We start from the raw sequence: 57,247 nt of genomic DNA on the forward strand, positions 1-57,247 counted from the left end.
TGCCTCGGTCCCATCATTGCTAAGTCCTCCACTCTCAAAACGAGTGAATCAGCGCCAGACCAACCAATCAACCGACTTTTTCAACACTATCTCCGCAACTCTCCCGTTCAGCAGAGTTCAGCGAAAGTCCGCCGCCGTTCATATGCAGACCTTCGGGTGAAATTTCTCGGGAGGACCACCAATAATGACCGCTATCCTTTCCTAAACCGTCATCTGACTGTAAGACTCAGAAGACTGCATTGAGCCCATAGCAGCCGTTGCCAGGGAAACTGGATGCTGCGAGTGCATTTTGCAGCTCCGGGCCTTTTAATGACGACCGTATGCCTCGCGGTGACCGGCCGGTTCGTGTAAGGACTGCGATCTTAGCGAGTCACAGTCCGTCAAGAAATTTATCGATTTCCGCTAGAGCTTTGGGCCACGCGGGATCGTATTCCGGCATTGTGTTGTTCGTGGTTTCGATACCAACAAAGCGAGCATTCTCAATGCCGGAGGCCAGCATCCTGCCTTGATCAACACTATGCATCCTGTCTCTTCTGGCGTGAAGAACCAGAGCAGGACAAGAGATTTGTGGCAACATATCGGTGATGTCGACCCCTGCGACCAGAGGGCCAATTCGCTGCCAATCATGGTGATCCATCGCCAACTTCATGAATTCTGCATAGGACCGCTGATCGTGAGGACTAGCAGCCGGAGAAAATGACTGGGCCATCAAGTCCCTCGCTGAAGGGTAATCATCATTCCAACCCTCTAAGCTCATATCCATCATTGCTTGCCCAAGGGCGGCAATGCCCGGTTGGGAGCGCACTTCCAACCCCTGCGCGAAACCACCCAACAACACCAGACCTGAAACACGATCAGGACGTAGCGCAGCAAAGGCTGCGGCCACAGTAGCCCCGAAAGAAATGCCGAACAAAGGCAAGCGTTCAATTTTGGTGTCGTTAAGTACGGCCTCTACATCTTCCACTATCCGGCTCAACGAGATATCCTGCACACCTCTCTCGGACAAACCGTTATTGCGGCCATCAAAACGGTAAAGGCAGTAGCTCTGAGACAGCAATGGTAGCCAGCCGGCAATGGTGTTCATTGTCCAGTCATATTCCAGATGCCTGAGCCAGTTCGGCGCCACCAGCAGCTTTCTTCCTTCGCCGGTTGAGGTCCAGGCCAGCGTCGTTCCATCCTTTGACTTTGCAAACCTGATGTCTTGGGACTCGGCTTGACGCTTTTTCTTCGCTCGTTTGATGTCGCCTTCAAAGTCGATAGAAAAGGCTTCGATGGGATTTGGTACCCCCTTAAATCGCAAAGAACTTTCAGGCCGCAATGCAACGCTCAGCGAGGTCCCTGCGACATCAGCAGTTGTCTTGCTGACAAGACAATTGCCGGGCTTAGCAGTTGCCTGAAGGCGCGAGGCCACATTTACGGCATCCCCAAACAAATCGGTGCCGTTGGGCATGGCATCACCAACATGAATACCCGCGCGTAGTGAAAGATCTTCACTTCGCATTTGCTGCAAAATATCGCTGGCCGCATTGATTGCATCGGTGGCTGCATCGAACTTGACCAGAGCTCCGTCGCCCAGAAATTTGAAAATCCGTCCAGAGTTGCCTTTCACCGCCGGCTTGATGATTTCGACTAAAATGCGTTGCAATACAAGGAAGGTAGCATCAGCATCCTCCGACATACGTTGCGTGTAATCGACCACGTCCAGACTCAAGACTGCTGAGATTTTCCTTTTCATCCGTCTGTGCGACCTCACGTTGCTAAAACTAACCCAATCTCAGGTTTATTAAACGTAATATCCTTTGGTATTATTACTCCAGCTGCCGATGTCGGTCCATCATTCGAGTTGGGAAACCAAGATTGAGCCCAGCTGAATTACCGCTTCGTGTACCGAACCTAGTTGGGCACAAGTTATCATTTTTGGAGGGCGTCTTTCTAATGATCGGCGCCCTTACGTTGTTTTTGTGTCGCGTCTCAGTTGGAATAATCCGCAAAGCAGCGCCGACATGACACCCCATGCACGGCGGCCGCTTTCAATGGTGAACAGCACTCGGACATCATAGTCCGCTTCTAAAGCGGTGAGCTTAGATTGGATGACCTGCTCGATCTCAGGCGAAACGCTAGAGGTGAAAGTTGGACGGGTCATCGTGTATCTCACAGTATCAAAACAGCCATCTGGGACGGTACACCATAGTTGTTGTCAACAGGACCCAAGTAAGCAACCGCGGAACTATGGCCATCGGAGGCGGCATTGTCATGCCCCAAACCCCACTATTATTGGTGAGCATGCGCGGTAGAGCATCTGGCCAACTCCGCCGCGCGCACTGGTTCAAATATCCGTTGAGATCATCAGATCAGATTAACTCGTTACTCTGTTAGCCATATCCCGAACCACATCTAGCGTCTCTTTCGGGTACGCCCGAACAAACCCGGCTTGACAGGGGATGGTCTCAACTTCTCTTCGATCCAGCGCCGGAGCCAAATGGATCGCGGCGATCTCAAACTGCTCTGCCATTTGGCCCAGCGTTACATAGTGTTTTTCAAAAGCCTGAATACTCTCTTCAGTGATGTAGTAACGATAGTGCTGCGTGTCCGGGTTTCGCAGCATTACCTGCTTCAGGTATCCACAATCCCGCAATAGCCGAATTGACCCGATGCTAATTCTCAAGCGCGCCGCCGCATCCAGAAGCGACAGGTCGCCGGAAAACACGCGCTCCGATTTCTCCAGGATCTCAGCGCAGTCTATAAGAATTCCAGCCAACCCCTCTACGTCTGGATCTCTCCAAACGCCGGTCAGTCGGCCTGCTGCCAAATCGGCGACAACGCGAGCTAGGGCCACCCTGCTCTGTCGGCTGTACTCCGAGAGGGGCAACCTATGACGGGCCCGAGAGGCAATGCGTAGGCCTTCAAGTCTAGTCAGCAAGGTCTGTACCGAGGACGATGGCACATAGCGCAGAGACGTTCCAAAACGATAGGATTCCAGAACGTTATGCCGGATCAGCGCCTTCACCTGGACCGGATGGATATTCAACTGAGTCGCGGTGGCTTTGATATTCTGCAATCCAGACCAAAAGTCGAGCACGGCGACCAGATCTTCATGGCTGACATCTTTCATATTTGAAAGGTCGCTCGCGTTTTGACCGCGAAGATGGGCGAGAATACCTCGCACCCGAACCTCGCCGACCCCATGTAGCTCCCGCGCGCGTTCAAGCGTGATGAGTTTGGGTGCTGAAATTTCCGTACCCAGCTCTTTCGCGCCGGTCTGCAGCGGATAGTTTTCACGCACAAAATCCTGCACGCAAGCCCTGAGGACTGCCGTCGCCGAGTCCTCTTCAGCTTCCTTACGCCCGCAGGCCGCACCACCATTGCCGAATAGCATTGCCTCGCCCCCATCCACATTCGCCACGTGGCAGATCAGCAGAAACAGGCGCCTTTGGTGTCTGATCTGCAAATCAGCCCTGATTTTCCAAAAGGAAGTCAGGATCAATGAAATCGGTCTAGGTGCTGGATGAAAGAAGTGAGGCGAAAATGGCAAGGTTCTGTCGCTGGTGGCATAACTGTGTGTCCCCTACAAAAAGGTGTGGAACGTCACCGATATTTGACTCAATCGACAGCCCAAACCTCAATAAATCGGTCAATCACGTCATTCAATTCTGACCCAAACGTCAAGCACTTCTGACCCAGAAGCGGCTATCTTCTCAAATGCGTCCTTTAGAAACAAAGGCTCAAGCCGTCTGGCTGGCGGCTGAATTGTGCCAAAAAGAGGGACGCAGCGGAGTGACGGATTTGGGGGCTATCGCCGTAAACACAAGGTGTAGTAGGTAGAGTTTTTTACCAATATCAATCGTTTTCGATCCCTAAACTTCCGGGAAATTCGATTGGAACATGCGCATGCAGATTTTCTTCGGAACCGGTAGTTTCATTCATCGCCTAGGCTCAAGCACGGATCCAGAGCAGGGTCTAACAGTCGTTTCATTCTTTAGTCTAAAACGGATTTCGGAAAGTAGAACGACACTGTCCAGTTCGGGATATCCACGATCTCACTGATCCGGAGATCGCCGCACACCGAGCAGAGCATATAGGCGTCGAGCGCAGACATCCCCGTCGTGGCCGCGATCCAATCGACCATTCCCGAGACCGCATCGCGAGCAGCTTGCATCAGGTCCTCGCCGATGCCGGTTGTCGCCTTGTACCCGGCAGCATCGAAATGGCGAGTGACGGGGCCATTGGTTTCAAATCTTGGGAAAGGTAGGTTTTCACCTTTGATGAGGTCGACCTTAAGTGCCACGTCCATTGGGCTTTCGATGGCAGTGCCGCAAATCTCTCCATCACCTTGCGCGGCATGGGTATCTCCCAACGACAGCATCCCACCAGCCACTTCCACCGGCAGGTATAGCGTTGTGCCCACGCAATTGTCGCGGATGTCCAGATTGCCGCCCACCCGACGCGGCGGAACGACAGAATGTAGACCCGGCTCGGCCAGCGCCAACCCGATTGTGCCGACGAACGGCTTTAGCGGCACCTTCCCGCCCGGGCCAAACAGGGTGGGTGTCATCGCATTGGTGTCATAATTCCAGATATGCAGGGCCGCCTCGGGAAACTGATCGGTCAGCAGGCCAAAGCCGGGGATGTTTGCGGTCCAACCCCAGCCCGAGGGTTTGAAATCCAGGAAGGTCACGGCAACCGTATCGCCGGGCTGGGCCCCTTTGATGTGGATCGGCCCTGTGACCGGGTTGACCGCGTCGAAGGACAGCGTACCCAGGTCGGCCACTGTCGAGGAAGCGTTCAACTGCCCGCCCGAGCTGTCGATGGTTTCGACCTCGACGGTCTCGCCGGGGTCGACGCTCAGGACGGGTTCGATGGAGTTGTCCCAGCCGAAATGATGGTTGTGTTTGTGAATAGTATGGTTGCAACCCATGACTTACTCCTGTTTTTTTAGAACCAGGTCTTCGATTTCTTGATCACCCATGATCCCTCCAGGTCGCAGGGCCATAGTCAGTACGATGACCGTTCCCAACGCAATGCCTGACAGGCCAAGCACTTCGGGCAGGTCTATGCCCAAGACGACTGGGCCGGTTTCCAGCCAGCGCACGCATTCCAACCCGAACGAGATCAGAAGCGTGCCCAGAACCGCACCTGTGACCGTTCTCATTCCCCCGAGGATCAGCATGGCGAGAGTCAGGAAGACGTGGTTGAAATAGAAGGGCCGCGCGCTAATAGTGCCAAGGAAATAGGCGTAAGCAATCCCGGCGACCGCAAGCAGGATGGCCGACAGGACCCAGGCAATCAGGCGCAACCTGCGAATGTTCACACCCATTGCGGCGGCACCGACCTCATCATCGGCACAGGCACGCAGCTGGATACCCCAACGGCTTTCGCGAAACAGGCGCACGATGAACACAACGAACACTGACAAGATCACGATAGACGTCAGTGAAAACACCTGTGGAATGCCAAAAAACGCCTGGTTCCCTTTGAAAATGTCGGTGCGGTACAGGAATACAGAATGCACGATGACCAGGACGGCAAGGGAAAAGATGGTCACGCCGGACCCTGTCAGGCGCACGACAAATAGTCCGACGATCAGGGCCAGAACGGCGGTGATAGCAATGGCAAGTAGGGCCGAGCTGACCGGATCCAGCGAGAAGGCATTCAACCCCCAAGGCGCATCCGGCAAAGAGATGGATTTGACCGTCACCGGCGTTACGCAAATTGCGGCCACATAGGCACCGATCCCCATGAAGGCACTGTGGCTGAGGTTGGTCAGGCGCGCATTGCCCATGAACACCTGCATGGCCAGAACAACCAATAGGTTCACGTAGGCGCTGTAGACCAGCCGAAGCTGATAGCGAGAGCCGAAGTAGGTCACGACCAGCCCAATCATGATCAATACTGCGGCCAGGATCGCAGCGCCCACCAGTCCGCGTTTCTGACTGGGATTCAGGATCATATCTTGTCCCCTTTCTCAGTCGGAGGCGACAGGATGCCATCAGGTCTCCAGACCAGGACAAGGGCGATGATTCCAAACACAAAAGCGTCTTTCATACCGCCATATTCCTGCGGTAGCAGGACTAGCATGGCAACCTCGATCGCGCCGAGAAGAAAGCCGCCCAGCACGGCTCCGGGCAGGCTGCCGAATCCTCCGACGACGCAGGCCACGAAGGCCTTGAGGACTGGGTTAAACCCCAGATGCGGATCAACCGACCCACGCCGCGCCATGATGAAAATACAGGCCAGCCCAGCCAGAAGGCCCGACACCATGAAGGCCACCGCAAACACCCTGTTGGATCTGACGCCGACCATGCGGACCATCTCAAAATCCAGCGAGGCGGCGCGCATTGCCAGACCCAGTGTCGTGCGCTTGAGAAACAGCATCAGCCCGACGATCACCAGCACCGTTGTCACCGCCTCGAACACCTGAAGGGAAGATACCTGAACGCCCAAAAGCTGCACGGGCCAGTCTAAGAAATACAGCGACGTCACGGCCACTGGGCGAGGTGAGACGGCAAGAAGAAACACATTCTGCAGAATGATCGAGACACCAAAGGCGGTCAGCAGGCCCGTAGTCGGGTCCGCATAGCGTACGGGGCGAAATGCCACACGCTCTAAAAGCAAGGACATCAAAATGGCCGCCGCGATAGCTCCGCCTATGACGATAAAGGGGTTGTTCAACGCCAGCGCAGCAAAGGCCACCATCGTGTAACCGCCAACCGCGATCACCTCACCATGGGCAAAGTTCACCAGCCCCATGATCGAAAAGACAATCGCCAGACCGAGTGCAATCAGCGCATATTCCGCACCAAAAGCGAGCGCGTTCATCATCTGCTGGGCCAGGTATTCCATGTCAGGCGATCCCCGTCAGTTCCGCCATAAGCGCGCTGCTTTGGCCCAGTGTTTCCTTCGTCCCCTCGGCCACGATCCGCCCGTTGTTCAGAAGGTAGGCGTAGTCCGACAGGCGCAGCGCTTGCGTTGCGTTCTGTTCAACCAGAAGGATCGTCATTCCCTGCGCTTTCAGCTGTTCGATCATCTGGAAAATCTGGCTTACGATCTTGGGGGCCAGACCCAGGCTGGGTTCATCCAGCAACAGGATCTTGGGGCGTGTCATCAAGGCGCGGGAAATGGCCAGCATCTGCTGCTCACCGCCCGACAAGGTGCCTGCGGGTTGGTCTTTGCGTTCGCCAAGGATAGGAAAGATCTCAAGCCAGTGGGCGATGTCGGCGTCTTTGGCCGCGCGGTCAGAACGCGTGGCACCGCCCAGAACCAGGTTTTCCTCGACGCTCAGGTTCGAGAAGATGCGGCGTCCTTCGGGGGCCACGGACATGCCCGCCTGCACGCGTGCTTCCACAGGCAGCGAAGAGATATCGGCCCCGTCAAAGGTGATCCGGCCCGAGGACTTGACCACACCCATCAGCGCCGAGATGGTCGAGGTCTTGCCCGCGCCATTGGGCCCCAGCAAGGACACGCAGCGGCCCTTCTCCACGGCGAAAGAGATGCCGTGCACGGCCTCGATCGGACCGTGAGAAACTATCAGGTTTTCAACATTCAGCATGGGATTGGAAACAGGGGCTGGAACCGCCCCCGTCTTTTGGCTCAGTTCCAGTCTTTCGGTGTGTTTTCGGGAATTTCGTTCGAGATCAGAACCCGCTTGCCATCTTTGTAGCCAATCACAGGGATCGTGCGTTGGGCATAGGTTTTCGTGTCCTTGAACGAAATGCTGTCGACTGTCAGTACTGGGATCGACTCGGCTGTGCGGATCGTTTCCGCAATCACCGCCGGGTCACTGCTGCCCGAGGTTTCAACCGCCCAGGCAACGGCCTTGACCGTATCGGCACCGGTGGCCGGGAACAAGCCGGGGACTTCGTGGCCCAACTCCTTGCAATCGGCCATGAACTTGACCACTGCGCTTTCGTCATGGCTGGGGGCCAGCGTGGCAAAGAAAACCTTGTCGAGGATCGCAGGATCATCAGCCGCGACTGCATCCAGGGATGGATCGTCAAACCCATCCGAGCCGACCACCCAGGCGTCGATACCAGCGCTGCGCAGCTGCCGCACGAGTACACCGATATCAGGCATGATCGACGAAATATAAACGGCATCGATCTCTTCACCCAGTGCTTTCATGTCCGCGATCTGAGGCGACCAGTCCGATGTGCCAAAGCTGAAATTCATCTTGGCCAACACCTTGCCGCCGCCCTCTTCGATCACTTGACCGAACCACAGCGGGGTACGCGCGGACCACGATCCGCCTTCATCCGAGGTCAGCAGAACCACGTTCTTGACCCCTTCGCCGAGCGCGTGGTTTGCAGCCGCCGTTGCCGTGAATGGATCAGGCGAGACGCCAGTAAAGAAGTTGTCGACGATACCCGCGTGCATCTCGACCTGCGTGGATTGCGGCTGGAAGATGGAAACGCCGTAAGGTTGGGCAATCTGAGCGACCGGGATCATCGTGTCTGAGAACGGCGTGGTGCCCAGCATAACGACGCCTTCGTCCAGAAACTTCTGCGCCAACGAAATGGCGGCCTGCGTGTCGCCAGCGGAATCCTGCACCAGAACTTCGATCTTCTTGCCACCAGCGCCGCCTTCGGCGTTGATCATATCCGCCATGCAGCGCGCGCCCAGGTATTCGGAATAGATAGCCAGATCACCAGTCATCGGTACACCCAGTCCGATCTTGATCGTATCTTCGGCGACCGCGGGTAGGGCCAGGCTCATGGCGGTCAGAGTCGTAAGGGTCAACTTTTTCATACTTGTTCTCCTGTTGAAAGCCGCCTGCGTCACGCGGCACGTTCATCGGTTTCGCCAAGATAAGCGTCGATAACCTCTTGGTTCTTGGTTATTTCTTCGGGGGCGCCTTCGGCAATGATGGCGCCCATATTCAAAACGGTGATCTTGTCACAAAGCGACATGATGAATTTCAGATCGTGATCGATTACCAAAATCGCGCTGTCCGAATGTGTTCGAACCCATGTCAGAGACCTGCCTAGAGCTTCCGTTTCCTGTTCGTTCATCCCCGCGGCGGGTTCGTCCAACATCAGGACACGTGGGTTCAGCGCCAGCGCGCGAACGATCTCCAACCTCCGGAGTTGACCATACGCCAACGACCCGGCGTTCTGGTTGAGCTTGTCCGAAAGGCCGAACTCCGGGATCGCGGCCTCGACGATTTCAGCGCCCCGGCCAGAATAGCGGGTGACGTCGATGTTCTGCGCGACGCTGAGGCTTGGAAAGACCCGCAGGTTCTGAAACGTCCGCGCCACGCCGCGAACCGCGCGTTCGTGGGCGCGCAGGTGGTCCAGCGGCTCGCCATCCAGCAACATGCTTCCTGCCGAATGGGTCAGCAGACCAGAGATCAGGTTGACCAGCGTTGTCTTGCCTGCACCATTGGGGCCGATCAAACCGCGCACCTCGCCTGGTGCGACGGACATGGTCACATCCTCGACGGCGTGGACCCCCCCAAAAGTCTTGGTGATACCGTTCAGTTCAAGCACCGGCCAATTCCTCGACCAGTTCCTTTGTGGTGATCTGTCGGCAATAGCCCTTGATCGCACGCAGAGAATTATCGTGCCGATCCTGCGTATGGGTCAGGCAGGCGTCTTCGACTTGAGTGACAAGGTAGCCCAGATCACACGCGTCCCGGATGGCGCTTTCCACGCATTGGTCCGTCAAAAGACCAGACAAAACGATCTGACGGACTCCAAGGTTGCGCAGGATATAGTCAACATGCGTGGACACAAACACCGAAGAAGACGTCTTCGGCAGCACGATCTCATCCCTTTGGGGCGCGATCTGGTCAATGACCTTTCCGTCCCAGCTGCCCTTGGGAACATGAAAGCCCGTGATCTTATAGTCCAGCGACCGATCCCGCCCGTCGAGTGTCAGGCTTTCGATATTGGTATACATGACCTCGACGCCGGCAGTGCGGCAGGCGGCCTGTATGGCCTGCATGTTCGGGATCACGCGGGTGTCCAGTTGATCGAAAAACCAGCCGTATTTCTCATTGAACTCAGCTGCGGGCAGGTCTTTGAACTCGGCGCCGTCGCGATGTGCCGAATAGTTCTGCACGTCAATGAACAACAGGGCAGATTGCGATGGGATCAGTGGAACATTGCGGGTCAAGGTCACGTCTTGGTCTCCAATATCCGGGTAAAGGCATCGGCGAGAAGCTGCGCCCAATCCTCGACGCCTTTTGCATCGCGGATCAGGTCATTGCGGATTTCGACCAGCGAATGCGCCAGTCCGCGCGGTTCGGCGAAACGCGGTATGAACCAGTCGCTTTCACTGTCGATCTGGTAGGGCTGGTTTAACGCCATGTGCAGATCGGGACGTTGGGCCGAGATATGGTCGATAGCGGCTTGTCCCGTGGTCGAGTCAACGCGGGTCAGAAATCCAGCGTGCCAAGGTCGCGTCTCACCATCGACCTGTGCGGCGAAGGAGTGGATCGACACCGCAAGCACGCGCGGCGCCCGGTCCAGCATATGTTCAATGGCACCGTTCAGAGGGGCCATAATCTCGCGCTGGCGCGCAGCGCGATCCGCAGCCGTCAAGTTCAGATTGGCTGGGATCTGCTCTCCAAAGCTGTTTGGCGGAATTGAATCCGGGGCCTCGATCGGGCGGTTGCAATCAATCACAAGCCGGGAATAGCGCTGCAAGATCAAAGGGGCCCGTAGGCGGTCAGCCAATTGCCGGGCCACGGCCTCGGCCCCGATGTCCCAACCGCGATGGCTGGCTTGCACCTCTTCCGAGACACCCAGATCGCCTAGCTTTTGCGGGATTGCGCGCCCGGCGTGTTCGCAGAGTAGCGCGATCTTCGCATCACTGTCACGATTCACCCATTCTACCGGGGCCGGATCCCCGGTGACCAGCAGTTCTTGGGTTGCGACTGATGTCTTCATGCGGCCTACGTTAGAGAACAAGTTTTTTCAGAGTCAATAAAAAATAGATTGACTGAAATTTTTATTCCATGCGATCCATTCAGATCAGGAGGTGCCGCTTGCTTGTTAGGCAGAGAATTGAAGCGAAGGCTGAACGCATGACCGCGAGCGAGCGCAAGCTGGCCGCTGCTTTGCTGAGCGACTACCCCTATGCGGGTCTGGTCACGATCCAGGAACTCGCCCGGCGCGCCGAGGTCTCGGCCCCGTCGATCTCTCGGTTTGTTACCAAGATCGGATTGGGGGGCTATCAGGAATTCCAGCGTGCTCTGTTGTCCGAGCTGAAAGAGGGCCAACGCTCGCCTACTGATCTGCACGGCGAAGGGCGCAGTGTCGATGGCGGGTTCTTACGCGACTTCATCGCGCGGGCCTCGTCCCAGATGGCACTGTCGGCAGAAGGTATCACCGAGGCGCAGTTTCAGCGCATATGCTCGGTACTGAGCCAACCTAAGAACGATGTCTATATATTGGGCGGTCGGATCAGTGACACCATCGCGCAGCATTTGTCTTTTCACCTGCGCCAAACCCGCAGCGGCGTGTATCATCTTCCGGCCAACAATGAGGTCTGGCCGGAATACCTGCTACGGATGAAGCCTGCGGATATCCTGTTTCTGGTCGATTTTCGCCGTTACCAACCTGCGTTGGCGCGATTGGCCGCGACAGCCGCGCAGGATCGAGGGGTTCGCGTTGTCCTCATGACAGACAAATGGTTGTCGCCCATATCCCGACATGCGGCAGAAATCTTGCCAGTTCCGATCGAAAGCGGCACGCTCTGGGATACGTACACAGCGGCCCTTGCCGTCACCGAGGCGCTGGTGACCCGCGTCGCCGAAGACAACTGGGATCAGACGAAATCCCGCATCGAAGCCTGGGATGCCATGCGATCCCACAATCAGGACCCTAACCCATGATGCCCAAAACCCCCTTGATGTTTGTCGCCACCTCAGACCTAGCCGGGAAATTGCGGGGCAAGGCCTTTCCGGCGGATCAACTGAACAAGCGGTTGCAGCGCGGGGTCGGGTGGACACCCACCAACGTTCAGATCAACTGTTTTGACGGAATTGCTGAAAGCCCGTTTGGCGCGCTGGGCGATCTTCTTCTGATCCCGGACGCCACGGCCGAGGCAAAGGTCGAATTCGGCGAAGACTCTGGTCTGCACTTTCTTATGGGCGATATCGTCACGCTGGACGGAGACCCGTGGGACTTCTGCACGCGCAGTCTCTTGAGGGCGGCGCTGGAGCGGCTGCACGAGGTCTCAGGAGCAAATATGCTGGCCGCCTTCGAGCATGAGTTCCAGTTGAAAGATCCGCCAACTCAGGCCAACGAAGCCTATGGCCACCGGGGCTTTGGCCTTCAGCGTGATCTGTGTGAGACTTTGATCAACGCGATTTCTCAGGTCGGTCTGAAACCGGATTCGATCATGAAGGAATATGGTCCAAACCAATATGAGGTCGTCATCGGCCCCGAACTGGGGGTGCGCGCGGCGGACGCGGCCGTCATGGTGCGCGAACTGACCTATGCGACTGCGCATGTCTATGGCGAGCGGGCCACCTATACCCCTATTCGCGATGTCGCGAGTGTTGGTAACGGAGTCCATATCCACATGAGCTTTGTGGATGATCAGGGCGCGCCGCTGACCTACGCCAAAGATGGGCCGTGCGGCATGTCGGACCTGACGAGTGCTTTCGCTGCCGGAGTTCTGAAGTATCTGGATGCGATTTTGGCCCTGACTGCGCCTTCGGTGATCTCGTATGAACGCCTGACACCGCATCGTTGGTCTGCTGCTTTCAACAATCTGGGATTCCGCGACCGCGAGGCGTCGTTGCGGATTTGCCCAATGACGGCCAAGGATCCGACCTCAATCGCTCGGCAATTCAATATCGAATACCGTGCTGCCGACGCGGCAGCCTCGCCCCACCTGGCATTGGCAGCTATTGTTTTCGCCGGAGCACAAGGCATCGAAGAAGGCTTGGCTGCGCCGACCCCGACAGAAGATGATTTATCGCTTCTGAACGCTTCTGAATTGGCCGAAAAGGGCATCGTGCGACTGCCGCAAACCTTAGAAGAGGCGCTGGACCGCTACGCGAGCAACCCAGTGGCAACAGGTTGGTTCCCGGACGGTTTTGCGCAGGTCTATCGCACACATAAACAGTCTGAGATTACAAGAACTGCAGAATTGGAAACGGATGCTCGCTGCCGTTTGTATGAGGAGACGTATTGAGGAAAAAAGGAGAACCTTAGTTTAGTATTTTCCGTGTTTTAGGGCGTACTGAGTTTAGGGTCGACAGTCCATCTCTATCTGCAATTGGGCGCAGATGTCTCGCTTTGCTGTCGTTAGAGCAGTATAGACTGACCAAAACCATCAGATGGCTGGTTTGAGTTCATAGGTCCAGAAGCTGCACCTCGCACAAACGGCCGAGAAGCACCGATTGGCGCCATTGACACTGGTAAGCGCGGCCCAAAGCTGACATTCATGAATTTGACGCTGAACACCTGAAATGAGTCCAAAGTACAAATTGCTGCGAACTGCCCAAATGGCAGCAATGCGCAGAAAGCGGACTTTGCGAAGTTTGACGATATCTAGTCTCCAATCACTGAGCCACATATGAAAATCATCGGGCGAAAAGCAAAGCCACAAGCGCAACTACACCCGGTGTAGATGCGCTTGCCAGGTTGCATGAATGGTCATAGCGCATGGATATCGAACGGATCGGAGAAACCTTTGATCATTGTTCTACCAAATGTCTCCAACACATTTGCCCCTTCCAACAGATCGAAGGTTTCTTGATCAATCAATATACGGCTTCCGGTTTTCTGAGTTTCTGCCTCGAGGCGAGCAGCAAGGTTTACGGTCGATCCTATGCAAGTATACGTCGCTCGATTGTCCGTACCGGCATAGCCGGCGACGACTTCGCCAGTCGCTATTCCGATGCCGATTTTCAGGTCACTTTTCGCTTCTGAGCGCCTTTCAAGATTTAACATCTCGATCATGTTGTGCATTTCATGCCCTGCCGCCACTGCACTTTGCGCAGTATTGGGCAGTGGTTGCGGAACTCCAAAAAGAGCCATCAAACCGTCACCCAGCATCAGGCTGACAATTCCGCCATTGCTGGTAACAGCCTCGAACATCAACGTGTAGAACGTATTGAGCAGGTCAATTGTTTCCTCTGGTGCGAGATTTTCAGACAAGGTCGTGAAACCTCGAATGTCACAGAAGAGGACCGAAGCATTGGCACGCTTGCCACCTATCGCAAAGCCAGACTCTTGCAGGTCTTGTGCAACCTCCGTTGTTGCAAAGCGCTCTAGCAGACGTTTCTGCTCGTCCCTGAGTCTTTTCTTTTCAAGACCGCTGGCGACGCGCGCACCGAGTAGTGTCTTATTGACCGGTTTTGGCAGGTAGTCTTCCGCACCCAATTCGATACAGCGCACGACATTGTCGAGCCCCTCAACAGATGACGTCACGATCACCGGCAGATCACGCAGGTCGGTGTCTGATTTGATGGCTTCGAGAACCTGAAAGCCGTCCATTTCAGGCATTTCGATATCCAGCAGAAGCAAATCAAATGGCTGGTTAGACAACATCTCCATTGCGACCCGGCCGTTTTCCGCGACCGATGCCTGGTGACCCAAAAGCTCTACGCTGCGCGACAAAAGCAAGCGGTTCACCTTGTTGTCATCAACGATGAGCAAATGACCCGGGGCGTCAGACATGAATCAGGCTCCGTAAAGCAGCTGCAGCAATGGCAAGGTCGGTTTCCAGCGCCGTCGCATCCGTAAGGTCCCCGGCTTCAGGCAGCTCTCCGAGCTCGATTTTCCTGGCCCGTTCGGCGAGAGCAATCGCCCCAAAGGTATTGGCATTCGACTTAATGGAGTGCGCAGCACGGCGGTATCGGTCGGCATCAGCCGCGCCCGCAGCCGCTTTCAATTCGTCAATCATGCCAGGCGCTTCGTCGAGAAAGGTGGTCACAAGCTCGGCTGCAAAATCTTCGCCTGTAGCGTCTTTAAGCTCCATGAAGATTTCATGATCAATCGGGCTGTCTGTCATGGATCACCTTCTTATTCTGGGGGAATTTAACAGGGCTTCAATTAGGACCGATACGCGGATCGGTTTAGTGATGTAGTCGTCCATCCCTGCTTTCAGGCACATCTCACGGTCGCCCTGCATGGCGTTCGCGGTCATCGCGACTATGCGAGGACGACTGCCATCCGGATTCGCTTTGTTGATACGACGAGATGCTTCAAGCCCGTCCATCTCGGGCATTTGCACATCCATGAAAACGACATCATATGTTTGCCGGTTGACGCTTTCGACCGCTTCAACACCATTGCTGGCCAAATCAGCGCGATAGCCCATCTGTTCCAGCAGTCGCAGCGCAAGTTTCTGGTTCACCAAATTATCCTCGGCCAGCAAAATCCGCAGTGGATGTCGTGTGGCCATATCCGGATCTGTTTGGGGTTTGCCCTGAGGTTTGGACGGCTCTACGCGCACCTTTTCAGTCGCGAACAATGTGACCAGGGTATCGAACAGGTGGGATTGGCGCAAAGGTTTGGCAAGGTTGGCGGCGAAGAGCCCATCCTCAAGGTCTATATCGCGAGGGCCAAGTGAACTGAAAAGGATGAGTGGCAAGCCCGGTTTCTTGGCGCGAACCCTTTTTGCGAGCTCTTCTCCATCCATATCAGGCATATGCATGTCGAGAATGGCCAAATCGAACTCGACGCCTTCTTCAAGTATGCTCAGCGCCTCTGACGGCGATCCATACGTCGTTGTCTGCGTGCCCCATTTCTCGGTTTGCAGAGAAAGGATTTTACGATTGGTGGCATTGTCATCCACCATCAAAATTCGCTTGCCTTCGAGTTCAGGCTGAACACCAACAAGATTGCGAGAAGACGATTTAACTGGCTTTGCAGGTTTGGCCTGGATCTTGAAAACAAAGGTGGAACCGCTCCCCTCGCCATCGCTTTCAGCCCACATGGTCCCGCCCATGAGTTCTGCTAGGCGTTTCGAGATCGCAAGACCCAGACCAGTGCCGCCATATTTTCTGGTCGTTGAACTATCTGCCTGACTGAAGGACTGAAATAATCGGCTCATGCCTTTTTGGGATAGGCCGATTCCAGTGTCTCGGACTTTGAACGTTAGTTCGAGCGATCCCTGTACCTTGGCGGATTGTTCAACAGACAGAACCACTTCGCCGCTTTCGGTGAACTTCACTGCGTTAGAAAGCAGGTTCAGCAGAATTTGCCGCAATCTGGTCAGATCCGCGCTAATCGCCAGTGGTAGCGCGTCATCGAACTCATAGGCTAAATCCAGTTGTTTCTCGGCGGCTTTGCCGCTGACTAAGTCGAGAGCGCTTTCTATGCATTCGCGCAGGTCGAACGGATGGTTTTCGATATCCATCTGCCCGGCTTCAATTTTCGAGAAGTCGAGGATCTCGTTGATGATACCCAACAGCGCGTCACCACTATCGCGGATGGTGTTTGCATAGTCGCTTTGCTCTGCATCCAACTCTGTGTCCATCAACAGGCCGCTCATCCCGATCACCGCGTTCATGGGCGTGCGTATCTCATGTGACATGGTGGCCAGGAATGCGCTTTTTGCTTCGTTGGCAGTTTCAGCAGCCTCGCGCGCCTCTTCAGCTTCGCGGAAAAGGCGTACGTTCTCGATCGCAATAACAGATTGATCGGCAAAGGACTCGGCCATTGCAATATCGTCATCCGAGAAGGGTGTTTTGGATTTTCTGATGAAATAGAGGCCGCCCAGACATTTGCCTCCGCGCATCAATGGCACGCCAAGGAAAGCTTCAAACCCGCTTTCTTCGTGAAGCTTCTTTGCCAACCGCGGCAAGTCACCCGACGACAAATCATGCACATGCATGGTTTTTCCAGACAGCAATACCGACGACAGAAAATTGTCTTGCGTATCCAGCGGGTGCCGAGTTCTTCCGAAATCACGTATCAGCCCTTTGGGCGAGGCCAAAGCCACTTGCCACCAGAAACTCTCATCCGACAACGCCGCACCGGCCATGTCGCACGAAACAAGCCGTGTCGCGGAATCTACGATCACCTCAAAAACAGGCGTTGTATCCGTGGGTGATTGGCTGATCACCCGCAATACATCAGCACTCGCAGTCTGCCGGGCCAAGGAAGACTGAGTTTCATTGAACAGGCGTACATTTTCCAGCGCGATTATGGCCTGAGCGGCAAATGACTCGGCAATGGACACTTCGTCTTTGGTAAAAACCTTGGACGTCTTTCGAATAAAGACCAAGTTGCCGAAACAGTCTTTTCCACGCATCAAGGGCACCATCAAAAACGATTTAAAGCCCTTCTCGCGAAATATCTTCTTGTCGCGCCGCGGCAGTTCATCGTAGCGCCAGTTTGGCATGTGTAGCGTCTTGCCGCTTTTGATTGCCCAGGACGGCAGGTTGTCTTCGGGGTCAATCGGAAGCCGATCCGTCCACTCGACTTTTTCCACACCTTCTGGCGTTGCGACAGCAACCTGCCAAATTTCGGTTTTGTTTGCTTGAATAGCAATTGCCAGGTCGCAATCTATCAGCGTGGTTGCCAGACCAACAATCTTCTCGAACACGGGTTTGGTATCGGTTGGGGATTCAGATATTACCCGCAGCACATCTGCACTGGCTGTTTGGCGGGCAAGCGCGGTTTGCGTGTCATTGAAAAGCTGCGAGTTCTGAATAGCGATGATCGCCTGTGACGCAAATGTCTCCATCTGCTTGATTTGCTTCTCGTCGAAAGCCGCAGTTATTCGGCTGCCCATGCTGATGACACCGATTGTGACACCATCGCGGATCAGTGGCACGGAAAGGACGGATCGATAGCCCTCGAGATTGGATTTGAGCAGCGGATCGTAATTGGGGTCAGCTTGCGTATCTTCAACATAGTCGGCCCGTCCATGCAGAAGCGCACGTGCCGTGGCCGATGTTTCCCCGGGCTCAAAAGGATGCGCCTTTAAAAAATCCGCGAATTTGCCCGACAAATTGTGCCCGGCAAAATAATGGTACTTCCCATCTTCGGGTGCCTTAAGCGCAACGAAGGCATCCTGCAGGCGACAAATGCGAGACGAAACGGCCAGCAACGCCTCCAGTACAGGCTCCAATGCATCAGGAGATCGGGAAATAACTTCGAGCACCTCGCTTGTGGCTTTCTGGTACGCTAAGGATTCCTCAACTTCCTCAGTTCGGGCTGTCACCTCGTCGAAAAGGTGCGCATTTCCAAGCGCAATTACCGCTTGCGAAGCGAACGTTTCAACCAAAGCTATCTGCTTGTCCGAGAACGCCCCAACTTTCGAATGAGCAAGTGAAATCACGCCGAGCGTGACTCCATCCTTTACCAGTGGGACCCCTAAAGCCGAACGAAATCCGGCACCCAGTGCTTCTTCTTTCCAAGCATAGTCCGGGTCGTGCTCAAAATCTTCAATATACACCGTTTTGCCTGTCAACGCGGCACGTCCCGTGGTCGTGCCCTTGTCTGGAACAAGCACCTGACGGGTTATGACGTCGTAATGAGCTGCGGCGGAATTATGGGTCGCAGCAATGTCATAAATTCCAGTGTCTTCATTCAGTAGTGCGACGTAAGACGCCTCGGGTTTGCAGATGCGAACCGCCACTTGCAAAATAGCTTTGAGTACGGGATCGAGTTCGTTTGGCGAGCGCGAGATCACTCCCAGCACTTCAGACGTGGCTGTTTGATAGTCGAGCGCTTCTTCAACTTCTGCAGTGCGTGCCTGCACTTCTTTGAACAACCGAGTGTTGTTGATGGCGATCACGGCCTGGGACGCGAATGTCTCTAACAGGTTGATCTGTTTTTCACTAAACGCCCCGGATTTCCGGTGCGCCATGACGATAACACCAACTGTTACGCCGTCGCTGACCAAGGGGACGCCCAACGTGGTGAGGTAATCGCCGATCTCTGCCGCCACTTTCCATGTGTAGGTCGGATCCTTGCGCGTGTCTTTGACATAGACGGTCTGGCCATGAAGGGCCGTGCGACCGATGCACGAACCTTCCTCTGGGGCTATGGGGTTGTCTGATAAATAGTTCAGAAACGCATCGCTCACGTTGTGGGACATGGCCACACGGTACAACCCATCGTCAGCATCCCGCATTGCAAAAAATGCATATTCCGGGTCGCAGATACGTGAGGAAACTTCCAGGATCGCATCCAGAACCCGTGGAAGATCGTTAGGCGAGCGAGAGATGACATCCAATACTTCTGACGTGGCAGTCTGGTATTCCAGTGACTGTACGACTTCGGCAGTGCGTTCCTCGACTTCGCGGAACAGGTTGGCATTCGTAATGGCGATAATCGCTTGGTCGGCGAATGTTTCTAATAACTGAATCTGCTTGGTGGAAAATCCCGAAACCTCGGTTGACCCGACTGAAATTACACCTACGACAACGCCATTCTTGACCAACGGGACGCCGAGCACGGACCTGTATTCCCCGACGCCGCTTTCTTCCATCCAAGTATAAGACGTCTCGGTTTCGACATCTTCGATATAGGTGGTGCGTTTCGACAGAATGGCACGCCCGCTTACACCGCTTTCATCAGGTGAAATAGGATGAGCTTTGACGTATTCCGCAAAAGTCGTGTCCTGCGTAAGGATCGCATGAACATGAAAGAGCTGATCGTCGGGGTTCAGCATCGCAACATAGGCATCCTGCAATTCGCAGATGCGCGACGCTTCTTTGAGGATAGCGTCGAGAACGGGTGCCAACTCGTTTGGTGACGCCGAGATCACCCGCAGCACTTCGGATGTAGAGGTCTGGTATTCCAAAGCTTGCGTTACTTCGGCTGTCCGATCCTGAACTTCGCGGAACTGGCGGACGTTTTCCATTGCGATCACGGCTTGAGCCGCGAAGGTTTGGACCAGCGCCACATCATCATCTGAGAAAGGCGCAACTTCACGGCGATAGAGCACGATCACCCCTAGACCGGTGCCATCCTTCATCAACGGAACCGCCAGAACCGAGCGGGCTCCTTCAATCTCAACCATCTGAACCCGTTTCGGGTCACGATCCCTGAGGTAAAGGGGATCGTCCGCGATATCGTCCTGGCGAATGACCTCGCCATCAATCATTGGTTTGATCGCAATTAATTCAGTGCGTGTAAGTGGCTCCATAAAATTTTTGAGCGCTTCGTCAAAATCGATTCTCGCACCAATATTGGCTGGAATCGTTGCGATCTCGCGTTCGTGATCAGCGATACACAAGAAGGCGAGTGGCGCTTTGCACAGACGGCTGGAGTTTTCGAGAATGCTTTGGAAAACCGGCCTTTCGTCGTCGCGGCTACGGCTTATGACTTCGAGGATTTCTCGCGATGCTTTTTCGCGCTCAAGTCGTTCCTGAACCTCTCGAAATTGGCGCGTATTTTCTATCGCTATGACTGCGTGTTTGGCGAACTCTTCAATGAATTGCACGTCGGGATCAGAAAACGGGCGGACTTCGCGGCGGCTGACTGCGATCGCACCAATCGCCTGTTCCCCCTGCATCAATGGCACAACAACCCGTGACCTGATGCCTTCGACCTCAACCATTGTAACAGCAGTAGGATCACCCGAGCGGTAGAACTCAGTGTCGGCGATGTCCTCGACGCGTACAACCTTGCAATTTCGTATCGCCGCCGCCGCCGTGACTGAACCATCAAGAGGCCACTCTTCTCCCAATTCGACGTCGGTTCTATCGTGCCCCCATGCACCGGCCAATTGAATATGGGTTCCTGCAGCGTTGACCAAAACCAGTGCCGCCTGATCCGCGTCACAGATTTCCGTGGCCTGCTGCAGCACCGCTTCAAAGACGCGCGCATCGTTGTCCCGGCTTTTGCTGATAACACTCAGAACCTCCTGCGTCGCCGTTTGGCGTTCTAACTGAGTGTGCAGTTCCTTCATTTGACGGGTGTTATCTATTGCGATCACAGCCTGCGCCGCAAAGCCCTCGACCAAAGAGATTTCATCTTCAGTAAATGGCCGCACTTCACGCCGGTAGATCCCAATGACACCGACGGGATCACCATTTGCCGACATCAAAGGAACCGTTAGAAACGAACGGACACCTTCCTCATCAACCAGTTGCCGGCGCCAAGGATCCCCATTGATGTAGTGGTCTGTCTCGCGCAAATCGACGTTGTGAATAACGCGCGATTGCCGCACGGACTCGGCAATTTGTAAATTTGACTCCAAAGACCAGCGATCCACGCCTACCTTGTACGTAGCCAATTGATCACCAAAATGGGCCGCGTATTCCAAATGAGTTCCTGCCTCATTTAGCAGGCTCAACGTGGCTACATCTGTTTCGCAAAGCCGGGCCGTGTTTTCCAGGATCGTCTGAAAGACTGGCGCTTCATCTTCCCGAGATCGACTGATCGTCTCCAGCACATCGCGCGTTGCCCCTTCACGAGCCAGACGGACCTGCAGCTTGCTAAACTGGCGAACATTTTCAATTGCAATGACCGCCTGCGCGGCGAAAGTTTCAACCAGCTGGACCTGATCGTCGGAGTACGGTCGCACCTCATCCCGTGCCAGCATCAGGCATCCGATTGCACTGCCACCCACTTTCAAAGGAACAAACAGATTGCTTCTGCACCCATGCGTGTCGACAATGAGTTTAAAGCGCTCATCACCCGATTTGTGGAAATCGGTGTCGCCCATATCGACAACACGCCTCGTCTTACCGCTGAGAATAGTGTCCGTCACGATGGAGTTGCCTGGCTCCATCGTGTATTTGCCGTCGAGCCACAGCTGCTGAATATCCGGGTGCAGATTGACGCTGGCAATCAGTTGCTGACGCGCATCCCCTTCTTGCCCGAGAACCAGACCAGCAAAAATGGCATCGCAGAGATCTTTTGCCAGCGTTAAAATCAAGTCGCATACTGGTTGGATGTCATCCTTGGTCTCAGAAATCGCCTGCATAACCCGCGCAGTAGCTTCGAACCGCGCCTGCTGATCATCCGCGCTGAGCCCCGAACTTTGCGCAGACGACGACGCTGAACTTCCCGTCTCTTCCGATGTCCTCTTTCCACCCACCTGCGTTCGCAGCTCCCGCACCAACTAATGAAACACACACAACATCGGAGTTTACTGGGCATAAGATAGAAGTCACAGAGTTTCTTTGCAGACAGTATTCAATGCGCTTCGGGCGATGCTGGTATGGTGTGGCCTTGGGAAGATCCGCAGAGTCATAAAGAAAGCCGCTCTATTTGCGAAAAAAGTGGCCTAAATAGGAGATGTGTTAAACTTCCCAGAATACTCAAACATCGCTGATGTATTTCATCTTTGGGTTGCGAGCGGCCCACCGGGCCAAAAATGCGGATGGCCGCAAGGTCCGCATGTCGAATGTTCAGGCAGCCTTTGATTTTGCGCTCGCAGCGAACGGCAGGTTCGACGGGCCGCGCCGCAGCATGGAGTCAACGGGCTGCGGGTCCGGTTGGGGCCGTTTGGCACATTTGAGTGTCTGGTTTGGGCTACTATTTTCATTTCTATAGCAATCAATGCGCGAAACTTGTTTGAAAGCCGGCACTTAGGTTGCAGCCATGTTGATGGTCTATTCTTGGCAGATAAAAAATGAACTCCAACAAAGTACTGACTGCACTTAGAACTGCTCAAACATTGCGATTTTCACCAGTTGCTTATGTGAGCAACGGCCTGACGAACATCTAGCGGCAAAGCTCCGCCGTATTGTTCGATTGTACACAACTTTTTAACTAATTCCTCTAGCGTACGCTACCTTGGGTTGTGTTGCGGCGAGTCTCTCGTAGGCCGCTGCCTTTTTTCTTATCTATAAAGAGGTACTGACATGACGACCGTTTTAGCTGCTGGCGATATTGCGTTTACCGGTTTCAATTCTGACAACCCTGATGAGTTCACTTTCGTTGCCCTGACTGACATCGAAGCCGGGACTGAGATCAGATTTACTGACAATGGCTGGCTCGCAGCGGGCGGTTTTCGCAGTACTGAGGGTGTTTTTATCTGGACGGCACCTGCAAATATCGCGGCGGGAACCGTAATAAATCCAGCTTTCTCGGGGCCATCCTTCTCTGCAAGCGGGGATCAGATACATGCCTATCAGGGGACCGAGACCGCGCCGTCTTTTGTTGCGTCTGTTCATTTCAACGGCACTGGTTATGAAGCTGACGCAACTTCTTCAAACACTTCGGCCCTGCCCGCGGGTCTGACTGTGGGCACCAGCGCTGTGGCTATTCCCGAGACCGACAACGGAGTCTATAATGGTCCGCTTACAGGCAACAAGGCAGAGCTACAGGCAGCTATCAACAACACGGCAAACTGGGTGACCGATAATTCACGGATCGACGATATCGAACCGGCGAGTTTCACTGTCACTGATGCCACACCGTCGCCCTCAGTTATAATCAACGATTTGGACCTTGCCACCGATGAAGGTGGCATGGCGGATACATACGAAGTCACATTGTCTGTCGCACCTACGCAACCGGTCACAATCACCATCGCGGTGGGCGCTGATCTGGATGTCGTACCGGCCGAGCTTGTATTTGATGCGACAAATTTTGATCAGCCGCAGCAAGTTGCAGTGACCGCGGTTGATGACGATTTGCCAGAGGCGGCCGAGATCGCGGAAATACAGCATTCTGTCACATCCGATGACCCGGCATATGAAGGCATCCTCGCCCCTATCGTGGAAGTGTCTGTTTCGGCCAGCGACATCGAAATCGTTGCAATCTACGAGATCCAGGGTGCGGGTCATGTGTCTGATTTTGTTCTGTCCGAAGGGCAGACCGTTGCCGAGTTTTATGAGACCCTCCCCGCCGGCACATCGAACGTTTTTGGCGACTTGGTTTCGACCAGCGGTATTGTTACAGCGGTGGATTCCAACGGGTTTTACTTGCAGGAACCGGATGGTGACGGTGATGATGCCACCTCAGACGCGATATTCGTGTTCACTGGTTCCAGCCCGACTGTCTCTGTCGGAGACGCAGTTTCAGTGGGTGGAACAGTTGCTGAGTTTTTCCCTGGCGGTACAGGCAGCGGAAACCTGTCGAGTACGCAGCTGACGAATGTGTTCGATCTTGAAGTCCAGTCTTCAGGCAATACCCTGCCAGATGCAGTTATGATCGGCAATGATCCGGGTGAATGGGCAGTTCCGAACCAGAGCATCGACGATGATGCTTTTGCCTCATTCGAACCCATTCAGGACGGCATCGACTTCTTCGAAAGCCTCGAAGGCATGCGCGTGACGGCGACCGACCTGCAAGCCGTCAGCGGAACCAGCCGGTTTGGCGAGATTTTTGCCGTTACCGATCAGGGCAGCGGTGCCACGGGTCTTTCCGAGCGCGGCACGCTGAATATCTCGCCAGATGACTTTAACCCCGAAAAAATCCAGATCGACGAAGACAGCGGGATTTTCGACTTTGACTTCCCTTCGGTAAACGTTGGTGATCTTCTCGGCGACGTCACAGGCGTGGTTGGGTACAGTTTCGGAAACTTCGAAATCCTGCCGACCGAGGATTTTACCCCGAACATTCAATCCGCCGGATTGGAACCGGAATCGACCGACATTGCCGGTTCGGCCAATGAACTGACAATTGCGACGTACAATGTGCTTAACCTCGATCCAAATGATGACGACGGTGATCGGGATGTGGCCGATGGGCGGTTCGACGCCATTGCCGCGCAGATCACCAACAACCTGGGCAGCCCCGACATCATTGGCCTGCAAGAGGTGCAGGACAATTCCGGCTCGGTCGATGACGGAACCGTTTCGGCAGCGGAGACCCTTGCGGAGCTGGCCGCGGCCATCGTTGCCGCAGGTGGTCCGGCCTATGAGGTGATCGACAATACCTTCATCGGCGACGGAACATCGGGCGGTCAGCCCGGCGGCAATATCCGCACGGCTTTCCTGTACAATCCCGAGCGTGTCACGCTGGTTGAAGGATCGGTGCAAACCATCGGTGGGCAAGGTCCCGGCGAAGCGTTCGAAGGCACACGCCTGCCGCTGGTCGCTGATTTCGTCTTCAACGGCGAGACGGTGACGGTGGTCAACAACCACTTCTCCTCCAAAGGCGGATCCGCGCCCATTCTGGGGGCCGAACAGGATTTTGCCGCACGTCAAGAGGACGTTACAGTGAATGGCAGTCTGGATGAACGTCAGGCTCAGAGCCAGGCGGTGCAGGACTTCGTCAATGGTCTTGGTGCTGAGGCCAATGCGGTTGTATTAGGTGACTTCAACGAATTCGAGTTTGTCTCACCTGTGGCCGATCTTGAAAACAACACCAGCCTTGTAAACCTGACAAACGATATCCCGGAAGACGAGCGCTATACCTTCGAGTTTCAGGGAAACAGCCAATCGTTAGACCATATTCTGGTCTCCGAGGGATTGTATGCCGGCGCATTGGTGGACATTATCCATGTCAATTCGGAATTTGCTGCAACCAGCGCGCGAGCGTCGGATCATGACCCGATGCTGACTAGCCTGTTTCTGCCCGACACACAGACACTGGCGATCGAGTTCGAAGCAGATGGGTGGTTCAGAACCACAGCATTCGAGAGCATCGATGGCGAAGTTGTGGATGTCGACCGGCTTGGTCCCGTGCGCAAAAGTCTCAAATTTTCGGATGTTGGTATTAAGGTGGATGCGATTGACCCGACCAAATTCGAGTTTGTCGCCACCAAGCATGGCGCGATAGGTGTCTATTCCTTCGACGATCCGATCTTCGGACGCGAAGCCAGGTCAGTCGACGGTGATGAAAGCTTGATGATCTCGTTGGAGGACGCGGATCTTGAGGCGGTGGAGTTTATGTTTAGCTTCGACGAAAGTCATGGAAACGGCGAAGTGGAGGTTGCGTTCTACGATGACGGAGAGCTTGTGGGCACGCTGATCGCGGACGCCGCCAACGGTGATTTCCAAGGTTCGTTGGGCCGCACGAGTTTTGACGCGGTGGAGTTGGCCGCAAGCGGTGATACTATGTTTACGGTTGATGAATTTTCCTTTGATGTGATTGATCACAACCTGATCGCGTAGTGTGAAATCGCACAAGCTACTTGTGCACTATGAAAACGGCAGCTTCGACGGCCGCATTGCTGTATCGCGATGCGGCCTAAACGGTGTGTTAATGGCTCCTGGAGAGCTAGAGAATTATGTCACTGCGATGGGCTGTGGGCGAAATCATGTGTTCGACCTGTTAGCGTCCGAGTTTCGAAGCGCAGGAAGGTACGCGTTTTGTGAGTTTGCCTGTCTTGCGATTTCTCTCCCACCGTGAATGGCAAGTTTGACGGGCCGCGAAGCAGCATTATGGGTAGCGGTTGAATGTCTCCTTTGGGCCGGCATTTCCAAGTTTTCTCTCGACGATGAGTTACTTGAGGTCGGTACCGCCATGGAGATTGGAGGGCATCCTTTATGCTTGTTTCGAAAGCCGCGTCCTAGTCAGGGCTCAAAATCGAATAAGTCAGCTACTACGAAGCGGAGGTGTTAATTTCAAACGTGGCCCACGGTACGGACGGGCAGCGTAGTTTTTGCGACCTGGTTGGGCCTTGCGTTTCTGGCGCTTTGCCGGTTTCGGGGTACAGTGAACCATGTGGCGCAGACCCTAGCCGGAATCCCGGCTCTCGCCTCCACCTTGGTTTACCTAAGCCCCGAGGGAGCAACCTGATACCGGAGGTATGAATTCTATTCACATTCCTGTGTCAGCCCTATGCAGACAGATGTCCAGCCGTCAGGATTGCGTATCCACCGACCGGAGATGCCAATGCGCCGTATTGTCCTGTTCGCCTTTCTCTTCGTCGCCGGTACAGCGCTCGCCAGCCCCGAACGCTGGGAACTTGAGTGGCCGCAGACCAATTTCTGCCGCAGTGCGGTCACGGATTGGTCCGAGATTCAGTCCGGCGGCCCGCCCAAGGACGGAATCCCTGCGATCAATGATCCCAATTTTTTGCGCACCTCTGACGAAACGAGGCTGGGAAAACGCGAGCCGGTGATCACGCTTGAGATCGACGGGGCCGAGCCTCGAGCCTATCCAATACGCTATCTGATATGGCACGAGATTGTGAATGACAGGGTCGGCGGAATCCCGGTGGCCGTCACCTATTGCCCATTGTGCAATTCCGGCATGAGCTTCGATCGGCGCACCGCTGCGGGCACACTCACATTTGGCGTCTCAGGCAAGCTGCGCCATTCCGACATGGTGATGTATGACCGCGAAACTGAAAGCTGGTGGCAGCAGGCCATCGGCCGTGCCATCGTCGGCGATCTGACAGGCACCGAACTGAAGACCCTGCCCACTTGGATGGAAAGCTGGGAAGAGTTCAGCAACCGTAACCCAGATGGGCTGGTGATGAATGAACCGGCCTATAATCGCGACTATGGGCGCAACCCTTATCGCGGCTACGACACCCTGTCGCGGCCTTTTCTCTATTCCGGTGAAAACCCGCCCCATGGTATCAGCCCACTGGCGCGCTTGGTCCGCGTCGGCGACAAAGCCTGGACTCTGGAGAGACTGAGCGCAGAGGGCGAGATCTCTGAGGCCGGGATAACGCTCTCCTGGCGCGCGGGGCAGGCCTCGGCGCTCGACACCGGGCGCATCGCCAAGGGGCGCGATGTAGGTTCCGTCCGGGTGCGTAACGCATCGGGACAGGATATCGCCCATGATGTCATGTTCGCCTTTGCATTCCACGCCTTCTGGCCGGAAGGCAGATGGATGCTGGCAGACGGGGGATGAACGTACCGGGCCCTGCATCGCGAGCGACTTCCCGGTCACTCTTCGCTGGGGGATTGTTAGATAAATCCATCTGATACCAATTGGGAGGATGTTTTAGAACCAGCCGCCTCCATTAGATTGGCAAGAGTAAATAAAACCAAAGTGTTTAGCATCTATGTGTAGCGGTCGGGCGAGGTTCAGGAATCAGATCCTCCCTTTTTCGGTGGGTTTCGCCGCTGCAAGAATCGAAAATCCGAGACGTTTCACACTTTGTGCAGCTAAAGCGTCGGGCGATTTCATTGAGCCTTGTCTAGCCGTAGTATTTGGCGATAGAGGTCCATGATGTCCAAGTTCATTGCGACGATCCATCAGCATATTTGGCGTTGCAATGAACGACAGGACAGCAGGCTGCAACCTCAGAAACAGAGTGAAGTGAGTAACGGTGGGAATGCGCCGTCCCCACGCTGCAAGGCTAAACAAAAGGATAAATTTCTGCGTTGCATCCAAGATCCGTAACGAGCCCAACCCAGCCATTGCAAATTCGTGCTGCACACGCACGCAGCAAGGATTGTTCTTCAGGCACGTAAATATTCGTGTCGCATGGCAATGGAAAACCAGACGTTCCGCCAACGGATGAATTCAGTGCCCAATTTCACCGTACGCGAAATTGGCAGCAAGCAAACATCACATTTGACTAGCTGTTTAACGCTAGAAAGCAATTCGAAGGGAGCGTTTAACCATGCCGTAGCCACCCGCCATCAGGCCAGAAATTGTGCCGTTCTCGATGTCCAGATCAACTTTTATCAAGCTCGGACTCGCCGGGTTCATAAACACCCCTTGTTCGATTTGAAATGATCGTTGAGATGATCCGCCAAAGTCGTGCAATACACATGCTAAAGGCCCTGCAGCCATCCCCGTCGCGGCTTCTTCTTCAATCGCGTATCGGGGCGCAAACATGCGGGTCGTCGCGTCTCGGTTGGTTGCCGATGGGTCTCTTGTGAAGACGTAATAACCGATCAAATCCAGTCGTTCGCTGATTTGCGTGATTTTGGCAAAATCTGGTTTCACATTGGCAAGACCATCGGCATCAGCGAGGCCGATGACAATGAAACTGTTACCGGTATTGACTAAAATCGGTGGTATTTCCTGATCAAGGTGATGTCTGCTGATCCCAAGGGAGTTCAGTACATCACCGATGCTTACACCTTTTTCCACCCATTCCTCTGGTATCGCGTATTTTGGGGCTAGCTGTTCCATATAGGCGGCGCCCTCTTTCATTAGTATGCGCCTTGGCCCATCAACTGTCTCCTTCGAGGTGTTGGGATTGGGAATCCGGCCCAGCGCGTCAAGGTGAGAGAAGGCGGCAATTGTTGCATGACCGCAATGAGCGATGCGCCTGTTCGGTGTGAAGAAATCCAGTTTGAAGCCCTCTGTCTTGGACTGCGACACAAAGGCCGTTTCGGACAATCCAACCCTTGCCGCGACGGTTTGCATATCCTGTTCGCCCAATTCATCAGCATCCAGGACGACGCCTGCGGGATTTCCACCGGCGCCACCGTCGACAAAGCCGTGTACGATTTCAACCGTTACCTGTCTGACAGTATTTGCTTGCGTATTCATTGGTTTTCTCCATGCGTCGGCCGCACCTTTGAGCATGGTGCGGCCAGTTTTACGTCAGTTGCTGGCGGCGGTGATGCGATTCAGAAAGGCGGTCATTTGCGCCGCAATCTCGGGCCCATATTCTTCCAGCGCGAAGTGACCCGTATCGAGCAGATGAAAATCGAGATCATTCAGATCGCGTTGATAGGGATAGGCGCCTTCGACCGGAAAAATGTGATCATTCTTACCCCACATCAGCAGTGCCGGGGGTTGATGCTCGCGAAACAGCGCTTGCCATTTTGGGTACTCGGCAACGTTGGTGCCGTAATCCAGGAAGAGTTCGAGTTGCACCTCCTGATTGCCTTCGCGGTCTAGTAGGTATTGGACGTGCCAATAGTTATCCGGGCTGATCGACTCGGGTTTCTGAACACCGTGAGTGAACTGCCATTTGGTGGCATCCAGAGTGAGGAAACCACGAAGCTGGTCGCCATTCTCTTGCGATGGGTCGGCCCAATAAGCTTTGATTGGATCCCAGAATTCACGCAGCCCTTCCTCGTAAGCATTCCCGTTTTGAATGATGAAGCCGGTTACCCGTTCGGGCTGTTCCGCAAACATACGGAAACCAACCGGGGCACCGTAATCCATCAGATAGACCGCATATTGATCGACACCCTTCCGGTCGAGCAGAGACGTCATCATTTCGGAGATATTCGCGAAGGAATACTCGAAGCCTTCGGCCATTGGCATTTCCGAAGCTCCAAATCCGGGATAATCGGGTGCGATCACGTGGTAGTGCTTGGCTAGTTCAGGGATAAGGTTGCGGAACATATGTGATGAGGTCGGAAAACCGTGAAGCAGCAGGACAGTAGGTCTGTTTGGATCTCCGGCTTCACGATAGGCGATAGCGATGTCGCCGATTTCTTCCGTGCGGAAGCTGACGGCTTGCGTAGCTTCAATTCCAGTCTCTGCGGCGATTGCTGGCGCCGGTGTAAATGGCGCAGCAATGGAAAGTGCGAGAATGCTGGCGCTCATCAGGACGGATTTCAGATTGCGCGACATGGATGTTTCCTTTCTTCAGGTTACGGCGTGCGTGCTTGAACGCGCGGGGCTTGATATCGGTCAGATTTGCTGACCCAGTGCCTCTTCGAGCCTTGCGTTTCGAGCTTTCAGTGCTTCCAACTCAGTGCGAAGCGGGACGAGGCAATCTTCAAATTCTTCAAGGGTTAGGCGATGGGGGATGTGCTGCGGGCAGTTCCAGTCCATTGCCTCAAGCTTGATCACAATCGCCCGCTCAGGATGAGCGCGATAGCCCGGCTCACTCAGGCGTTGCATCAGAGCCGGATCGGCATCGGCATCAATGAGTTTCGCCCGACCCCAGATCTTGAGGCGTCGCTGATTGGGATAATCCATCAGGATCAGCGAGATTTGGTCATTGCCCAGCAGATTCCCGGTGCTGAGATATTGCCGGTTGCCGCGGAAATCGGCGTAGGCAAGTGTCCGTTCATCCAACACTTTCAGAAAACCCGCAGGTCCACCGCGAAATTGTACATAGGGCCAGCCGGTTTCCGAGACTGTTGCCTGATAGAAGCCGTCTCTTTGCTCGATGAACCTGGCCTCGACCGGGCTGATAGAGTCCTCCTGACGCGTGCCGTCCAGAAACTTCGCGTAGCCGTTAGCTGACCCGTTTTTGGCCTGCGTTTCGCGAACGGAGGGCGTGAAGCTGATCTCTGCAAAGGGTCGTGCCATTGAATTCTCCATCTCGGCCTGGGCGATGCCCTGGGACTGAGGTGAAGTTAATTGGAGCTTTCAAGTTGCGGAATTTGGATACTTGGCAATATATTATTCAAAAATATGGAATAATGTCTTGGACAGATTTCACGCGTTAAAAGTCTTTGTGAAGGTCGCCGAACTAAAAGGTTTCGCTGCTGCGGCCCGCGACCTCAACATGTCACCACCGACAGTGACCCGAATGGTTTCTATGCTTGAGGACAGCCTCGGGCTACGTCTTTTTGTACGCACAACGCGCTCAGTGATGCTGACTGATAGCGGGCAAAGGTTTTTTGAGGATGCCAGACGTATTCTGGCTGACCTTGAAGAGGCCGAGCGCGCCGCTGTCGGTTCCTATGCCGAACCGACCGGGGAAATTAGTGTTACTGCATCAGTCCTGTTTGGCCGTATGTTCGTCACTCCAATTTTGGGCGATTTTCTGGATCTGTATCCAAAGCTCTCGGCGCGCACGCTCTATGTGGACCGCGTGGTCAATCTGATTGATGAGGGTCTCGACGTCGGGATCAGAATTGGCAACCTCGCTGATTCCAGTTTGATGGCTGTCAGGTGTGGTACGGTGAGGCAGGTCGTGTTTGCTTCCCGTAAATATCTTGACCGATATGGCGAACCAGATACGCCCGACGATTTATCCTGCCATGCAATCATTAATTCAACTGCCTTGAATGCATCGGCCCAATGGCATTTTCAACGGGGCAGAAAGACTGTCACCAAACGCATGAGCCCACGCATCAGCATGAACACAAATGACGCTGTGATCGAGTTGGCCTTGCAAGGTCATGGTGTCGGGCGGCTTCTGTCCTATCAAGTCGCACCCTACATTGCAGATGGGCGGCTCAAGACTGTTCTAAAGTCGTATGAACCACCCGAAGTCCCCATCCATCTTGTGCATCAAGAGGGACGAACCGTGTCTGCGAAGGTGCGCACTTTTGTTGACTTTGCTGTCGGACGTCTCAAATCTGATCCCCTTCTTGTCGGGAACCAAACACAGGTCCAAAAGCAAGATTAACAAATGGGCGGGCGTCTCGCTATTCAGCCACCGCCGCGACCGGGGCGATCCATGCATTTGGCACAAAGGCATCATCCAACGCGGTGTCCGCCACATGGTTCGTATAGTTCGACAAGGTTTTCAACGCTGTGCCAAGGATGACTTCCAGCATAGATTGGCGTGTGTAACCAGCCGTCAGAAACGCCTCGACCTGTGCGTCGCTGGGCCAGCCCCGGTTTTCGTTGATCACAATGGCGAAATTGCGCAGCGCTTCCAACTTGGGGTCGGCAATGGGACTGCCATCGCGCAATGCCGCGATCACGTCTTCGGGGACACCGGCCATCTGTGAAAGAGTGGTATGGGCGGCCATGCAGTACTTGCACCCGTTCAACCGGTTGTTGGTCATAAGGATGATCTGGCGCTCGGTTTCTGACAGGCTGGTCTTTCCGAAGATGCTGGAAAGTGTTGTGTAGCCTTCCAGAATTGCGGGAGCTTCGGCCATGGCGGCATAAAGGTTGGGGACAAAGCCATACCCTTTCAGCGATGCTTCCAGAATTGGTTTCGCCGCGTCAGGGGCGGAGGCGATTGTATAGGTCTCAAAATCAGTCATGTCTGGTTTCCTTTAGGAAGAGCTTTCGACGCACTCAAATTGTTCTTGCGGACAGCGCGTCTTGGAGAAATGCCGGTCTTTTGGGGAGGGGCGAGGCAGCGGTGGCTCCGACCGGCAAAAGCCACCAAATTCCTCAATCATAGGCTGCCGACAGGCGTGTGGTGGATGTCTGCCCACTTGGCATGGGCGCCTTGGATCACGGTCTCTTTGTCCTCAAGGTACTTCTTGAAGATGTCCTCATTCACAAAGAGATAGAGCTTGTCGTCCACGATATCGGCATACCGAACATCGCCATCAAGCTTCTTGCCTACATAGACGCCAAAGGCGCAGAACCCGCCGAATTGAGGCAGATGTGCCGTCGGATCCGCTTCGAATGTAGCTTGCGCCGCTTGCGACGCAAAATAGTAGTCCACACCATCATGGGGCGACGTGTAAGTGGCGTTGCCCATCTCAGGATTCTCGGCTTCAAACATCGACACAGGATCGACGCCGTGCATGCCGAGGGGGTGTCCAGTCAGGGTAAGACTGTTCGAAACGTTGTATTCATCGTCGGCCAGAGCCGCCGCCGCCAGAGCGAGCGTCAGCGCTGTTGTAAGTGCGGGAAGTGTAAAGATGCGTGTCATGACGTGTCCTTTCAGGGTGTCAGGCTCAATTTGGAAAGTCGGTTTGGGTCAGGCCGATTGGCCGATGCGCTTCACAGCGTCGTCGGTCCACCAGACGCCGTTGGCGACCATGCGGAAGTTGATGATGGCTGCGAGATACCCGTCACCTTCAGGCACCTTGGCTCCGGCCGTGGCATCGCGAACGACAGCAACTTCGTAGCCCAGCTCCAGCAATTCGTAGAGATGCGCTTGCGTACACAGGTTCGCCGACATCCCCGCAAGGATCACCTTGTCGATCTTGCGCTTGCGCAACTGCAGGTTCAGGTCGTTCTGAGCCGGGCTATAAACCTTGTGGGGCGAACAAATGATGGTTTCGCCATCCTCAATGTACTTTTTGTACTGCGGCATCCAGTCTGCACCTGAGCCCTCGAAATTGTCCAGGTTGAGCGGTCCCAGGCGGTCAAACATACCGATGCTGTGCATCGTGGCTTCCAGAGTGCCCTCGAACTCCCACTTGTGATCATGCGGGTAGTAATAGTGGGGCGAGATGAAGACCGGCATCCCGACTGCCTTAGCGGCGATGAAAAGCCGTTCGATATTGTCGACGGTGCCCTGTTCGGTCACGCTTTCGCCAACGACGCCCCACGTCACACCGTCCTCTGACAGAAAATCAATTTGGGGATCGGTCACCACAAGCGCGGTACGCCCCGGTTCGATGGTCATGTCGATTTGGGGAAGGCCTGGATTTTCCGGGTCAGCGTAGTAGGCGCGGGCCTCATCGGTCGCCGCAAGGGCCTGCCCGCCAGCCGCGATTGTTGTCCCAGCTGCGGCCGCACCAGCGGCTTGCGTCAGGAGGCGGCGGCGCGCCATATCAACGCGTTCCGGTGTGACGTCGCAGTCGCAGCCGTTTCCATGTTTGTGGTCATGATCGCTCATTGCAATTTTCCTTTGTCTGAGTGGGGCAAAGCGGTTTGCCTTACTCGGCAGCGCCCCAAGTGGATCTGACAAAGAAGAAGTTAGGCACAACATTGGCCGAGGTATTGGCAGGCCCTGCCAAGGTTTTGACCGAACCTGCCATGTGGTCTTGAGGTGTGCGCCTAGTCGGAGGTCGCTTGCTGTCGGAAACGAGCGGGAGCCTGTCCGACCCAACGCTTGAAGGCGCGGCTGAACGTGCTCTGTTCCGAAAACCCGGTCATAAAGGCGATCTCGGCTATGGAAGCCTTACCGTCACGGAGCAGGTCACGAGCGAGTGCAACTTGTGCCTGACCAAGAACGTCGCGATAGGTCAGCCCTTCTTCAGCCAACCTGCGGTAAAGAGTGCGCTCGCTCATTCCCATCTCTTGGGCGACATGCGCCGCCTGCGGTGCGCCGTTACTCAGGGCTGGCGTAAGTCGATGAACAAGTACGTTGCTCAGTGAAATATCATCATCCAGAGAATTGAATTCCTCATCCAGATGTTTCGTCATGAAATCTGACAAGCCCGGATCGCCAAGACGATTTACGCATTCGAGCATAGCAGGGCGCATCGCAATGGCGTTGTGGTCGCTCACAAATCGAACCGGGCACCCGAAATATTCGGCGTAACGTTCTGGCTCTTGTCTGCATGCATGCTGAAATGTGACATATGCGAGCGACAACCCATCACCCACAAACCGATGCATGTTCCTTGCAAAGGCAGCAAGCGCGCATTCGTTGCGCAGTTCCAGGGCGGCGCGATGTGGTGTTTGTCCTTCAAAAACCCAAAGGACCGGATCGCCAGTTTCATCAAGTCGGTAAACTGCGGTGTCCGTCACGAGACGAAAATAACGCTCGATCCGTTGCAAAGATTGCCTCAAGGTCGGAGCTGTCTTTACGGCCAAGCCAAGTACGCCGAGATCATCGGTCGCAATCGCGTTCGCATAGGCCTCAACCAACGCGGCCTCGTCCGCTTGTTGCGCACGAATCCAATCGATCAGATCGAAATACGCATCATCCGCCAATTGGCCGTCTTGAGCTTCTGGTAAACGCAGCACGACAGCGCCATTCGAAATCAGGGCGCCATCGTCGTTCAGCGTCATCCCGGCGGCGTTGGCCATCGCGCGGGCGAATGCGTAAGTTACACTTGCCATACAGTGAGATTAGCACTGGAAAGCTCTTTCACGCCAGATCGTCCAACCCTGTGATAGGTATAATAAATAAAGACAGCCTCGATCTTCGGGCGCTTTAGGATAAATGCGCCAAACTGATAAACCTCGTCATCAGATTTTCTGAACGGTATCGTCCGAGAACGTGCGCGAAGCATGCAGGCATCGAGGTCATGATAGATGGGCGAAATTTTCATATCTGTGCTGCTGCCGCTCGCAGTTGTGGTCACCATGTTCTGCCTTGGCCTCGGACTCACAGCGGCTGACTTTCAACGCATCGGACGACGTCCACGGGCCTTTTGCGTCGGCGCTCTCAACCAGATAATTTTGCTGCCTTGCATTGCTTTGATGGTGACTTTTATCTTTGGGATTTCCGCTGAGACAGCCGTTGGCATCATGATTTTAGCGGCCTGTCCGGGCGGGGCGATCAGTAACATCGTGACCAAGCTTTCGAATTGGGATGTCGCTTTGTCCGTTACTCTTACAGCAGTCTTCAGTCTGACTTGTGTCGTTACCGTACCGCTCATCCTGGGGTTTTCGATGCAGATGTTCATGGGGGCAACTGCGCCCGCTATCGACATCTCTTCGACGGCTCTGGCAATGTTTTTTTTAACAGCTTCACCGATCCTAGTCGGTGTGATGGCGCGGTCATTGGCGCCGCGAATTGCAGCCGCTGTCGAACCAATCTTTAGCAAGGTCTCTATGCTACTTTTTGCGCTGGTCATCGGAGGCGCGATCATTTCAAACTGGGTGGTGGTCGCGGATAACTACCTTAGGCTTGGACCCCCACTATTTGTTGTAGGTGCGTCACTCACGTTTATTGGCATCATGAGTTCAGGGATGCTCGGATGCACAGACATCGAGGCGAAGACGATTTCAATTGAGACCGGCGTTCAAAACGGAGCTTTGGGAATCGCAATTGCCACTTTGCTGTTGCCTAACACCAATGGGTTAAGCGAATATGCCATCCCATCCGCAATTTATAGCGTGGTCTGGATCGTAACAATGTTGCCTGTCTTCGCTTTCCTTGCGCGAAGAAGCCCAATTTCATGATCCTGACGCCTATTTGCTAGCTCTGGTTATGCGCTGAGCCAGGCCCCTTTGCTTCCATGCCAGAGCGCCATTTAGTCAAAGAGCGATCAAGGAGCTCCCAAGCCCTCTGTGGAACGGCCGCTTTGGCGATTTTCCCTGTTGAAGGAAAAAGCTGTTGCTGCCAGTGCGGTGTATCCTGCGTCAGCGAAGGTGTAGACTCCAAGGTCAGTTTTGTCCGCAGACTGTGAGTCGACGTTCTACAGGATTTCGCACGCGCAACGAACGGAGGCTATGCGGGCTGCGACTGCAGAACCGAGACAAGCCGATGGATGCGACCTAGTATCGCTCTACCAAGTCGGGTTGTTACGAGTTTTAGTTTGTATCCCGCGGGCTTGCAGGTGACGTATAGTTTCGTAGATTAAGCGCGGCATCAGAGAGGTCATGGATTGAGCTGGACCGAATATCTCGACACACATCAATCGCGCTTTGTCCAAGAACTGTGCGATTTCATTCGTATTCCATCAGTTTCAGCCAAACCCGAAAACGCGGGCGATGTTCGAAAGGCCGGACAGTGGGTCGTTGATCGTTTGGTCGCGGCGGGAATGGAAAACGTTCAGATGATGGAGACAGCAGGCCATCCCGTGGTCTATGCCGATTGGCTGCATACCGGGGCCGATGCGCCCACAATCCTAATCTATGGCCATTTTGACGTGCAACCGGCTGAACCGTTCGAGCTCTGGTCCTCACCCCGTTCGAGCCAACGATCCGCGGGGATCGGATCTACGGGCGCGGGGCGACTGATGACAAGGGTGCCATGTTAATCCCGATCCTAGCGGCCGAGGCTTTGCTGGCGGAGACTGGAAAGCTGCCGGTCAATTTGCGGTTTTTCTTTGAAGGCCAGGAAGAAATCGGCTCCCCTGACCTTCCACCCTTTATCGAGGCAAATCTCGACCGCCTTCAGGCCGATATGATCTTTTCCGCTGATGGCAGCCAGTGGGATACCGAGACGCCGCAACTGGTTCTGGGCCTGAAAGGGCTCACCTCGCTTGAGATCTCGGTTCAAGGCGCGAAAACGGACTTGCACTCTGGTATGCATGGCGGCGGTGTCGCAAACCCCGCGATGGCGTTGGCTCAATTACTGGCCAGCATGAAATCGGCTGATGGTCGCATCACAGTGGATGGCTTCTATGACGACGTTATCGCGTTGACCGATGAAGACCGTGCCGCGATAGCGCGGGTGCCATGGGAGGAGGCAGCCTATCTGGCCCAAACCGGAGCGCCAGCGACTTTGGGCGAGCCGGGATATTCCACACGTGAAAATCTGTGGGCGCGTCCAACGCTTGAGGTCAACGGGCTGACCAGCGGTTGGCAAGGGGAAGGTACAAAGACCGTTTTGCCCGCGGTGGCCTCGGCCAAAATAACTTGCCGACTGGTCGCTAACCAGAATCCCGAAAAGGTCTTTGACCAGATCTCAGCCCATGTGGAAACCCACTGCCCGCCGGGTGTGACTGCTCAGGTATCGCGCAACCCTGGGCGCGCGGATCCGTTCCTTGTACCGGCCGGTCACAACGCAACAGCCATCGCGGGACAGGTCCTCGAAGAGGTTTACGGCAAACCCGCGTACAAAACCCGCGTTGGTGGCTCGATCCCAGTGATGTCGACCCTGCTGGACGAGTTGGGTTTGCATGCCGTCATGTTTGCATTCGGTCATGAGGATGAAAACCAACACGCCCCGGACGAGTTTTTCCGTCTGCCAACCTTCCAGCGTGGCCAAACAGCCTATGCTCGGTTGATGGAACGGTTAGGTGAATAGGCATTTGCAGCATCGGTTCATCCATTTTCACAAGCTTCCGACATCACTGCATGGGTGCGATCTATGACATGCCGTACCTCTGCAAGAAACCGGTCTTCGTGATGTATGACCAGCCACTGATCATGCTCCGGATCATAAATTAAAGGTGACATCGGTTTCAGGCCCGGCTGGGTGTTTCCAATGAAAGTTGGCAGAACCGCCTTGGCGAGCCCTGCATTTGCAAGCTCCAGCGCATTTTGCGGCGCCGTCACTTCGATGGCGCCGCCCATTTGCGAATGCTCCCTGACGAACCAGACCGCCCCAGGTAGTTTTTAGAACATGATCAAAACTGAGCGCCCGCGGCAAATGTCGACTACGTGAGCTGCAAACGCGCCATTTCAGTTTTCTAATCAAGGTCTGCTTAGGGCCGGTTCGCTGAATGATCGGACGACTTGAGCATCGATTGCTGCAATAGCCTCAATGGCGGCTGAGAACTCAAAACTACTAGGAAAGTTCAAAGGCATGATGCACTTACATTCGGAAGGTCGCAGCCCAAAGCGGACATTTCCGACTGGACTTTGCAAATTTTGAAAGTCAAAAATGTAAGAAATCGAAAATCTCTGTTGCATGAAATCACTTAGCTAGCGCTTCTGATATGCGTTCAACTAACGCCTTCTGAACAACGGCAAACCTTGGGGTTTGTGCAATTTCCTCTAGCGTCGCGACCCACAACGGAACTTCAATCTCAGGACAAACGTCCTGCAACCTTTTAAGGCGGGTATCCGCGTCGCCGAAAAATGACGGCAGAAAGGTTTTTCCAGCTCCCAAGGCAGCCATCTGTTGTAGCACCAGAAAACTGTCTGCTCCGTTTGTCATTTCTTCGGCGCTCACATTCGCCTTCAGCCATTTGGCAGGAAGTGAACGGCTTAACGCCCCATCAAGCCTCATCCATTTGCGATTTGGGCAACCATCGTCAAAGACGCCAAAGGATAGCGTTCCTGCACGCTGCCCAACTAGTCCTTCCCCAAGCTTTGTCGATGGGCGCACCGCAATGTCTGCTGTAAGTCTGGAAAGATCATGGTGGCTATTTTGGCTCAGCAGAGTCAAATTCAAGCTTGGGTAAAGAAGTGAGATCTCGTTCAGGATGCGAGGGAGAACGATCTGACAAAGACTATCGGTAGACGTAATGCGCACGTGACCCATAGGAGACCGGTTAGCCCCTACAACCGCTCGCTCCACCGACAGCACAGCGTCTTCGACGCTTTCCATGGCCGAAAAGATCGCACTGGCTTCGGGGAGAATGGAGTATCCTGACGGGCTTTTTTGAAAAATCCGGCAGCCATTGCGCTCTTCGAATGCGGCCACCCTACGCAAGACTGTGGCATGCGTGACGCCCATGGCCGTCGCCGCCGCGTTCAACGAACCGTATTTGCTTACGGCTAGCGCGTACCGAATATCATCCCAGTTTTCGTTGTTCATAAATTAACAAGTGACGACCAATAACAAACAATTACAAGTAAATTCGTTCAAGTTATCGTTCAGACTATTGAACAGGGAGACACACCATGATGAAGAAATTTTCGATCTTTGCGGCAGGTCTTTTGTCATTAGTCGCAATTGGCACAGCCATCGCCCACGAAAGTGAAAACCCGGCTGTGAAAGCTCGAACCTCAATCATGCAGCTCTACGCCTTCAATCTTGGTACACTTGGCGGCATGGCCAAAGGCGAGACGGATTATGATGCCGAGGCCGCAACGCGGGCTGCAAACAACCTTGTGGTGCTAACGCAGATCGACCAATCCGCGATGTGGCCCCAGGGATCTGACAATGTGTCCGATCCGTCCTCCCGAGCGCTACCTGCGATCTGGGAAAATTTCCCTGACATTGGTGCGAAAGGGCAGGCCATGGCAGACGCCGCTGTTGCGATGCAGGCTGTGGCTGGCCAAGATGTTGATGCGCTGAAAGCGGCGATGGGCGATCTGGGTGGAAGCTGTTCCGCATGTCACAAAGCGTACAGAGCACCGAAAGACTGAATGGTAGAAAGCTGTGAAGCGGAATTCCCTTTTTACCGCTTTCCTTGCACTTGTGGTTGGGTTGGCCGGTTTGGTGCTGACCCGACCACAAAGAATGGATCAGTCACAATTCGACAATCTGAACCCAGATCTCGCCAGAGGTGAAATCGTGTTCCACGCCGCAGGATGCGCATCCTGTCATTCAGCGCAGGGCGCGATTGGTGAGGACAAGCTCATGCTCTCCGGTGGTCGTAGGTTCGAAACGGATTTCGGCACGTTCATTGCCCCGAACATATCCAGTGACCCCGATGTTGGCATCGGGTCCTGGTCTGTATTGGATCTGGCCAATGCCCTAACCCATGGAACCGGGCCCGAAGGGCAACACTATTTTCCTGCGTTTCCTTATACGTCTTATGCCAACATGTCAGTCGAAGACGTTATTTCGCTTCACGCATTCCTCGGCACGCTGCCAGCGGTCGCAACCGAAAGCGAGGTGCATGAGGTTCGCTTTCCCTTTAACATTCGACGCGGACTGGGGGGATGGAAGCTTTTGTTCATGTCGCCAGGCTGGGTAGTCGAAGGTGATCTGACCAACCAACAAAGGCAAGGCCGGTATCTGGTGGAGGCTCTTGGCCACTGCGCCGAATGCCATACGCCGCGAAATGGCTTAGGTGGTCTGAAACGAGACCTTTGGCTGACAGGTGCACCAAATCCAAACGGGAAAGGTCGCATCCCCGGCCTTACCTCAGACCAGCTTGACTGGTCCGAGGCTGACATCGCCGAGTACCTGAAATCCGGCTTCACGCCGGACTATGACAGCGCAGGTGGTGAGATGGTGGACGTCATCGAGAACACATCGCGCCTCACGGATGAGGACCGTTTGGCGATTGCCGCCTATCTCAAAGCTGTTCCTGTTTCGTCGACGGGGCTTCCATCAGAGTAACAGACGTTCGGCGCCATGCTGCGGGGACCAAATGCTGTCGCCGGTCGCCAGTAGGAAGCTGTGAGGCCTATTCCCTTTTCACCAAACACCTGCTTTACGTTTTGAACATCGGAGCTCACCAAACACCCGAGTTTCTGTTCATGATTGATTGAGGGTCGCGGCCAAATGACACAAAAAATCGCTCTTTGGTCCATTCCTATATCCATTGCGGTACTGGCCCTATCTAATCATGCAGATGTGAGAAAATGACACAACAAACTGTGGTGCTCGATAACACTTTGACCTGCCCTGAGTGCTGGCACATTGAAACCGAGAAAATGCCAACCGAAGCGTGCCAGTGGTTTAGTGATTGCAAGTCGTGCAAGGTAGTTTTGACACCGTTGGAAGGCGATTGCTGTGTTTATTGTTCCTACGCAACCGTCCCGTATCCGCCAGTTCAGTTAGGAAACCACTGTTGTGGTTAGCTTTTCTGTGGGTTCAATCAAGCTGCATTGCGGTGTGAACCGACGCGCTGAATGGCCGGTATGGGCCGTCGAAGCACCTGAGATTGGGAGGTTGCCTGCCTTTCGCTGCAGATTGTGTCAATGACAGATTCTGGGGAAAATCGCACTTCCAAGGCTGGAACACCTTACGGAACAGAAAACCTTCTCTTCCACTGAACGACACGCAATTCATCGCGTTTCTCATATTCTGTAATAGCTTCACTGATGCCCCGTTTAACTTGATCCTCTTGATCTTTTCCGAGATCGGTCATGCGCATGGTAAACCAAGCAGTCATACCTCCGGGCGGCAAGGTGGCGAAGCGAGGGAAAGGGGGATCATTTTCACCTGTCCGCCATTTTGCGGGCAAGGAGGGATCGAGGACAATACCCCGTGCCACTCCCACGACATCCACATCCCCTGACCGGATTGCAGCTTCAGCCTCCTCTTTACGTTTGAAGCCTCCGGTGACCATAAGTGGAACCGATATCAGTCGACGCGCAGCGCGTGCAAATTCGACAAAGTATGGACCCTTCGTGGCGCGTTCCGAGCTGGAAGGTGCCCCGGGGAAATAGGTTCCGCCGCTGATATCCAGAAGGTCGACACCCTTGCCTTCAAGGCCTGCAACGACTTCGAGTGCTTCGTCTTCCGTTAAGCCTCCGTCGAGTTGATCGGTTGCATTCAGCTTTATTGCTACCACAAATTCGGATGGGACCGCCGCGCGAACGGCTTCGACCGTTTCAATCAGTAGCCGCATCCGCGCCTGTATCGAGCCGCCATAGGCATCGGTTCGGCGATTGAATAGTGGCGACAGAAACTGGCTCAGGAGGAAGCCGTGCGCGGCATGGATTTGCACGCCGCCAAAGCCCAATTCCGCCGCACGCAGTGCGGTGCGGGCAAAACAATCTGGAACGGCCCTTATCTCGGCGATAGACATGGCTTCGCTGCGGAAATCAGGAAAGTCGATGGCACTTGGCCCTCTGGGTTTGCTGATCGGAAGATGAGCCATTGCCCCAGCATGCCCAAGCTGCAACCACAATTGGGCTCCGTTAGCCGACCCGCGCCGCGCAAGGTCGCGAAACGCTTTCAGGTCGGCTGCATCATCCAGAACCAGATTGCCCGGTTTCTCGGGGTACCTCGGATCACCCTGCACTTCGCCGATGATCGACGCGGCAAGCCCTCCTTCAGCCCAGCGTTCATAAAGCCGCATCTGAGAAGGAGTTGGGTTTCCCTGGCCATCCGCCAACGAATCCGACATCGCTGATTTGATGATCCGGTTCTTCAATAAACGCCCATTCGGCAATGTGATTGGCGAGAAAAGGGAGATGTTCGAAGCGGTGTTCAAAGCAGTTTTCCTTGGAGTTTTCCTTGGAGTTTTCATCTCAACCTGAGATACTTTGGATCACTTTGCATGATAAGATGGCTATTTGGATCACGTCTTGATAGATTTTGGAACAGATGACACATAAGACAGAAATCGAGATCCTTCTGGCCGTTGTCGATCACGGCAGTTTCTCAGCCGCCGCTAGAGTGTTGGGATACACCCCGTCCGCTGTGGGTAAACGGGTGCACCAGCTGGAAGAGCGGTTGAAGGTGCCGCTTCTTGTCCGCTCAACCCGACGCATGGCCTTAACCGATGCAGGACAGCGATATGTGGAGGAAGCGCGCGGTCTTCTTGCTCGCCTAACAGCGCTTGAAGAGGATATTGCCGATGATGGCGACAGGCTGCGCGGCACAATCCGCGTGACAAGCGCCGCAGCTCTTGGTCGCCTGCATGTAGTTCCCATTGCGATCGAATTCATGGAACGACATCCGGAGGTTGAGATCGAATTGCTGCTGACCGACAAATCGGTCGATTTGGTCGGAGAAGGTTTTGACCTTGCGATCCGCAGCGGTGTCTTACGCGATTCGTCCCTGGTCTCGCGAAAACTGATGACCAACCGGCGAGTACCATGTGCTGCAACTGCCTATCTCGAACAGCATGGCACCCCTCAGCGACCGGAAGAGCTTACCACACACAAATGTTTGCGCCTGCGCCATGAGATGCACCTTTCGGATTGGGGTTTTGCCCGAGCACCACACGGGCATGCGCGGCTTGGCTCCGGCTTCATTTGCAACAGTCTTGAAGCTCTCCACGCAGCGTGCTGCGCGGGGCGAGGCATTGCTTGGCTGCCAGAGTTTCTCATCTCCCAAGACCTGCCAAATGGCCACCTGGTACCGATGTTAACTGATTTCACTGAACAAGACGCTGGCGGTGGGATCTTCATTCTACGCCCGGAAACAACCTTCCTGCCGCGGCGGGTGCGGGTTTTGATCGATTTCCTGGTAGACCACTTCCCTGGCATTCGAGCCGACTGAACCGGGGAATGCCTGACAACTTCACCCATTTTCTTCAGACACGGGAAATACTGATCCAGGATAGCGCGCGACCGGACATTGGTCGCATGTGCCTACGTTCTCGGCTAATAAGCAACGATAAGACTGAATAGACTTCAAGTTTCCTTGGAAGCCTGCCGTCGGGCAAACACTTTGGCAATGTCTTCTCGGTTTTGCTGAGCCCAGCCGTGGATTAGCGCAATTGGCTCCACCATCTTTTCCCCCAACGACGTCAGTGAGTATTCCACATGGGGCGGGACCACATCATAGACCGTACGCTTAACTACACCCCTGTCTTCGAGATTGCGCAGGGTTTGCGTCAGCATCTTTTTTGAAATGCCCTGCAACCGCCCTGCTAACTTTCCGGGGCGTTGGGGGCCAAGAGACAGCGTATATATCAACCCTGGAACCCACTTCTCCGACATTAGCTCAAACAACTGACGCGTGGAGCATTTCAGGTCGTATTCTTCTTTGCTGATCGGGCGCATTCCACTTTTACAATGGTTACCTCAAGGTGCCTACTTGATGTTTTGTAACCAATGTTCAGCTTGTAAGCCAGAGATACACCGGCCTTCAAAGGATTAAACCATGCCCACCTACATGCTGACATTCCTCCGCGTCAAAGATGCAGAAACACACGCCCGAGACTATCTTCCGGAGGCGCACGCGATTTTGCTCAAATATGGCGGTAATCCTCTTGCTGTTACTGAGGATTTTGAAGTGATCGAGGGAAACCTGCCCAAAGGACGCCTGATTTTGATGGAATTTCCCAGCAAAGAGGTCGCCAAAGACTACTATCTTGGACCGGAACATCGTCCATACAAAGAAATACTGGACAGGGTTGCATCCTGTGATTTGGCCGTTTTCGAAGGTGTAACAGCGCCAAACTAAACCGTCATTGGGCGTTCCACTGCTTCTGTAGCGAACGCCCGCATTATTGCGCTTTGCGTTAATTCGCTCTGCAGCATATCTCGCAGGCGCAGCGAACGGCAGCTTTGACGGGCTGCAACGCAGCAACCGAGTGTGGCAGCCAAAGGCCGGTTTGGGCCGTCCTCGAAAGCTTCGGCACGACCCAATATCGCCAATGCTGCAATTGTTCCCGCGGCAATAGAGAGCCCAGATTGACCGATGCTGCGCTCGGTTCCAAAGTCCGTTATCCCACAGAACTCGGTCTTTCGTCAGGCAATCGGTGTGAAGTCCATCGTCCAGTTGGTTTCCCAAGTGGCTCCCTCATCAGTCGAGAAAGCTTGTTCCCATCGCGGAACCGCCCCTTTTTTCCAAAGAAACCTGACGATGAGGGGCTGCCCATTCAACACGTCATGCGCGTGAAATTCACCGATATCTCCTGTGAATGCACCCTTTACCGGTGTATCAAGCCTGTGGGGCGATCTACCGTCGAGCCACCAGATCGCCCATTCCCCTGAATCTGGATCGAAGCTGCGCAAGGCAATGGCGCGATAAGGCTGTCCAGGAAGCTCGACAAGGTTGTCTTCAACATTTCCATTGCCTGCAAGGATTGGCTGAGTTTGCGATTGGCCTGCGAAAACCTCCCAATCATCGCAGCCGGTTAGCCGCTCCTTCAAGCGTCTGTGCTGTACGGTCCAAGACCCGAACATGAAGTCAAAATCATTCTGGATAGCGGTTGTCGCCTCAGGGCTGCGATCGGTGTGCATGGCTTCTCCTTTTTTCCGTGACATGACAGCTTATGAGAGAAATAACCCGACATATCGTGTCATGTTTTTCGGAGAGCCGATGAAATCCTCTCGCTTACTGTCAATTTTGTTACGCCTTCAATCCCGCGGCCTGATGACGGCGCAGCAATTGGCCGATGAATTTGAGGTCAGCTTGCGCACGATTCACAGGGACATCGATCAGCTAAGCTACGCAGGTGTCCCCGTTTATGCCGAGCGGGGGCGCAACGGCGGCTATCGGTTGATGGATGGATACCAGACCCGATTGACAGGCCTTGATGCGGATGAAGCGCGCAGCCTGCTGCTGGCGGGGCTTGGCTCCGCATTGGATGATCTTGGTTTGCTGGAAGCCGCGAGCCAGACAGAGCTAAAAGTCATGGCGTCGCTCTCGGGCTCGACGCGCGATCAGGCCATTCTTGTTTCCGAGAGGTTTTTGTTGGATCCGCTGGGTTGGTATCAAAAGAGGACTACGGCTCCATTTGTGCCTGAGGTTGCCTCAGCCGTGTGGAATGAAAGGCGACTGTCGATAGAATACGAGAGCTGGAACGGTGTCGTGGACCGTGTCGTGTCACCCTTGGCGATTGTCCTGAAAGCCGGAAACTGGTATCTTGTCGCGCTCGTCGAAACCCCACGTGTCTACAAGATTGCAAATGTCCGGAGCATCAAGGTTCTTGATGAAACATTTTTACGCCCGAAGACTTTTGATGTCAGCGCTTTTTGGCACAGTTGGATCGCAGATTTCGAGCGTCGGCTGAAGTCTCAACCAGTCGCGCTTCGGGTCAGTTCAACAGGCTTGCGCATGTTAAACGAATTGGGCTTTGTATCGCAGTCGCCTGTTCAGATTCCGAAACGAAAAGGATGGTTCTCTGTGAACGTACACATGGAGGTTGGAGTGAAGGCCGTTCGTGATGTTTTATCGTTGGGTTCTGAGGCCGAGGTCCATGAGCCAGCCGCATTTCGAGAAGACGTGATCGCTGAGGCCCGCAAAGTTATCGATCTATACGTATCTTGATTTCACCGAGGTCTGCTTAATGAAGATAAGCGGGCATCATTTGCGATGGCAACGAACTGGCGCTTTGTCCCGCTCAGCAGACCTTGAGGGCAGTAAGTGCGTTTGACAACGCAGTGAAAGGCGGCTCTGAGCCCGAAGCCGACCCTGCGGAGACAGGGCTGATCGCTTCGCTTAGCATCCATCTGGAGATGCGGCTCGATGAGCGCCAAGTCAGCAACGCGATAAATAGCGCGGTTTACTGGCATCTGTTGGCTACATCTGATCAAAAAATACTCGCCATTTAAGGAAGAAGACATCGAACGACGGGATTTCAGAAGAAAATACAGTTTCAATTGAACGTGTTCAGAGGATCAGACCATATCTCGAGCGTAAATTAAGCCAAGTTTTGCGTTTCATTCTTCAATCCTGAAACTAATTTCAAGTATCAGCGCTAGACTGTAACGGCCTGCAACAACTCATCGCGTGTCACGTCTTCTCTAGTGCCGTTGATCAAGACTTCTCCACGTCGCAACGCGACAAAACTGTCGGCAAGGTCATAGGCAAAGTCAAAGTATTGCTCCACTAGAATGATTGCCATTCCGCTCGTGGTTCTGAGGTGCCGGATCACTTCGCCTATCTGTTGGATGATGTTGGGTTGAATACCTTCGGTCGGCTCGTCCAACAGAAGCAGGCGTGGTCGCGTTATTAGTGCCCGCGCGATCGCCAGTTGTTGCTGTTGACCGCCAGAAAGGTCACCTCCGCGACGGTTTTGCATTTGCTTGAGTACCGGGAACATATCAAAAACTTCATTTGGGATGAAATGTTCGCTGGCTGGCAGACAGGAGTACCCCGCTTCAAGATTTTCGCGAACTGTGAGCAAAGGAAATATCTCACGACCTTGTGGAACATAAGCCACACCTTTCCACGCCATTTGATGAGCAGGCAGGACACCCAAAGGTTCCCCATCCAGTTCCAAATTGCCACCCGAGCGTGGATGCGTCCCCGAGATTGCTTTCATCAGGCAGGTTTTCCCGACGCCATTGGTCCCCATGATGCAAGTCACTTCACCTTGTCTGGCTTCCATGGAAATCCCGTTGAGGATTTGCGAATGCCCATAGTGCAAAGTCAGATCGGTCAGTTTAAGCATTGCTTAGCGCCCCAGATAAACGTCGATGACGTCCTGATTGGAAGTCACGTGATCAAGACTACCTTCAGCCAAGACCGACCCTTCGTGCAAAACCGTGACTTTGCAATTCAGACGTCTGACAAACTCCATATCGTGTTCCACCACGACCACAGCGCGGGTTCTGGCGGCCTGAACCAGCAATTTGGTCGTGTGTTCGCGCTCCTGGGGGGTCATCCCAGCGGCAGGTTCGTCCACCAGCAAGAGTCGTGGCTCTTGTGCCAGCAGCATGCCGATTTCCAGCCACTGCTTTTGACCGTGGCTCAGTTCGCCAGCTTTGCGGCTTAGGTGCTGGTGCAGACCGATCTCGACGCTCAGATCGTCAACTTTCCGCAAATCGTCTTTGGAGGGTCGATAGAAGAGAACGCGAAGCCAACCGCGTTTGTTCTGAAGCGCCATAAGCAGATTTCCGTGTACGGTCTGGTCTTCGAAAACCGTCGGCTTCTGAAACTTCCGCCCGATGCCAGCCTGCGCGATTTTTGCTTCGGACATTCTCAGCAAAGATACGGATTTCTTGCCCCAGATGACGCGTCCATTATCGGGCCGAGTTTTTCCTGTGATGATATCCATGAATGTGGTCTTGCCTGCCCCGTTCGGGCCGATCACGGCGCGAAGCTCGGCCTCGCCGATCTGGAACGACAAGTTGTTGATAGCACGAAAACCGTCGAAAGTGACCGAAACGCCGCTAACCTCAAGCAAAGTGCTCATTCGATGGCCTCCTTCTCTCGCAGGGCTCCGTCATCCGGTCCCAGATTTGCCCCGTGCCTGTCCGGGTGGCGGCGGTCGGTCCACAAGTCGAACAATCCTCCGATGCCCTGCGGGGCGAACAACGTAACCAACACGAAAGTTACGCCCAGTAGAACCTGCCACCAGTCGACCCATTTGATCGTGTAAAACCCAAGCGAAATATCCGGGGCCTGCCCGCCCGTAAACCACGTACTCAGAAGACTGACAAAAGCTGCGCCAATTACCGCGCCGTACAAGCGACCTCGTCCACCGATTGCGACCCAGACGGCCAAATAAATCGAGGCGATTGGGGCCATCTCCTCGGGGTTGATGATGCCCGCTTGCGGGTAATAAAGCGCGCCAGCAATGGCCGCGATACAAGCAGTCAGGGTGAAGACGGCCAGTTTGTAGACTTCGACCGAGTATCCAAGGAACCGCACCCGCGCCTCGTTATCGCGGATGCCGCGAATGACCGAGCCGAATTTGCCCGACACGATCCACGCAGCGAGCAAATAACCTAACCCCAGTGCCAGTGACGAAGCCCAGAGGAACCAGATCGACACCACGTCCTGCGAGGCGGAGACACCAGGCAGATTCTGCAGGCCGGACAAGCCGTTATTGCCACGCAAGCCGCTGTCGTTCTGAAACAGGTACAGGGCCAGTGCCAACGTCATCGCCTGTGTCAAGATCGATAGGTACACACCGGTGACGCGGCTCCGGAAGGCCAACCATCCGAAGATCAGCGCCAGAAGACCAGGGACTAGCACAATTAGGATCAGTTGCAGTGTCAGGCTATGGGAAAAAGCCCAGATCAACGGAAATTCCGACGATCCGACAACGCCAAAGATTTGTGTGCCGATGGCGTCCACCACCTCGGCTGAAGTCGGTGGAATTTCGGCCTGTGCCAGCGAGTCGACCACGATCAGGCGGGTGCGTTCGTACATCAACCACATGCCGATCATGTAGCCCCCCAGCCCGAAGAAGGCGAAGTGACCTAGCGACAGGATGCCGGTGAAGCCCCAGACCAGATCCATCGCCACTGCGATCAGGCAGAGGCACAGGGTCTTGCCCAGCGTTTTGACGAAACTGGTCGAAATTACGCCGATCCCGAACCCTTCGGACAGGATCGTCACGCATAGGGTAAACAGAGACAGGATCGCCAGAAAGACCAGCACCGAGGGGTTCTTGGCGACAAAGCTACGATCCATGGCTCAATCCCCCGCGGCGCGGCCTTTGAGGGCGATGATGCCCCGCGGCCGGAATTGGATGAAAATGATGATGAAGATGATCATGTAGGTTTGGGCCGCGAGAGTGTTCGACGGGTTCATCCACTCGATCCCTTTTTGCAGAAAGCCGATCATTCCGGCACCCGCCAGCGCACCCCAAATATTGCCGACGCCGCCGACAACCACGGTCATGAAGCTTTGAACGATATAGTCGCTGCCCAAGTCCGAGGTGACCTTAGCGAACAGACCAATCGCAACCCCGGCGATCCCGGCGATACCCGAGCCCAACCCGAAGGTCAGCATATTCACGCGCCCCGGATTGATCCCCATCGACCCCGCCATACGCGGGTTCTGCGTCACCGCGCGCATCTCAAGCCCGAGCCGCGTGCGCTTAATAATGTAGAGGAAGAGTCCCAGAAAGATCATCGCAAGCACAAAGATCGCGATGCGGATGTAGCTGATCGAGACCACATCGTTCAGCACCCACGCCCCATCCAGCCATCCCGGTGCGGTCAGTGGGCGGGCCTGCGTTCCAAAGATGTTCTTGGCCAGTTGTTGCAGCGCAATCGAAATTCCGAAGGTCGCCAGCAGCGTCTCAAGCGGCCGGGCATAGAGCCAGCGGATCACCAGCCGCTCCATCGCGACGCCCATGGCAAATGTCACGGCAAAGGCCATGGGGATTGCCACGATGATCGAAAGCGTGTGGTCAGGGATAAACTGCTGCACCACGTATCCGGTATAGGCGCCCATCATAATAAACTCGCCATGGGCCATGTTGATCACGCCCATCACGCCGAAGGTGATGGCCAGACCAATGGCGGCAAGGAAATAGATCGACGCCAGTGAGATCGCGTCCAGCGTCAGGTCGAGCGTCTGGTTCAGGCCGACCTTCAGCTCGATCTGCTCCAGTGCCTTCTTGGCTGCTGCGGTCACTTCGGACGACGGCTCTGCATAGATTTCAAAGAACACATGGGAGTCCAGCGCGATGTCGACATCAGTTTGCGTGATCAACGCCGGAACGGTTCGGGCTTCAGCTAATTCCGCATACGCCTGCGCGCGGGCGGCGTCGGTGTTCAGTTGCACGACCGGAATACCTCCCACGCGACCTCCGTCGATATTAGCGGCCAATGCCGCGCGAATGTCATCGGGTGATACACGCGGCGCGGCCAGGTCGCTGGCAACCAGCAGATCATAGGCCGCATCACGCGACAGGTCATGCGATCCGGGTTGCAGGAGATTGGCGATATTCACGTCGGACGGCAGGTCTGCCGCCGTTTGCAGTTTGGTCACGACCAGAGGGTTTAGCGCCGCGCGGACATCGACCCCTAGATCATCGGACATCTCTTCAATAGCGGTCACTCGGGCCGAAACATCCGCGTCGTATCTAATGGTCAGCAACCGTTCCAGCCGCTGTTTTTGCGCTTTCAACGCCGCGTCTGGTTCAGCTTCAATGGACGCGCGCAGCGGCTCCAGCAAGGCCCCTTCGGGATCGCGCTGGATGGATTGCAGGGCCGCCAGACGTTTCGCGCGATTCGGATCGGTCAGTTGGAACCGGACCAGAGCGGCCCCGATCATCGCACGGATACCGCTGTTGGGTTTCAACTGCTTAAGCTCGGTTTTCTCGAACGTGCCGACGACTTCTCCGGTGTCGAAGTCGGTCAATTCATACGACCGCCCCTCACCTTTCTGGCCAGAAAAGAACAGACCGTCAGACTTGCGCATCCACATATTCTTGGCGGCCCACGTCTCAAGCATCACTTGCGCCTGAGGCAAGCCGCTCGATGCAATTGCATCGATCGCTGGTTTGATCGTCTTGCGCGAGCTTTTGGCGATGATCTCCTGATGTTCTTGCAGGATCGGTTGCAGACCGGCCTCTTGCGCGTTGGCGGTCAGGCAGGCGCACAGAATTGCGAGGCCCGCAAGGAATAGTCGTACCATGTGGTGAAACCCGAATGTCTCTTGTGGCAAGGCGGGCGAACAAACCCGCCTTGCGTGTCCGTTAGTAGTTCGACAGTGTCTGAACGCAGGTTTTGGTCTCGGTGTTGTACATACCGCAGCCCAGCTCTTTCCAATCCGAGACCAGCACAGCCGACTCCGGAAGGAAATCAGTCCACGCGTCACCCGGCACGACATCAGTCTCACTGATGATATCGAACTGGCCGTCTTCCTGAATCTCGCCGATCAGAACCGGTTTGGCGAGGTGGTGGTTCGGCAACATCACAGCAGTGCCACCGGTCAGGTTCGGGAACTCCTGCCCGTACATCGCCGCGCGTACAGCATCGACTTCGGTCGTGCCGGCCTCGGTCGCGGCATTTACCCACATGTTGAAGCCGATGTAATGCGCTTCCATCGGATCGTTGGTCACGCGTTCATCACCCATGGTGGCTTTCCATGTCTCAACGAACTCTGCGTTGACGTCAGTGTCGGCCGATTGGAAGTAGTTCCAAGCGGCAAGGTGACCGACGAGGTTCGTGGTATCCAGACCGGACAGTTCTTCCTCACCGACCGAGAAGGCCACGACTGGAATGTCATCTGCCGACACACCGGCCGCTGCTAGTTCCTTGTAGAAGCCGATATTGGCGTCACCATTGATGGTCGAGATCACACCGACTTTCTTCCCATCCGCGCCCAGCGCGACCACGTCAGCCACGATCTTGGACCAGTCGGAATGGCCGAAAGGCGTGTAGTTTACGAAGATATCGTCATCAGCAATACCCTTCTGCTTCAGATAGCTTTCAAGGATATTGTTGGTAGTCCTGGGGTAGACATAGTCCGTGCCGAGCAGAGCGAATTTCTCGACCCCCAGTTCCTCCAGGAAATAGTCGGTCGCAGGGATCGCCTGCTGGTTCGGGGCCGCTCCGGTGTAGAAGACGTTTTTCGAGCTTTCTTCACCCTCATACTGTACCGGATAGAATAGAAGGCCGTTCAGTTCTTCGATCACCGGCAGGACTGACTTACGACTGACCGAAGTCCAGTTGCCAAAAATCACATCAACTTCATGCACAGTGAGAAGTTCACGCGCTTTTTCCGCGAACAAAGGCCAGTCCGATGCGGGATCCACTACAACGGCCTCAAGCTGCTTACCCAACAAACCGCCCTTGGCATTTTGTTGATCGATCAGCATTAGCATCGTGTCTTTCAGCGTCGTTTCCGAGATTGCCATCGTACCCGAGAGCGAATGCAGTACTCCGACCTTAATAGTGTCTTCGGCCGACAGCGCAGCGGTGGCCATGGCAGCAAATACTACTGATCCGGCGAGCGTGGATTTGAGCGATTTCATCTAATCCTCCTGGCGAGGTCAGCAGAGAAGGCTTGCGCAATTGCGCATTCTTCATCTACCTGATCCCCGCAACTGTTGTTGCGTTCCGTGTGGCGGTTGTGATCGAGGTCCAATTCGCGCAGCCGTCACACACCCTACGAATTCTTTCCGCGGTGGCACCCATACGGTTTCTGCATTGCAGCATGCTTGGCAACGTACGTTTGCCTCGATTCTGGAAATCAGTGAGATGTGCCCATTTTTTGATCTCGCGCTGACACCACTGTCTAAAATTTAGCCACACGACATGGAAATATACAGTTTTCGACACTGTAGATTAGAGTTCCGGCGCCTCAACAGAGAAACAAGTCGCACGATCCGACGCTCTAAAGGTGCCCAATTACACAAGCTGCAGTCATATTGCCCACGCACAGCGCGGTGCCGCCACGTGCTGCAGGTGCCGTCAGCCTGAGCACCAAGAAACTGGGCAAAAAGACGGTGCTGGACACGTTTCACCAGTCCGGGTCATTTAAATGCCTGTTTCCCAGAACCACGACGTCTGATCTTGATGCGGTTCTCCTAAATACAGCAGGCGGCGTAACCGGAGGGGATTCGTTCCGATTTTCTGGCAAGGCTGCGGAAGGTACGGCGCTGACCTTAACAACTCAAGCCTGCGAGCGGGCCTATAAGGCCCAACCCGCCGAATGTGGCCAGATTACCAATCTTTTGACGGCCGGGGCTGGGGCCCGTTTGAACTGGTTGCCGCAAGAGACCATTCTGTTCAATGGCAGCGCATTGGATCGACGCCTCAGGATTGATATGGCGCCGGATGCCGAGATGCTGATGGTCGAGCCGCTGATCTTCGGTCGCGCCGCCATGGGTGAGACGCTGACCAACATTCGTTTGCGCGACCGGATTGAGATTCGGCGCGCAGGGACGCCAGTGTTTTTGGATGCGATTCGATTCTCTGGTGACTGGCACAAGCATTTCTCCGGACCGTATATAGCGAACGGCGCGGGAGCGATGGCACTGATCGTCTTTGCGTCGAAGGCAGCGGAGGGTCATCTGGATTCTGTTCGCCAATTGCTGCCGGAGGACGCCGGGGCGACCCTGCTCGGCAGTGACCTGCTCGTCACGCGGGTTCTGGCCCAAAACAGCTTTACCCTTCGCCGGACGTTAATGCCGGTTCTTCGCAAACTGAACAAAGACACACTCCCCCGATGCTGGATGCTCTGACATGAACCTGACACCTCGTGAAAAAGACAAACTGCTGGTCGCCATGGCCGCCGAGGTCGCCCGCAAACGGCTGGACCGCGGCGTCAAACTGAACCACCCTGAGGCTATCGCCCTGATCACCGACGCCGTGGTCGAGGGCGCGCGCGACGGCCGTTCAGTCGCCGACATGATGCAGTCCGGGGCTGAAGTGATCACCCGCGACCAATGCATGGAAGGCGTGCCCGAGATGATCCACGAGGTGCAGGTCGAAGCCACTTTCCCGGACGGCACCAAGCTTGTGACTGTTCATAACCCTATTCGTTAAACTTCAGAGGAGTTTCCCATGTACCGCATGCTGTTTCCCGCTCTTATTCTGGCTAGTCCGGCCGTGGCCCATTCGGACACCCATGTTCACGCTCATAGCAGTGACTATGCCCTGCTTGCAGCAGGGCTAGCATTGATCGCGGTCATCGCCATCACGGTGATAATGAAGCTGCCAAAATGACCCCCGGTGAGATCATACCCGCCGAGGGTTCACTGACGCTCAACGCAGGACGCAACAGTCGTCTTGTTGTTGTCGCCAATACCGGTGATCGACCCGTGCAGGTCGGTAGCCATTACCATTTCGCCGAAGCGAACTCCGCCTTGGATTTCGATCGCTATGCGGCCTTGGGGATGCGATTAGACATCCCTGCAGGTACTGCCGTGCGATTTGAGCCGGGTCAGACTCGCGAGGTTATTCTGGTGCCATATGACGGGCGCCGTCACATCTACGGTTTCAATATGCACATCATGGGGGCTTTGAAAGATGCCGGGCAAGATCAGCCGGAGTGACTATGCCTCCATGTTCGGCCCCACGGTCGGCGACAAAGTACGATTGGCAGATACGGATCTGATAATCGAGGTCGAGAAAGATCTGATTGTTGAGCGCGCAACGGCAGCCCGTTTCAGCGAAACCGGCCACCGCGAAGACGTTTACGGGGAAGAGGTCAAGTTCGGCGGTGGCAAAGTCATTCGTGATGGGATGGGGCAATCTCAGTTCACGCGAGCCGAAGGGGCGGTGGATACGGTGATCACCAACGCGCTGATCGTCGATCACTCCGGCATCTACAAAGCGGATGTGGGGTTGAAAGACGGGCGTATCGCCAGGATCGGCAAGGCCGGGAACCCCGACACTCAACCCGGCGTGGACATCATCATCGGTCCCGGTACCGAGATCATTGCAGGCGAAGGTCGCATTCTGACCGCAGGTGGGTTCGACAGTCATATCCACTTCATTTGCCCGCAACAGATCGAAGACGCGTTGCATTCCGGCTTGACCACTATGCTGGGTGGCGGCACCGGTCCAGCGCATGGAACGTTGGCGACCACCTGCACCCCTGGCCCATGGCATATCGGGCGGATGATGCAAGCGGCTGATGCTTTTCCGATGAATCTAGCGTTTGCAGGCAAGGGCAATGCCTCGCTGCCCCCAGCTCTTGAAGAGCAGGTCAAAGCCGGTGCCTGCGCTCTGAAGCTGCACGAGGATTGGGGCACCACCCCTGCCGCCATCGACTGCTGCCTGTCGGTGGCAGACGCGATGGATGTACAGGTTATGATCCACACTGACACACTCAATGAATCAGGCTTTGTCGAAAACACCGTGGCGGCCATAAAGGGTCGCACAATCCACGCCTTCCACACCGAAGGTGCGGGCGGTGGCCACGCCCCGGATATCATCAAGATCTGCGGCGAGAACCACGTTCTGCCGTCTTCGACGAACCCGACGCGGCCCTTCACCGTGAACACGGTCGAGGAACATCTGGATATGCTGATGGTCTGTCACCACCTCGACAAATCCATCCCCGAGGACGTGGCCTTTGCCGAAAGCCGTATCCGGCGCGAGACGATTGCGGCCGAGGATATCCTGCATGACATGGGCGCGTTCAGCATTATCGCATCAGACAGTCAGGCCATGGGTCGGGTCGGAGAGGTTTTGATCCGCACGTGGCAAACCGCGGACAAGATGAAGAAACAGCGCGGGCGTCTGCCCGAGGAAACCGGTGAGAACGACAACTTTCGCGTCCGCCGCTATATTGCGAAATACACCATCAACCCGGCCATTGCACATGGCCTGAGCCACGAGATTGGTAGTATCGAAGAAGGCAAACGCGCCGACCTGGTTCTTTGGAACCCGGCCTTTTTCGGTGTAAAGCCCGAGATGGTTCTGCTGGGCGGCACCATAGCCTGCGCGCAGATGGGCGATCCCAACGCGTCGATCCCTACACCGCAGCCGGTTTATAGTCGCCCAATGTTTGGCGCTTACGGACGGTCGGTGGAAAACTCGGCGATCACATTTGTCTCGCAGGCGGCCCATGCGGATGGGATCGGTGATACACTGGGATTGGCAAAGCAGACCGTCGCCGTCCAAAACACACGAGAAATTGGCAAGCAGGATCTTCTGCTGAACAACGCGACGCCGCATGTCGAAGTTGACCCGGAAACCTACGAGGTCCGGGCAGATGACGAACTGCTAACCTGCCAACCCGCCGAAACGCTGCCCATGGCACAGCGATACTTTTTATTCTGATCAAAAAGTGTGCTGCGTTGCGGCACATGCAAGGCAGAAATGACCAAACACGCTCTACTAAGTGAGGCCGACATGACAAATATTAAACCCCATGGGAGGACCACCGTTTACGAGGGTTCAAATGGCACACTCAGCAACACAGACAAACTCACGCTTTTCGCTGCCCGGTCTGATCGCATCCATCGGGTCATCCATCTACTCGGCTTTGATCAGCGTGGCCCAAGCCCAATCGCGTGTCAGGCAAGTCGAATTTCTGCAATCGCTCAGCGACGAAGAGCTGAAAAACCGTGGTCTGACGCGCGAACGGATCGTGCACCGGGTCTTTGCGGATTCGATCTGGCTCTGATCGTTTCCGTTGCAGAGGAGGCGATGGTATGACCGCCCTGCTCTGCACCGCCCGCCAATACTCGGATCACACACACGGCGATCCGACAGACTGCTTGTCT

At 54.9% G+C, this 57,247-nt stretch carries 55 protein-coding genes (1 of these 55 cut by a window edge); 22 read left to right on the forward strand and 33 right to left on the reverse strand.

The genetic code is table 11. The annotated features are described in order from the left end of the window. Positions 1 to 370: 370 nt before the first annotated feature. The 11 genes from ACR0JR_RS16215 to ACR0JR_RS16265 all read right to left on the reverse strand — a co-directional run bounded on the left by ACR0JR_RS16215 (position 371) and on the right by ACR0JR_RS16265 (position 10,886). On the reverse strand, positions 371 to 1,735 hold the full coding sequence (locus ACR0JR_RS16215; protein ID WP_480457026.1) for an alpha/beta fold hydrolase: 1,365 nt from the start codon (positions 1,733 to 1,735) through the stop codon (positions 371 to 373). A 213-nt stretch (positions 1,736 to 1,948) separates the two neighbouring features. Continuing rightward, a complete protein-coding gene (locus ACR0JR_RS16220) occupies positions 1,949 to 2,143 on the reverse strand; it encodes a DNA polymerase beta superfamily protein (RefSeq protein ID WP_480457027.1) in 195 nt (64 codons plus the stop codon). A 213-nt stretch (positions 2,144 to 2,356) separates the two neighbouring features. After that, entirely contained in the window at positions 2,357 to 3,448 is a 1,092-nt protein-coding gene (locus ACR0JR_RS16225; protein WP_480457028.1) for a hypothetical protein, read from the reverse strand. Between the two features lie 528 nt (positions 3,449 to 3,976). Further along, a complete protein-coding gene (locus tag ACR0JR_RS16230; RefSeq protein WP_480457029.1) occupies positions 3,977 to 4,915 on the reverse strand; it encodes an acetamidase/formamidase family protein in 939 nt (312 codons plus the stop codon). 3 nt (positions 4,916 to 4,918) lie between these two features. Further along, positions 4,919 to 5,947, reverse strand: coding sequence for a branched-chain amino acid ABC transporter permease (locus ACR0JR_RS16235; protein ID WP_480457030.1), 1,029 nt, complete (start codon positions 5,945 to 5,947; stop codon positions 4,919 to 4,921). After that, positions 5,944 to 6,840, reverse strand: coding sequence for a branched-chain amino acid ABC transporter permease (locus ACR0JR_RS16240; RefSeq protein ID WP_480457031.1), 897 nt, complete (start codon positions 6,838 to 6,840; stop codon positions 5,944 to 5,946). The genes ACR0JR_RS16235 and ACR0JR_RS16240 overlap by 4 nt, the downstream gene beginning before the upstream one ends. Position 6,841: 1 nt before the next feature. Then, on the reverse strand, positions 6,842 to 7,546 hold the full coding sequence (locus tag ACR0JR_RS16245) for an ABC transporter ATP-binding protein (RefSeq protein ID WP_170475436.1): 705 nt from the start codon (positions 7,544 to 7,546) through the stop codon (positions 6,842 to 6,844). Positions 7,547 to 7,587: 41 nt separating this feature from the next. Further along, complete coding sequence (locus ACR0JR_RS16250) at positions 7,588 to 8,742, reverse strand: ABC transporter substrate-binding protein (protein WP_480457032.1); 1,155 nt, start codon at positions 8,740 to 8,742, stop codon at positions 7,588 to 7,590. 29 nt (positions 8,743 to 8,771) lie between these two features. After that, positions 8,772 to 9,482: an ABC transporter ATP-binding protein gene (locus tag ACR0JR_RS16255; protein WP_480457033.1), complete on the reverse strand. Its 711-nt coding sequence runs from the start codon at positions 9,480 to 9,482 to the stop codon at positions 8,772 to 8,774. After that, positions 9,475 to 10,116: a cysteine hydrolase family protein gene (locus tag ACR0JR_RS16260; protein WP_170780980.1), complete on the reverse strand. Its 642-nt coding sequence runs from the start codon at positions 10,114 to 10,116 to the stop codon at positions 9,475 to 9,477. Before ACR0JR_RS16260 ends, ACR0JR_RS16255 begins: the two co-directional genes overlap by 8 nt. Further along, on the reverse strand, positions 10,113 to 10,886 hold the full coding sequence (locus ACR0JR_RS16265) for an N-formylglutamate amidohydrolase (protein WP_480457034.1): 774 nt from the start codon (positions 10,884 to 10,886) through the stop codon (positions 10,113 to 10,115). The genes ACR0JR_RS16260 and ACR0JR_RS16265 overlap by 4 nt, the downstream gene beginning before the upstream one ends. 68 nt (positions 10,887 to 10,954) lie before the next feature. Between ACR0JR_RS16265 and ACR0JR_RS16270 the strand changes: the two genes are divergently transcribed. Together ACR0JR_RS16270 and ACR0JR_RS16275 are read left to right on the forward strand one after the other, a co-directional pair. Continuing rightward, on the forward strand, positions 10,955 to 11,833 hold the full coding sequence (locus tag ACR0JR_RS16270) for a MurR/RpiR family transcriptional regulator (protein ID WP_480457035.1): 879 nt from the start codon (positions 10,955 to 10,957) through the stop codon (positions 11,831 to 11,833). Beyond that, the gene (locus tag ACR0JR_RS16275; RefSeq protein WP_480457036.1) at positions 11,830 to 13,143 is read left to right on the forward strand and encodes a type I glutamate--ammonia ligase; all 1,314 of its coding nucleotides are present in this window, start codon (positions 11,830 to 11,832) and stop codon (positions 13,141 to 13,143) included. Before ACR0JR_RS16270 ends, ACR0JR_RS16275 begins: the two co-directional genes overlap by 4 nt. Before the next feature lie 464 nt (positions 13,144 to 13,607). Here ACR0JR_RS16275 and ACR0JR_RS16280 read toward each other — a convergent pair whose 3' ends face one another. Genes ACR0JR_RS16280 through ACR0JR_RS16290 form a run of 3 tightly spaced genes read right to left on the reverse strand, consistent with a single transcriptional unit; the run spans position 13,608 to position 21,960 of the window. Beyond that, a complete protein-coding gene (locus tag ACR0JR_RS16280; protein ID WP_480457037.1) occupies positions 13,608 to 14,633 on the reverse strand; it encodes an adenylate/guanylate cyclase domain-containing protein in 1,026 nt (341 codons plus the stop codon). After that, entirely contained in the window at positions 14,626 to 14,967 is a 342-nt protein-coding gene (locus ACR0JR_RS16285; RefSeq protein ID WP_480457038.1) for an Hpt domain-containing protein, read from the reverse strand. Before ACR0JR_RS16285 ends, ACR0JR_RS16280 begins: the two co-directional genes overlap by 8 nt. Positions 14,968 to 14,970: 3 nt before the next feature. Next, positions 14,971 to 21,960, reverse strand: coding sequence for a GAF domain-containing protein (locus tag ACR0JR_RS16290; RefSeq protein WP_480457039.1), 6,990 nt, complete (start codon positions 21,958 to 21,960; stop codon positions 14,971 to 14,973). Positions 21,961 to 22,729: 769 nt separating this feature from the next. On the opposite strand from ACR0JR_RS16290, the gene ACR0JR_RS16295 reads away from it, so the two are divergent. Continuing rightward, entirely contained in the window at positions 22,730 to 25,930 is a 3,201-nt protein-coding gene (locus ACR0JR_RS16295) for an endonuclease/exonuclease/phosphatase family protein (protein WP_480457040.1), read from the forward strand. Positions 25,931 to 26,654: 724 nt separating this feature from the next. Beyond that, positions 26,655 to 27,623, forward strand: a complete 969-nt coding sequence (locus tag ACR0JR_RS16300; protein ID WP_480457041.1) for a DUF3179 domain-containing protein — start codon at positions 26,655 to 26,657, stop codon at positions 27,621 to 27,623. Between the two features lie 183 nt (positions 27,624 to 27,806). On the opposite strand, the gene ACR0JR_RS16305 is transcribed toward ACR0JR_RS16300, so the two are convergent. From ACR0JR_RS16305 to ACR0JR_RS16320, 4 genes are all read right to left on the reverse strand, one after another. Continuing rightward, positions 27,807 to 28,232, reverse strand: a complete 426-nt coding sequence (locus ACR0JR_RS16305; RefSeq protein ID WP_480457042.1) for a hypothetical protein — start codon at positions 28,230 to 28,232, stop codon at positions 27,807 to 27,809. Between the two features lie 78 nt (positions 28,233 to 28,310). Then, entirely contained in the window at positions 28,311 to 29,258 is a 948-nt protein-coding gene (locus ACR0JR_RS16310) for a PhzF family phenazine biosynthesis protein (RefSeq protein ID WP_480457043.1), read from the reverse strand. 18 nt (positions 29,259 to 29,276) lie between these two features. Continuing rightward, positions 29,277 to 30,260, reverse strand: a complete 984-nt coding sequence (locus ACR0JR_RS16315) for an alpha/beta fold hydrolase (RefSeq protein WP_480457044.1) — start codon at positions 30,258 to 30,260, stop codon at positions 29,277 to 29,279. Positions 30,261 to 30,320: 60 nt separating this feature from the next. Continuing rightward, positions 30,321 to 30,947, reverse strand: coding sequence for a pyridoxamine 5'-phosphate oxidase family protein (locus tag ACR0JR_RS16320; RefSeq protein WP_480457045.1), 627 nt, complete (start codon positions 30,945 to 30,947; stop codon positions 30,321 to 30,323). Between the two features lie 118 nt (positions 30,948 to 31,065). On the opposite strand from ACR0JR_RS16320, the gene ACR0JR_RS16325 reads away from it, so the two are divergent. Beyond that, positions 31,066 to 31,995: a LysR family transcriptional regulator gene (locus ACR0JR_RS16325; protein WP_480457046.1), complete on the forward strand. Its 930-nt coding sequence runs from the start codon at positions 31,066 to 31,068 to the stop codon at positions 31,993 to 31,995. A 19-nt stretch (positions 31,996 to 32,014) separates the two neighbouring features. Here the strand turns inward: ACR0JR_RS16325 and ACR0JR_RS16330 are convergent, their stop codons facing one another. The 5 genes from ACR0JR_RS16330 to ACR0JR_RS16350 all read right to left on the reverse strand — a co-directional run bounded on the left by ACR0JR_RS16330 (position 32,015) and on the right by ACR0JR_RS16350 (position 35,542). Further along, the gene (locus ACR0JR_RS16330) at positions 32,015 to 32,584 is read right to left on the reverse strand and encodes a carboxymuconolactone decarboxylase family protein (protein WP_480457047.1); all 570 of its coding nucleotides are present in this window, start codon (positions 32,582 to 32,584) and stop codon (positions 32,015 to 32,017) included. Between the two features lie 137 nt (positions 32,585 to 32,721). Then, positions 32,722 to 33,207 (reverse strand): YHS domain-containing (seleno)protein, encoded by a 486-nt coding sequence (locus tag ACR0JR_RS16335; RefSeq protein ID WP_480457048.1) that lies wholly within the window; start codon positions 33,205 to 33,207, stop codon positions 32,722 to 32,724. Between the two features lie 48 nt (positions 33,208 to 33,255). Continuing rightward, positions 33,256 to 34,122: a cysteine hydrolase family protein gene (locus ACR0JR_RS16340; protein WP_480457049.1), complete on the reverse strand. Its 867-nt coding sequence runs from the start codon at positions 34,120 to 34,122 to the stop codon at positions 33,256 to 33,258. A gap of 161 nt (positions 34,123 to 34,283) precedes the next feature. Then, positions 34,284 to 35,294 carry an AraC family transcriptional regulator gene (locus tag ACR0JR_RS16345; protein ID WP_480457050.1) on the reverse strand — a complete coding sequence of 337 codons (1,011 nt, stop codon included), beginning with the start codon at positions 35,292 to 35,294 and terminating at the stop codon, positions 34,284 to 34,286. Continuing rightward, on the reverse strand, positions 35,282 to 35,542 hold the full coding sequence (locus ACR0JR_RS16350; protein WP_480457159.1) for a hypothetical protein: 261 nt from the start codon (positions 35,540 to 35,542) through the stop codon (positions 35,282 to 35,284). The genes ACR0JR_RS16345 and ACR0JR_RS16350 overlap by 13 nt, the downstream gene beginning before the upstream one ends. Here ACR0JR_RS16350 and ACR0JR_RS16355 point away from each other — a divergent pair. From ACR0JR_RS16355 to ACR0JR_RS16365, 3 genes are all read left to right on the forward strand, one after another. Then, positions 35,541 to 36,362, forward strand: coding sequence for a bile acid:sodium symporter family protein (locus tag ACR0JR_RS16355; protein WP_480457156.1), 822 nt, complete (start codon positions 35,541 to 35,543; stop codon positions 36,360 to 36,362). The genes ACR0JR_RS16350 and ACR0JR_RS16355 overlap by 2 nt on opposite strands. 425 nt (positions 36,363 to 36,787) lie before the next feature. Beyond that, a complete protein-coding gene (locus ACR0JR_RS16360) occupies positions 36,788 to 37,162 on the forward strand; it encodes a hypothetical protein (RefSeq protein ID WP_480457051.1) in 375 nt (124 codons plus the stop codon). After that, a complete protein-coding gene (locus ACR0JR_RS16365; protein ID WP_480457157.1) occupies positions 37,120 to 38,154 on the forward strand; it encodes a M20/M25/M40 family metallo-hydrolase in 1,035 nt (344 codons plus the stop codon). The genes ACR0JR_RS16360 and ACR0JR_RS16365 overlap by 43 nt, the downstream gene beginning before the upstream one ends. A gap of 17 nt (positions 38,155 to 38,171) precedes the next feature. On the opposite strand, the gene ACR0JR_RS16370 is transcribed toward ACR0JR_RS16365, so the two are convergent. Further along, the gene (locus ACR0JR_RS16370; RefSeq protein WP_480457052.1) at positions 38,172 to 38,423 is read right to left on the reverse strand and encodes a hypothetical protein; all 252 of its coding nucleotides are present in this window, start codon (positions 38,421 to 38,423) and stop codon (positions 38,172 to 38,174) included. 343 nt (positions 38,424 to 38,766) lie between these two features. Continuing rightward, complete coding sequence (locus ACR0JR_RS16375) at positions 38,767 to 39,612, reverse strand: LysR family transcriptional regulator (RefSeq protein WP_480457053.1); 846 nt, start codon at positions 39,610 to 39,612, stop codon at positions 38,767 to 38,769. An 86-nt stretch (positions 39,613 to 39,698) separates the two neighbouring features. On the opposite strand from ACR0JR_RS16375, the gene ACR0JR_RS16380 reads away from it, so the two are divergent. From ACR0JR_RS16380 to ACR0JR_RS16390, 3 genes are all read left to right on the forward strand, one after another. Continuing rightward, positions 39,699 to 40,166 carry a c-type cytochrome gene (locus ACR0JR_RS16380; RefSeq protein WP_480457054.1) on the forward strand — a complete coding sequence of 156 codons (468 nt, stop codon included), beginning with the start codon at positions 39,699 to 39,701 and terminating at the stop codon, positions 40,164 to 40,166. 13 nt (positions 40,167 to 40,179) lie between these two features. Beyond that, positions 40,180 to 41,088: a c-type cytochrome gene (locus ACR0JR_RS16385; RefSeq protein WP_480457055.1), complete on the forward strand. Its 909-nt coding sequence runs from the start codon at positions 40,180 to 40,182 to the stop codon at positions 41,086 to 41,088. A gap of 245 nt (positions 41,089 to 41,333) precedes the next feature. Further along, entirely contained in the window at positions 41,334 to 41,552 is a 219-nt protein-coding gene (locus ACR0JR_RS16390; RefSeq protein WP_480457056.1) for a GDCCVxC domain-containing (seleno)protein, read from the forward strand. 164 nt (positions 41,553 to 41,716) lie between these two features. Here the strand turns inward: ACR0JR_RS16390 and ACR0JR_RS16395 are convergent, their stop codons facing one another. After that, a complete protein-coding gene (locus ACR0JR_RS16395) occupies positions 41,717 to 42,949 on the reverse strand; it encodes an NADH:flavin oxidoreductase/NADH oxidase family protein (protein ID WP_480457057.1) in 1,233 nt (410 codons plus the stop codon). A 77-nt stretch (positions 42,950 to 43,026) separates the two neighbouring features. Between ACR0JR_RS16395 and ACR0JR_RS16400 the strand changes: the two genes are divergently transcribed. Further along, complete coding sequence (locus ACR0JR_RS16400) at positions 43,027 to 43,926, forward strand: LysR family transcriptional regulator (RefSeq protein ID WP_480457058.1); 900 nt, start codon at positions 43,027 to 43,029, stop codon at positions 43,924 to 43,926. Positions 43,927 to 44,060: 134 nt separating this feature from the next. Here ACR0JR_RS16400 and ACR0JR_RS16405 read toward each other — a convergent pair whose 3' ends face one another. After that, positions 44,061 to 44,432 (reverse strand): winged helix-turn-helix transcriptional regulator, encoded by a 372-nt coding sequence (locus ACR0JR_RS16405; RefSeq protein ID WP_480457059.1) that lies wholly within the window; start codon positions 44,430 to 44,432, stop codon positions 44,061 to 44,063. Between the two features lie 100 nt (positions 44,433 to 44,532). On the opposite strand from ACR0JR_RS16405, the gene ACR0JR_RS16410 reads away from it, so the two are divergent. Then, on the forward strand, positions 44,533 to 44,835 hold the full coding sequence (locus tag ACR0JR_RS16410) for a DUF1330 domain-containing protein (protein WP_480457060.1): 303 nt from the start codon (positions 44,533 to 44,535) through the stop codon (positions 44,833 to 44,835). Positions 44,836 to 45,122: 287 nt separating this feature from the next. Here the strand turns inward: ACR0JR_RS16410 and ACR0JR_RS16415 are convergent, their stop codons facing one another. Beyond that, a complete protein-coding gene (locus ACR0JR_RS16415; RefSeq protein WP_480457061.1) occupies positions 45,123 to 45,617 on the reverse strand; it encodes a DUF1579 domain-containing protein in 495 nt (164 codons plus the stop codon). Positions 45,618 to 45,696: 79 nt separating this feature from the next. Here ACR0JR_RS16415 and ACR0JR_RS16420 point away from each other — a divergent pair, with 79 nt between their 5' ends. Together ACR0JR_RS16420 and ACR0JR_RS16425 are read left to right on the forward strand one after the other, a co-directional pair. Further along, positions 45,697 to 46,647 carry a helix-turn-helix transcriptional regulator gene (locus ACR0JR_RS16420; RefSeq protein ID WP_480457062.1) on the forward strand — a complete coding sequence of 317 codons (951 nt, stop codon included), beginning with the start codon at positions 45,697 to 45,699 and terminating at the stop codon, positions 46,645 to 46,647. A 113-nt stretch (positions 46,648 to 46,760) separates the two neighbouring features. Then, positions 46,761 to 46,931: a hypothetical protein gene (locus ACR0JR_RS16425; protein ID WP_480457063.1), complete on the forward strand. Its 171-nt coding sequence runs from the start codon at positions 46,761 to 46,763 to the stop codon at positions 46,929 to 46,931. A 146-nt stretch (positions 46,932 to 47,077) separates the two neighbouring features. Here ACR0JR_RS16425 and urtE read toward each other — a convergent pair whose 3' ends face one another. The 5 genes from urtE to urtA all read right to left on the reverse strand — a co-directional run bounded on the left by urtE (position 47,078) and on the right by urtA (position 53,041). Then, positions 47,078 to 47,773, reverse strand: a complete 696-nt coding sequence (gene urtE, locus ACR0JR_RS16430; RefSeq protein ID WP_480457064.1) for an urea ABC transporter ATP-binding subunit UrtE — start codon at positions 47,771 to 47,773, stop codon at positions 47,078 to 47,080. 3 nt (positions 47,774 to 47,776) lie between these two features. Beyond that, on the reverse strand, positions 47,777 to 48,517 hold the full coding sequence (gene urtD, locus ACR0JR_RS16435; protein WP_480457065.1) for an urea ABC transporter ATP-binding protein UrtD: 741 nt from the start codon (positions 48,515 to 48,517) through the stop codon (positions 47,777 to 47,779). Further along, the gene (gene urtC, locus ACR0JR_RS16440) at positions 48,514 to 49,743 is read right to left on the reverse strand and encodes an urea ABC transporter permease subunit UrtC (RefSeq protein ID WP_480457066.1); all 1,230 of its coding nucleotides are present in this window, start codon (positions 49,741 to 49,743) and stop codon (positions 48,514 to 48,516) included. The genes urtD and urtC overlap by 4 nt, the downstream gene beginning before the upstream one ends. A gap of 3 nt (positions 49,744 to 49,746) precedes the next feature. Continuing rightward, the gene (urtB, locus tag ACR0JR_RS16445; RefSeq protein ID WP_480457067.1) at positions 49,747 to 51,699 is read right to left on the reverse strand and encodes an urea ABC transporter permease subunit UrtB; all 1,953 of its coding nucleotides are present in this window, start codon (positions 51,697 to 51,699) and stop codon (positions 49,747 to 49,749) included. Between the two features lie 61 nt (positions 51,700 to 51,760). Next, positions 51,761 to 53,041 carry an urea ABC transporter substrate-binding protein gene (gene urtA, locus ACR0JR_RS16450; RefSeq protein WP_170475578.1) on the reverse strand — a complete coding sequence of 427 codons (1,281 nt, stop codon included), beginning with the start codon at positions 53,039 to 53,041 and terminating at the stop codon, positions 51,761 to 51,763. 396 nt (positions 53,042 to 53,437) lie between these two features. Here urtA and ACR0JR_RS16455 point away from each other — a divergent pair, with 396 nt between their 5' ends. The 7 genes from ACR0JR_RS16455 to ACR0JR_RS16485 form a co-directional block, all read left to right on the forward strand. After that, positions 53,438 to 54,253 (forward strand): urease accessory protein UreD, encoded by an 816-nt coding sequence (locus ACR0JR_RS16455; RefSeq protein WP_480457068.1) that lies wholly within the window; start codon positions 53,438 to 53,440, stop codon positions 54,251 to 54,253. Between the two features lies 1 nt (position 54,254). Continuing rightward, positions 54,255 to 54,557 carry an urease subunit gamma gene (locus ACR0JR_RS16460; RefSeq protein ID WP_010437457.1) on the forward strand — a complete coding sequence of 101 codons (303 nt, stop codon included), beginning with the start codon at positions 54,255 to 54,257 and terminating at the stop codon, positions 54,555 to 54,557. An 18-nt stretch (positions 54,558 to 54,575) separates the two neighbouring features. Next, on the forward strand, positions 54,576 to 54,737 hold the full coding sequence (locus ACR0JR_RS16465) for a hypothetical protein (RefSeq protein ID WP_010437456.1): 162 nt from the start codon (positions 54,576 to 54,578) through the stop codon (positions 54,735 to 54,737). After that, complete coding sequence (locus ACR0JR_RS16470) at positions 54,734 to 55,066, forward strand: urease subunit beta (protein WP_480457069.1); 333 nt, start codon at positions 54,734 to 54,736, stop codon at positions 55,064 to 55,066. The genes ACR0JR_RS16465 and ACR0JR_RS16470 overlap by 4 nt, the downstream gene beginning before the upstream one ends. Further along, positions 55,041 to 56,801 carry an urease subunit alpha gene (gene ureC, locus ACR0JR_RS16475; protein ID WP_480457070.1) on the forward strand — a complete coding sequence of 587 codons (1,761 nt, stop codon included), beginning with the start codon at positions 55,041 to 55,043 and terminating at the stop codon, positions 56,799 to 56,801. Before ACR0JR_RS16470 ends, ureC begins: the two co-directional genes overlap by 26 nt. A 121-nt stretch (positions 56,802 to 56,922) precedes the next feature. Beyond that, on the forward strand, positions 56,923 to 57,147 hold the full coding sequence (locus tag ACR0JR_RS16480) for a hypothetical protein (RefSeq protein WP_170771246.1): 225 nt from the start codon (positions 56,923 to 56,925) through the stop codon (positions 57,145 to 57,147). Positions 57,148 to 57,175: 28 nt separating this feature from the next. Continuing rightward, positions 57,176 to 57,247, forward strand: the 5' end (the start) of a protein-coding gene (locus ACR0JR_RS16485; protein ID WP_480457071.1) for an urease accessory protein UreE. 381 nt of this gene lie beyond the right edge of the window; the window shows 72 of its 453 coding nt (coding positions 1-72); its start codon is at positions 57,176 to 57,178; its stop codon lies beyond the right edge, outside the window.

Source organism: Ruegeria sp. AA3 (assembly GCF_056542905.1).

Bases quoted from the DNA above. Each gene is read 5' to 3' on its own strand.
- ACR0JR_RS16215 (WP_480457026.1), bottom strand. From the start codon at position 1,735: ATGAAAAGGAAAATCTCAGCAGTCTTGAGTCTGGACGTGGTCGATTAC.
- ACR0JR_RS16220 (WP_480457027.1), bottom strand. From the start codon at position 2,143: ATGACCCGTCCAACTTTCACCTCTAGCGTTTCGCCTGAGATCGAGCAG.
- ACR0JR_RS16230 (WP_480457029.1), bottom strand. From the start codon at position 4,915: ATGGGTTGCAACCATACTATTCACAAACACAACCATCATTTCGGCTGG.
- ACR0JR_RS16235 (WP_480457030.1), bottom strand. From the start codon at position 5,947: ATGATCCTGAATCCCAGTCAGAAACGCGGACTGGTGGGCGCTGCGATC.
- ACR0JR_RS16240 (WP_480457031.1), bottom strand. From the start codon at position 6,840: ATGGAATACCTGGCCCAGCAGATGATGAACGCGCTCGCTTTTGGTGCG.
- ACR0JR_RS16245 (WP_170475436.1), bottom strand. From the start codon at position 7,546: ATGCTGAATGTTGAAAACCTGATAGTTTCTCACGGTCCGATCGAGGCC.
- ACR0JR_RS16250 (WP_480457032.1), bottom strand. From the start codon at position 8,742: ATGAAAAAGTTGACCCTTACGACTCTGACCGCCATGAGCCTGGCCCTA.
- ACR0JR_RS16265 (WP_480457034.1), bottom strand. From the start codon at position 10,886: ATGAAGACATCAGTCGCAACCCAAGAACTGCTGGTCACCGGGGATCCG.
- ACR0JR_RS16270 (WP_480457035.1), top strand. From the start codon at position 10,955: ATGCGATCCATTCAGATCAGGAGGTGCCGCTTGCTTGTTAGGCAGAGA.
- ACR0JR_RS16275 (WP_480457036.1), top strand. From the start codon at position 11,830: ATGATGCCCAAAACCCCCTTGATGTTTGTCGCCACCTCAGACCTAGCC.
- ACR0JR_RS16280 (WP_480457037.1), bottom strand. From the start codon at position 14,633: ATGTCTGACGCCCCGGGTCATTTGCTCATCGTTGATGACAACAAGGTG.
- ACR0JR_RS16285 (WP_480457038.1), bottom strand. From the start codon at position 14,967: ATGACAGACAGCCCGATTGATCATGAAATCTTCATGGAGCTTAAAGAC.
- ACR0JR_RS16295 (WP_480457040.1), top strand. From the start codon at position 22,730: ATGACGACCGTTTTAGCTGCTGGCGATATTGCGTTTACCGGTTTCAAT.
- ACR0JR_RS16300 (WP_480457041.1), top strand. From the start codon at position 26,655: ATGCGCCGTATTGTCCTGTTCGCCTTTCTCTTCGTCGCCGGTACAGCG.
- ACR0JR_RS16310 (WP_480457043.1), bottom strand. From the start codon at position 29,258: ATGCTCAAAGGTGCGGCCGACGCATGGAGAAAACCAATGAATACGCAA.
- ACR0JR_RS16315 (WP_480457044.1), bottom strand. From the start codon at position 30,260: ATGTCGCGCAATCTGAAATCCGTCCTGATGAGCGCCAGCATTCTCGCA.
- ACR0JR_RS16320 (WP_480457045.1), bottom strand. From the start codon at position 30,947: ATGGCACGACCCTTTGCAGAGATCAGCTTCACGCCCTCCGTTCGCGAA.
- ACR0JR_RS16330 (WP_480457047.1), bottom strand. From the start codon at position 32,584: ATGACTGATTTTGAGACCTATACAATCGCCTCCGCCCCTGACGCGGCG.
- ACR0JR_RS16335 (WP_480457048.1), bottom strand. From the start codon at position 33,207: ATGACACGCATCTTTACACTTCCCGCACTTACAACAGCGCTGACGCTC.
- ACR0JR_RS16340 (WP_480457049.1), bottom strand. From the start codon at position 34,122: ATGAGCGATCATGACCACAAACATGGAAACGGCTGCGACTGCGACGTC.
- ACR0JR_RS16345 (WP_480457050.1), bottom strand. From the start codon at position 35,294: ATGGCAAGTGTAACTTACGCATTCGCCCGCGCGATGGCCAACGCCGCC.
- ACR0JR_RS16355 (WP_480457156.1), top strand. From the start codon at position 35,541: ATGTTCTGCCTTGGCCTCGGACTCACAGCGGCTGACTTTCAACGCATC.
- ACR0JR_RS16350 (WP_480457159.1), bottom strand. From the start codon at position 35,542: ATGGTGACCACAACTGCGAGCGGCAGCAGCACAGATATGAAAATTTCG.
- ACR0JR_RS16370 (WP_480457052.1), bottom strand. From the start codon at position 38,423: ATGGGCGGCGCCATCGAAGTGACGGCGCCGCAAAATGCGCTGGAGCTT.
- ACR0JR_RS16375 (WP_480457053.1), bottom strand. From the start codon at position 39,612: ATGAACAACGAAAACTGGGATGATATTCGGTACGCGCTAGCCGTAAGC.
- ACR0JR_RS16380 (WP_480457054.1), top strand. From the start codon at position 39,699: ATGATGAAGAAATTTTCGATCTTTGCGGCAGGTCTTTTGTCATTAGTC.
- ACR0JR_RS16390 (WP_480457056.1), top strand. From the start codon at position 41,334: ATGACACAACAAACTGTGGTGCTCGATAACACTTTGACCTGCCCTGAG.
- ACR0JR_RS16395 (WP_480457057.1), bottom strand. From the start codon at position 42,949: ATGAAAACTCCAAGGAAAACTCCAAGGAAAACTGCTTTGAACACCGCT.
- ACR0JR_RS16400 (WP_480457058.1), top strand. From the start codon at position 43,027: ATGACACATAAGACAGAAATCGAGATCCTTCTGGCCGTTGTCGATCAC.
- ACR0JR_RS16405 (WP_480457059.1), bottom strand. From the start codon at position 44,432: ATGCGCCCGATCAGCAAAGAAGAATACGACCTGAAATGCTCCACGCGT.
- ACR0JR_RS16410 (WP_480457060.1), top strand. From the start codon at position 44,533: ATGCCCACCTACATGCTGACATTCCTCCGCGTCAAAGATGCAGAAACA.
- ACR0JR_RS16415 (WP_480457061.1), bottom strand. From the start codon at position 45,617: ATGCACACCGATCGCAGCCCTGAGGCGACAACCGCTATCCAGAATGAT.
- ACR0JR_RS16420 (WP_480457062.1), top strand. From the start codon at position 45,697: ATGAAATCCTCTCGCTTACTGTCAATTTTGTTACGCCTTCAATCCCGC.
- urtE (WP_480457064.1), bottom strand. From the start codon at position 47,773: ATGCTTAAACTGACCGATCTGACTTTGCACTATGGGCATTCGCAAATC.
- urtD (WP_480457065.1), bottom strand. From the start codon at position 48,517: ATGAGCACTTTGCTTGAGGTTAGCGGCGTTTCGGTCACTTTCGACGGT.
- urtC (WP_480457066.1), bottom strand. From the start codon at position 49,743: ATGGATCGTAGCTTTGTCGCCAAGAACCCCTCGGTGCTGGTCTTTCTG.
- urtB (WP_480457067.1), bottom strand. From the start codon at position 51,699: ATGGTACGACTATTCCTTGCGGGCCTCGCAATTCTGTGCGCCTGCCTG.
- urtA (WP_170475578.1), bottom strand. From the start codon at position 53,041: ATGAAATCGCTCAAATCCACGCTCGCCGGATCAGTAGTATTTGCTGCC.
- ACR0JR_RS16460 (WP_010437457.1), top strand. From the start codon at position 54,255: ATGAACCTGACACCTCGTGAAAAAGACAAACTGCTGGTCGCCATGGCC.
- ACR0JR_RS16465 (WP_010437456.1), top strand. From the start codon at position 54,576: ATGTACCGCATGCTGTTTCCCGCTCTTATTCTGGCTAGTCCGGCCGTG.
- ACR0JR_RS16470 (WP_480457069.1), top strand. From the start codon at position 54,734: ATGACCCCCGGTGAGATCATACCCGCCGAGGGTTCACTGACGCTCAAC.
- ureC (WP_480457070.1), top strand. From the start codon at position 55,041: ATGCCGGGCAAGATCAGCCGGAGTGACTATGCCTCCATGTTCGGCCCC.
- ACR0JR_RS16480 (WP_170771246.1), top strand. From the start codon at position 56,923: ATGGCACACTCAGCAACACAGACAAACTCACGCTTTTCGCTGCCCGGT.